The organism is Kribbella sp. NPDC026611, assembly GCF_040638345.1.
In the GTDB taxonomy this organism is placed as follows: domain Bacteria; phylum Actinomycetota; class Actinomycetes; order Propionibacteriales; family Kribbellaceae; genus Kribbella.
In genome coordinates this window covers 1116296-1172241 of sequence record NZ_JBEZYC010000001.1, presented here as the reverse complement: position 1 = coordinate 1172241, position 55946 = coordinate 1116296, and the positions used below count along the sequence as shown (strand labels likewise).

Below are 55946 nucleotides of genomic sequence, written 5' to 3'. Positions count from 1 at the left end.
TCCCCCACACCGCGCGATGGTCTCCGCCATCCGCCGCCCCGACACGGCGGTCATGTTCGCCGCCACGATCGGAATCGACGTACCACTCCCGTCGCTCGTCGACAGATCCACATCCAGCCGCGACGCCACCCGGGACCGATTCGGCACCAGGAACACGTCACTGAACGTCAGATCCCCCGCCGGCTCCCGATCGTGATGAAAACGCATGAGGTGTCCTTCCGCCCGTGGATCAAACTTTCCCAGCCTGTCACGCCCGCCTCTCCGCCACAAGGAGCCGTCCGTCAGTGCAAGGCGAGCGGGCGGTGACATCCGTCCGCGAACCTGAGGAGGCGTGATGAGCAGAGAGTCCCGGCCCGGGTGGACGGCGGAGGCGACGGCGCCTCCGCGGGAAGTCACCGAGAAGGAGCGGCGCAGCATCTGGTGGAGCGCGCTCCTGGATCGAGCCCGCTACCGCGGGGTTCCACTCGGTGAGCACACCGGCTGGACGCGGACCCAGCAGAGGATCTACGCCGAGTACGCACTGACTTTGCGGCAAGGGATCGAAGCACGCGAAGACGCGCTCGAGAAGGAGCAGGCCACGTTGCAGGTGCTGGTCGAGGAGCCGTCGGCTGCGCCTCCGGTGGTCATTTCCCGGCCGGACGGCACGGCCCGGCAGTTGCACGACTGGGCGATCTACCGGCGGGCCGAGCTGGCCGCCCTGGATGCTTCTCGCACCCGAACTGCAGCCCGGCAGGCGGCGCTGACGCGCCTGGCCGAGATCAAGACCGAGCTCTCGCAGCTCGAGGGCGAGTACGAAACCCTGCGCCAGCTGTGCGAGACGGCGTACCTCGTGCGCGCGGAGATGTACTGCCGGATCCGTTGCGCACGAGCCGATCGCAACGTCGCCGACGTCCCGTCGGCACCGCCGTTCGACGGTCCGGTCTGGCGGACCCGGCGTCCACACCTCACCACCGTCCAGACCCGAAGCGCCTAGGAGGCCACCCGTGAAGTTCCCGTTCCGGCGCCGTCGTACCGACGGCGTCGACGCACCCGTTCAGCGCAACAGCGATCTGCCCGCGTTCACCCAACTGCCGCCCGAGTTCGACATGGCGCTCGAGCTGAAGGCCGCCGAGGCCAAGGCGGAAGCCGATGTCGGGAGCGGCGCGTACGACGTGACGGTGGTCGAGGCGATCGACGGCCAGCTCCCGTACGAGAACGAGATCGACAGCTTGATCGACCGGATCCGGTCCGAGGAGGAGGTCCGCCGGATTCTCGCCGAGGCCGAGGGCGATCACTTCGTGCTGCAGGCGCTCGAGGCCACCGAGGACGGGACCGGCCAGAAGTTGTCGCACACCAAGCTCGAACTGCAGGCGGCGCACCTGGAGTCCGACCTGGCCGCCGCGGAGGAGGCCAGGGCGGAGCTGGGCCGGATCCTGCGGGGTGAGAAGACCGCTCCGGACGACACGGACTGGAGCGCGACCGAACCGGCCGTACCCAGTTCGACGCAGTACCTCGGCATCGTGCTGCGACCGGAGCGGTTGAAGCTGTGGTTCACCACCGTCGGTCTGCTGATCCTCTTCGGCGTCCCGGAGGCGTACGTACTCAGCTGGATCCTCGGGATCTTCCTGCACACCGACGACTGGTGGCTGGGCGCCGGTCTGGCCGCGATGCTGATCGTCTTCATGGTGATGGTGCCGTACGTGTGCGGCACCCGCTTGGTCGGCGCCAAGCGGCGCGGATACTCCAACCGGCTGGACCGGATCGTGTTCCTCGGCACCCTGGTCTGGGTCCTGTTCGGCGCCGGTCTGGCCTTCGCCCGGACCAACGCGTCGCAGCAGGAGTTCGAGTCCGAACAGCTCGCCCAGCAGGCCGCCGGCGGTACCACGGGCCACTTCCCGTACCCGTTGACGCTGGCGCTCTGGTTCGTGGCGATCCTCGCCGTCGGCATCGCCATGATGTTCGTCAAGGTCCTGACCCACAACCCGGTCCGGGCCGACGCGGTCAAGGCCGACACGTCGATCGCGTTGCTGCGCCGCCGGATCGCCAAGGTGCGCACCGATCTGAACGCGGTCACCCGGCACGCCGACTTCAAGCGCCACATGGTCGACAAGCAGAACGAGGCGCGCCGGCATGTGTACGACGTCGTTCTCGTCCGCGCCGGCGAGCACGTGAAGCGGCACTACCGGGACACGCTGATCACGATGATGGGCGACCCTGCGTTCACGACCGGCATCACGAGCGGGGAGGCGGCGTGACCTGGCGATTCTGGCGCTGGCGCCGGACCCAGTCGGACCAGACCGGCCGGTGCCGCACCTGCATGGACCGGTTGGAGACCTGTGCGAACCCCGGGCACAACCGCATCGACTACGTGCACTGCTTCCTCCAGCTCAGCTGCCCGACCCACGGTCGGCACTGGTACTAGCTCGGCATCCATCGAGAGGGAATCCCGACCATGAGACCGTTACGCGCCACGACGTTCGTGACCACGATGACCCTGGCGGCGACATTGGTCGGCTGCGGGCACACCGACAACCCCGGTGGCGGCCCGCCGCCACCGAGCGCGGCCGTAGTCCTGAGCGTGCACCAGAACGCACCGAAGATCCCCGCCCAGCAGGTCATGGACGCCTTGCCGCCGGTGACGAACGGCTCGCGGCTGATCGCCGTCGGCGTCGACGGGACCGTGGACGGTGTCGACATCTACGACGCAACGATTTCGGCAGCGGGGGCGAAACTCGACCGACGCAACGCCGTCTCGTCCGCCCGGATCGCCTTCGGGAAAGCGCTCGACGCGGCGGGGGCCGGCGCAGCGGAGAGCGATCCGCTGGGGGCGATCGCGGTAGCGGCGCGCCGGCTGCACGACGGCGCCGGGGACAAGACGCTGATCATCGCGGACTCGCTGCTCCCGACCGCCGGCCAGCTGCAGTTCCAGCGCACCGGGTTCGCCTGGACGACCGAGGACCTCTGGGAGGTGCTGTCGGCACCGAAACCCAACAACCTCCCGGACCTGCACGGCATTCACGTGAAGGTCATCGGCCTGGGTGAGACCACGAGCCCGCAGCAACCACTCGACGAGGCCAAGACGAAGCAGCTCGAGGACCTGTGGCGGAAGATCCTGACCGGATCGGGTGCGAAGGACCCGGAGTTCGTGCACGCCGGCGTCGGCGACGAGGCGTCGAAGTCGAAGTACAAGGTGTCCGTGGTACCGATCAGGGTTCCCGTTCCGCCCGGGCACCGGCCGAAGCGGTGCGCCGAGCAGGTCGTTCCACAGACGATCGTTCAGTTCAAGCCGGATGTCGCCGAGTTCCTCGACCGGCCGACGGCGCAGGCTGCGGCGGATGGGGTCGCGAAGGCGCTCGCGGGCTGCGAAGGCCGGCTGACGGTGACCGGAACGACCAGCTCGTGGGGGTCCGAGACCGGGCGGCTCGAGGTGTCGAACGACCGCGCGCTGGCTTTCCGCGACCTGCTGGCCGGCGTCCTCGGGGTACCCGCTGAGGCCATCGCGGCAAGAGGTGTCGGCACGCATTTCTGCGGATTCGTCGACGACCGTACGGCGGCCGGCGTGCTGATCCCGGAGCGGGCGACGCTGAACCGCACCGTCCGGGTCGGCACGACGCCGACGCCCGCTGTGTGCCCGCGTCGCGGACGAGATCACCACCGGCCGGTGGGTCCGATTCCGGACTAGCCAGAACGAGCGGGATCCGGCCTGGAGCGGTACGGTGCCGTGTGGGCACCACCGGACCGAGGTGACGATGTGAGCCGGAAAGTCGATCTGCTGACCGAGGAGCTGGAGCAGCTGCACCGTGGCCGGGGTGTCCATGCGCCCGCCGTCGAGGCCAAGCTCGGCCCGCACCTGCGGGAACTGATCTTCGGCGACAACGAGCCGGACGAGTCCGAGGCCCGCAGCCTGATCCGGGCCTCGCTCGTCTCCGCGGCCGAGGTCTTGCCCGCCGACCTCGCCCAGGTCTTCCGGACCGGTCTCGGCGTCGACGACACGACACCGCTGCTGGGCGACCGGCTCGAACGACTCGGCCGGTTGATGGACCGCGGAGCCCGCACGATGAGCCGCCGGTTGCACGAGTCGAACCGCGCCGTCGCTCAGGTTCTGGAACGCCGGTCCCGGATCAGCGACGACCGCAATCCCTTTGCCACCAAGGGCTGGTACGTCGACCGGCTCGAGTCCCACGCCGAGATCGACGAACGCCCGACCTTCCTGGGCATCCGCGATATCAAGTTCACCCACGCGAACGTCCGCTACCTCTGCGAGTCGTTCACCGTGCCGCAAGGACCCGGCCTAGCGAGTGGCGACGAGGTGACCGTCGAGCCGACCGAGGGCTGCGACCTCGTCGAGGTCAACCGCTTCTCACCGAGCTGCTGGCAACTGACGCTGCACCTCCCCCGCGCCTTCAACGCCCTCGAGAAGCACCGGGTCGGCCTGAAGGTCACGATGCCGTCCCGCGACTTCATCCGGCCGTACAACATCGTGATCGCGGTCCGCCGGACGCGTTCGTTCCACGCCAGCGTCACGTTCGGGCCGGACATCGACGTCGACAAGGTCTGGCGGTACGACGGTGTGCCGCCGCCGACCGTCGACGACGGCGCACCGGCCGGCGGGCTGCTGGAGCCCACCCCCGGGCGCACGGTTCGCGCAGACTGGCCGATCGTGCGCCAGGGGCTGGCCTACGGCCTCGGCTGGTCCTGATCGTTGCCGAACGGCAACAGGTCGTCGAGTACCTCCCGTACCTTGCACGCCGGCAGGCGACCGAAGATCTCCTTGGCCGAACGGTCCAGGGCTTCCTGTGCCGAGGCTCCCTCCCGCAGCAGCGCCTGGAACCGGGTTCGCAGCTGCGCGACGGTGACGGCGTCGACCGGATCGGCCTCCGGCGATGTCAGCTCGCGCTGGTGGTCCTCGGTCAACGGGCCGACGAAGGTCAGCAGTGGGTGCAGGATCGCCGTCCCGACCCAGTGCCGTCCCGCGACCCGCTCGGCGGTGGCCAGTACCCGCCGGATGTCGGCCGACAGCTCGGCGCGGGACGACGCCGAACCGACCGAGCGGAGTACACCGTCGACCCGGCTCTTCTCGCCCGCCCAGATGTCGATCGGCCAGGTCGCGCTGCGCCGGTCGTCGCGGCACGCGTAGCCCCGCATCATCCGGAAGAGCGTGCAGAGCCAGACCCCGTCCGCCTCGTTGGTTGCTGCTTCCTCCAGACCATGGTTGATGCGCGCGGCGATCCCGTCGTTGCGGGTAGGCTTGGCCGGCAGCCCCCGCCGTACCCGCCCGTCCCGCTCGTAGTCGGCCACCTGTGAGGCAACGATCGTCCGGATGTACCCCATCCGGTCCAGAGCATCCTCGCGACGGGCCCGCAACCGCTGGACCGCCCGCGCGTAGACCTCGTGCATGATTCCCAGGCATCCGGCGTCACGGCACAGCTGGTGGACCACGCCACCGGCGCCGGCGTACGGCACACCTGTCGTCGGACACCGGGTCTGGCCGACGGCGAGATGTGCGCGCCGCCGCACCTTGGCCGTCTCGTACCAGACAAGCTCGGCCAGCCGAGCATTGACAGCAGACATCGTGGAGTTCCCCCTCCTGAAACCAGGCCGCAGAACGGCCGCCGCCCCCCTCCGAGCGGTTGGTGCTACCCATGGTTCGGGTGGTCCTCCCGCAACACCCAGGGAAGGAGGGGAACTGTCAATCAACTGTCAGGTCGGCCAGTTTCCGACCGATCGAAACGATTGATCAGGCAACGGTGTCCAGCGTCAACCGGCCGCACTGCCGCGTGCTGCTCGCCGGGTAACTCAGCCAGCTCTCGAGCGCGATAGACCCCCACGGCATCTCGATCACCGGCGGCGGCAACAGCTCCACCGGAGGCTCGAGGGTTTGGTTGCCTATAGCAACTTCGTTGCCGGCGGTCAGCAACGATCCGAGCAGGGAACCCAACGGTCCGGCAGCCATGGACTGATCAGCCACGACGCGAGGCATCGCCTGTGCCCGAGCCACCTCGAGCAGTTCGGCCATCACCTGCGGGTCACCGAGCCCGTTGGCGGCCTCGAACGCGAGCCGGTGCGCCTCTCCGAACATCCGCGCAGCGTCCAGACGGTCAGCACTGGCGACCCGCGCCGACTGCAGCTCCTGGGCGGCCGTCAGCGCACGCACCGCAACCCGTACGGCGTCGCGCGGGCGGATGATGGTCGAAACATAGATGTGGGCTGCCGCGATCCCGGCAACGACGGACGTCACCAGGTGCTCGGCGCTCAGGCTCCGCTCCAGCAGGGATTCCAGCCGCCGGGCCGATCCTTCGTGCCGCCCAGCGGCGAACTCGATCAGCGCGTGCGCGGTCTCGATCTGCGCCTCCAGTTGCGGAGGGCAACCGCCTGGGCTCGCTGCGAGGATCCGGAAGCGTTCACGCGCCCGTTCGAGCGCGTGCTCGGCCGGCTCGAGCCGCGCAAGGGCGACCAGGATCATCGCGCGCAGGATCTCGGCCACAACCAGGAGTGGTCCATCTCGCACCGGATCGCAGCCCTCCGTGGCCCGGTCGACCAGCTCCAGGTGCCTGGCCTCGACGACGCCCGATCCCACTGCGACCGCGACGGGGTTGAGCATCGTCACCGCGTCCTCCGCGCCGCCCTCTGCGGGTTTCCCCGTCGCCAGTGGCGTCACCCAGCGGTGCAACGCCGCCCAGCGCTCACGTTGCTGGTCATCGCCGGCCCGGGCGATCCAGTGCGCGACGGTCCGAACCTCACGCTCGACTGTGGCGACCTCGCCGAGTACGCCGGCGACCTCCGCGCGGGCCAGGTGCCAGTCGGTCCGGGTCGCCTCGTCAGCGTCGTCCCAGTACTGCCGGGCCTTGCCGAGGTGGTCCAGAGCCACCGGCAGCTCGTTCTCCTCGACCGCGACGCCGGCCCTGATCACGTGCAACGCAGTACCGCTGATCTCCTCCGGCCACCACTGCGGACGCGACAGCATCCGGTCGGTCAGCACGCGCACGCGTTCGATGGGTTCGCCCGACTGGTGCGCGAAACCGGCAGCCGCCATCTGCGCGGCGAAGATGTCGATCCCGAGCTCGGGATCGTGGGCCGGATCGAACTGCTCGAGCAACTGGCCGGCCCGCCAGGCCCATTCCGCCGCGTCCAGCAACTCCTCGCGCTTGGCCAGTGCTACGGACAACGCGCATGCGCAGGCGATGCGCTGCTCGGGATCGGTGGCCAGACCGTAGGCCTCCACCCAGTCGTCGGTGCTGCTCTCCTCGTTCCCTCGCTCCTCCTCGGATTCCGCGCGCGCCATCAACGCGTCCGCGCGGGTCTCCGCGTCGACGGCGGCGCCGAACGCGAGCACCGCCGTCATGTCCTTGATGACCTGTTCGGTACTGCGGTTGTCGGAGTCCGCCCGAACCAGCAGCAACCACGCGAGGTCAGGCCAGGGCGCAGCCAGCACGAACTCGCAGACTGCGGTCAGGCATCGCGCCAGCATCGGCGGCGGCTCTGAGTCCTCGGCCGGCCAGAGCTCGCCGAGGTAGCCGTGGAGCTCCTCGGCCAGTGTGGCGTGCCATCGAGGCGGATCGACCGACCAGCGTGCCGTTGCGAGCATCTGGTGGACGACAGGCGTCACGTCCCGGTCGGCGGCCAGACCGTCTTCGAAGCGCACGAGCAAGGCCTCGAGTTCCTCGCGGATCTCGGACTCGGATTTCACTTCGTCAGCCACGAGCCACCTCCGGAGCCACGTAGCTGGTCAACGCGGCCCAGTACACCGGGGACGACTCCGGAGTCGCCTGCTCCTTCCACGTGGCGAGCTGATCCAGCTGCCACGCCCGCAGGCTTTCTATCGGCCGTTCGGCGCGATGGGCCCGGTACACGGCCAGCGCCAGCCGAGTGGCCGGCAGGTACGCGTCCTGCGGACGATCGGTGGGTAGCGCCCAGCGCGTGCAGGTCACCAGACCGGCTCCGGCGTTGATCGCCGCCACCGGTAAACCGCTGGCCTCGGTGAAGCGAGCATCGTCGCTGCCGCCACCGATGAGCGCTACCCGTGCCGGAGCAGGCCATCGGCCGGGCTCCGCGAGCCACATCCCGGCCGTCAGCAAGTCCCGGATGCCGTGCCGCTGGAACACGAGCGCGGCCGCGGCCGGTTCCTCGGGCCTGCCACCGGCGACGTGGCCGAGGTAGAACAGCCGCGACCATTCCTGCTCGGTGAGGGCCTTCGCCGCCTCCGCCGCACTCATCGAGTATTTGCCTGGAGCAACTACATCACCAGGGTCGATCCCGCCTGGGCCGACCAGCTCGGCGGGCAGCCGGCCCGGATAGATCGCCGACTCACCGGTCATGGTGTCCTCGGCGGGTCCGGCGTCGATGATCGCCAGCCCGGGCGATCCCGGATGGCTGGGCGGCGCCGACCGGGCGCGGGTGGCCGCGATCCCCGGTGACATCGCGCTCACCAGGATCGCCTTCTCGATCAGCCGCGTATCCGTTCCGGCATTCACGGTGATCGCATCCCACGGGACGTTGGCCAACCAGCCACGAGCCGCTATCTGTACGGTGTGGCCGCCGTCGCCGTTCAGCCTTTCGCGCAGTGCGGGCGGCAGCAGTCTGGCGCCGAGCAGTTCAGCGGTGGCGAGCTCGCGGGCCGGGTCCGTCAACACGTTCGCGGTCGGGTCCACTCGACCGTCGGCGGATGGGCGCGGTACGAGCGCGAACGTCGCGTCCGCCTCGGCCCGCGTGTCTCGGACGATGCCGCCGATGACGGCCTTCGTCGGGGCGCTTCCATCCCTGTGCAGCAACGACCACGCCACGTCGGCGCCGACCGGTTCGAGCGTCAACCGCCAGATGACTCCCATCAGGACTCCGTCGGTCGCGGCGCGAGTGGCGGCGCGACGGCGTACCAGAGTTCTGCCGCGGAGGCTCTCGCCGGCCCCGTCCAAGGCTCACGCTCCACCATCGTTCGGATCAGCCTCGCGCACTGCGCGGCGGCCGCCGTACTCGATCGATCCGGCATTGCGCTGTAGCGTCTGGCCGCCGCGGCCAAGGCGTCCGCGGCGGCGTTTCGCAACGCGTCGCGAGCACCGGGTGGAGCGATCGACGCGAGTCGGAGACTGGACAGTCCACGACTCGCCCAGCGCATCGCGGCGGCACACCGCGCATCAGCTCCCGGCCGAGGCGGGACGGGTGTGCCCCGCGGTTGAACCTCGACCGACAGCACGGGCCGTTCGGTACTGCGGATCCGCGCGGAGGCGGCCGGCTCGAGACGTGCCGAACCCATCAAAGCCCCGTTCTCCGGCCGCATCGTCAGCTCCACAACGGCAAGCGGCAGGGGCCACTCTCGCTGGTAAAGCGCTGCCTGCAGCTCGATCGATGGAGTGACCAACGACTGCGGGATCATCAGCGCATCGACCTGCGGTACCTGGGGGAAGGCCTCGACGACCACGGTCAGCAGGTCGCGACCCGACTGCGGGACGATCCGCCACGACACCGCGTCCTCGGCCCGAGATGTCGCGGTCGCCGGCGTCCGGTCCCAGTCGACCGGTCCGCGCCCACAGAACGTGAGCCCGTCGTCCGGTCGGGCCAGCTGCGTGCCGTGCGGACTCAGCTCCTCGATCACCGCCCAGACTTCAGCGGCGTCGGGTGCCCGCCGCTCCGGCGTCCTCCATGCCCGGAGCACCTTCGCCTCGAGCTGAACGTCGGCCAGCAACAGCGAGTCCGGGGCGAGCCTGGCCTGGATCTCGGCGAGGGCGTCCACGACCAGATGCGGTACTGCCGCTGCCCTGCCGACCTCCGACTCGGTACGACGACACGCACGAGCCCACTCCAGCACCGCCGGAGCCCACGCGAGCAACGCGTCCGGCTCGGCATCCAGAACGTCGGCCAGCCGCGCGGCCAGCACCTGTTCCTCAACGATCAGCAGCGAGCGGTCGATGGCGACCGGGCACCGATCCCGCAACCAGCGCAGTACGCCCAGCCGGATCAGGTTGTCCCGTATCGGTGACTCCCTCAGGGGTATCCGGACCGGAGCCTGGTCACGAGCAGCGCGGGCAACGGCCGCGGCTGCGGCTGCGCCGTACACAGCCTCGACGGCGCGCGGCCCCGCCGAGTGGCTGACACGCAGCTGCCCCGGCCCGAACGGTGCCATCGGATCGACGGCGAGGACGCCGCCGTCGAGCGCGATGAAGACGAGGCCGGCCGCGCCCACCGGCCCGGTCCCGACGACGACTGCTCCGTCCGGTTCGGTCCGTACCTCGATCGCGCCGTTCGCTTCGGGATGGATGCTCATGACTCCTCCGGGTACCGCGCGATCAGAACTCGTCCGGGATGGCACTCCATCCCTCACGACATACCGACGGACAGAACGGCCACGGCCGCGTCCGGAACCTCCGGACACAGCCGTGGCCGCTCTTGATCGCCGCTACCTGAACGGGATCCAGCACATGGCTACCTCCCCGACGCCGAGTGCGACTCCGCGAAGACCTGCTCCCGGAACGGGTCGCCGCGCTGGACGCTCGGGCACCTCCCGTTGTGGCAGACGTAGACAGCCAAGGTGTCGTTCGGCTGGTAGTCCTCCTTGCCGGCGTACATCGCGTCGCCGCACTCATGGCACTTCAGGCTTCGCCCCATCCCCTTGCTCCCCTCCAACGGTGTTCTCTTCTCCCGCACCCGCTTCCCCCCGCGGGTCGATCGTTGCCAACGGCGAACTGCCGACCGTGACCTCGGCCGGACGCAGCAGTACGCCGTCGATCAGGTATCCGGACCGGTGCTCGGCCACGATGACGTTCTCGCCCGCCGGGTCCGGGACCTCCACCCGCGCGACGGCGTGGTGGTGCACAGGGTCGAACAGCAGGCCGACGGTCGACTCGAGCCGGCTGACCCCGCTCCGGGTCAGGATCTCGACGAGCTCGTCCCGTACAGCCGCCAACCGGTCGTCCTGGGGTTCGCCGATGCGATCCAGGACCAGCACGAGCTGACGGAGTACCGGCGTCAGCATCGCGCCGGCGGCCCTGCGGTCGGCGGCATCCAACCGCTTCGCCAGCTCATCGACCGCCGCTTGCTGGACTTTGTCGTTCAGCAGCCGCCGCAGGAACAGGTCCCTCAGACCGGCCAGCTCCTGGGTGAGCTCGGTCAGGTCGGTCACCGTCTCCATCCGGTCAGATCCCCGGCCGCTGCAGGCGTCCCGCCGCGGTCAGTGCCTTCAACCGGTGCTTCCATGTCGGCATCCGCCGGGTGTGGGTGTACAGCGCGGCGATCCCACCACCGAACACCAGTCCGAACAGCACCGCCCCCGCGCTCCCGCCGAACCCACCGAAGAACGGCAGAACTCCGAACAACACGAACGCGATCGCCCAGCCACCGCTGCCGGCCAGATCCCACTTGACGGTACGGGCGTCCCGGTACATGTCCCGCAGCGCGTTGCCCAGCCGCTGGACCTCTGGATTCTTCGACCGGAGCGCGGTAATCCTCTGCACCTGCCGGTCCAGCCAGTCGGCCTGCGCTGCCGAGACCACCGCGAATCCGCCCGCGTCGACGACCACGCCGTTGTAGACGAACGGCCGGATGAGCGCCAGGGAGTCGAGTGCGTTGTCGTGCAGCGCAATGGCCAGGTAGTACCGGTAGACGTCGTTGTCCGGGTGTTCCTTGACCAGAGCCTCCATCATGTCGACCGCCGTGCCGGCTCGGTCGTCGTGAAGATGGACGAGCGCGATCGCGGTCCGGTACTCGGGGTTGCCCGGGTCGAGCCGCAGCGCCTGCTCGTACTCCGACAGCGCTTCCTTCCACTGCTCCTGAGCGGCGAACGCCTCGGCGAACCCGTAGTGGTAGAGGGCGTAGTCCGGGCGCAGCCGGATCGCCTCGGAGAACTCGAACCCGGCGTCGCGTCCATGACCGAGCAGGAACGACGAGTGTGCCCGCAGGAACCAGGCCTCGGCGTCGTTGCCTTCCTTGCCGATCGCCTCCCGGGCGGCGAAGTTCGCCGCGGCCGGGTTGTCGGCCTGCAGGTACTCGCGAGCCCGGTCGAGCCAGCTTCCGGTCGACTCGCCCGGCACTTCCTGCTGCGGCTGCTGGGTACTGCGTTCCCGGTCGAAGCTCGCCCGGGCCGATGGGTCGAGCAGGGCCTTCTCGGCCCGGTCGATCTCGCGAACCCGGGTCTCGGCCTCTGTCCGCCGTTCCGGATCGGCCGACGTCTGGCGCTTGACCCACTGCCGGCGCTGTTTGGTGACCGCCGACCGGATCGCTTCGGCATCCGCGGTGGCCGAGATCTGCAGAACTTGGTAGAAATCGACGAACTGTGTCGTGGGCATGGCTCTCAACTCACTTCCAGGGCACGGATCTTCTCCGTGGCGTCGAACTTCTGGGCCGGCGTCATGTTCGCTACGTCGGACACCTCGAACGTGCCGAGCGAGCGGTTCGCGGTCAGGTCGGTGACCTCGATGGAGACCGTCTGGTCGATGTCGTAGGCGAACGCGACCTTGACCCCCGCGCCGGCGGCGTACGGCGGAATCACCAGCTCCCGCTCGCCGATGACCTTGACGTAGTCGGGGTCGTGGTCGTCGCCCTGGGTGACCTGCACCAGCAGCTTGGTCTGGCCGTCGTCGACCGTCTGGAACAGGTTCGTGCTGGCCGCGGGGATCGGGGTGTTCGGCGGGACGATGACGAAGTTCTCCATCCGCGTCGAGCCCTCGGCCAGCGCGAGCGTGCCGAGACCCTGTGAGGTCACGTCGCGGATGCTGATCGGCATCCCGTTCACCTCGGGCCGCGGTACGGCGCCGCCGCTCAGCTCGGACGCGAGCACCCGGGCCTGTACCGCGGCACCGAGGGCGACGATCTCGTCGGGGTTCACGGCCGACTCGGCGACCCGCCGCGACATCGTGGCGACCATCGACGCGACCGCGGGCATCCGGGTCGAGCCCCCGGCCAGCAGAACGCGGTCGATGTCGCTCCAGACCAGACCGGCGTCCTCGATCAGCATCTCGGCGATGTCGCGCGTCCGGCTGACCAGGTGCGACGTCACGTCCTCGAACTCGGCGCGGGTGATCTCGATGGTCTGCGACTGTCCGCCGGCGGTGATCACGACGCGTGCAGCCGGCATCATCGTCAGCGCATGCTTGGCCCACTCGGCCCGGTCCCGCAGATCGGCCTCGGTCGTGTCGTCGTCCAGCAGGTCGGGACCGCCCGCGGCCTGAAACCGCTCGTTGATCAGCCGCATCAGCGCGTTGTCCCACTCGAAGCCGCCGAGGTTCCGGTCGCCACTCGTCGCGATCGTCTCGAACTCGCCGTCGGCGATCCGCATCACCGTGACGTCGAAGGTGCCACCGCCGAGGTCGTAGACCAGGATCGTTCCGACCATCGGGCGGCCGGCACCGTAGGCCAGCGCGGCCGCGGTCGGCTCGTTCAGCACGCGGTGCACCTTCAGTCCGGCAATGGCCCCCGCGTCCTGCGTCGCCCGCCGGGCGCCGTCGTCGAAGTACGCCGGAACCGTGATCACCGCGTCCGTCACCGGCTCGCCGAGGTACTGCTCGGCGTCTTCCTTGAGCCGGCGCAGGATCACCGCCGAGATCTCTTCCGGGCGGAACTGCAGTCCGGCGCTGGTCTCGAACCGCCAGGCCGGATCCCCCATCGCCCGTTTGACGAACTGGACCGTGTCGAGCGGCGCGATCGCGGCCGACCGCTTGGCGACGGCACCGACCAGCGCGGTCTCACCCTGGAGCATGACCACGGAGGGTGTGATCCGCTGCCCCTCGCGATTCGGCACGATCTCCGGACGCCCGGACCTGTCCACCACCGCGACCGCGGAGAACGTCGTCCCCAGGTCGATCCCCACCATTATCCCCATGATTTCCCCCGGCCCCGATCTTCCACGGCAGAATTCTGCTGAAAAGAATCGCGTCCGGCTATCCCCCGGCGGGGGAAATTATGACCCCTGGGAATCCCCTGGAAAATCTCTGGTAAACGAGCGCGCCGAACCGGCCGGCATTCACGGTGTGAGTGCCTGCCGGTAAAAGCGCGGGGGCCTAATTGTCCGGGGTCGTCCGGCCCAGGTATCTCGCGATGTCGGCGGCGAGTTGCGACCGTTCCGTCATGCCGTACTTCTCCCGGATCCGGGCCAGGTGCGACTTGACCGTCTCGGCGGAGACGGACAGCTGGTCGGCGATGTCGGGATTGCTCCGCCCATCGGCGAGCAGCACCGCGACCTGCTGTTCGCGCTCGGTCAGCGTGGCGAACCGGTTCGCCGAGTCGTCGTCGACCTCCAGCAGCATCTCGGCGAGCTCGGCCTGGAAGCTGCCACACTCGTGGCCGGCTTCGTCGAGGACGTCGGCGGCCGACGCGTTCGCCTCGTCGCCGCGCAGCCGGCGACCGGCATCGTCGAGGTACTCACGCAGTCGATCGAGCCGCGCCACCGCGTAGTCCACAACGCGTTCTGCCGTCAGCGGAGCCTCTTCACCCGGGCCGGGGTTCGGCAGCAGCCGGATGACCCGCTCGTCCTCCCAGCCACGGTTCAGCGTCCGGGCGAGAACGTCGGTCAGCCACTCGAACGCGGCGACCTCCTCCGCGCCGTAGGCCGCCGGCCGGTACGAGTGCATCGAGGCCACGCCGAAGATCTCCCGGCGGGCACCCGGGAGCCGGAACATCGGCACCGTCACCACGTCGGCGGAAACCTTCCGGGCGTCCCCGAAGGACAACCCGGCGCGGACCACCGCGCCGCCGTCCATGGCGTAGCGATAGGTGCGCTGCTCCCGGAACACCCACGCGGTCGGGCCGTTCGGTGCGAACGTGTGCGCCTCCGGCGCATCGTATTTCTGGCCGTCGTAACAATAAGGCAGCCGGATCCTGGTCGCACCCTGGAACAATCCGACATAAAACGCGTCGACCTGAGTAATTCCGGCCATGACGTTTCGGACCAGGTCGTAACAGCGGTAATGATCGCCGCTCAGTGTTGCGAGCTTGCGGTGCGCCTCGTTCAGGATTGCCGCCGTTTGCGGCCCCACCGCGAGCACTCGCGAACGCATGCGACTTCCCCCGTCGAACTCCGACCTGCCGAATCCGGTGATACGGCATCGCTCCCCTCTGTCACATCGGTACGACCGCCCGCATCGTTACAGAGCGCAGCCGAATACCCCATCCAGCGTTCGTTCACCGATCTACTGACGGACAGCAGCAGGGGCCGGACTCCGATCGGAGTCCGGCCCCTGCCGGGGGGTGCCGTGGGTCAGCGGTGCAGGTCGAAGCGGTCGAGCTCCATCACCTTGTGCCAGGCGGCGACGAAGTCCGTGACGAACTTCTGCTGCGCGTCGTCGGAGGCGTAGACCTCGGCGACGGCGCGCAGCTCGGAGTTCGAGCCGAAGACCAGGTCTGCCCGGGTGCCGGTCCACTTCACCTTGCCGTCGACGCTGCCCTCGAACGTCTCCTGGCTGTCGTCGGTCGCGTGCCACTCGGTGCCGAGGTCGAGCAGGTTGACGAAGAAGTCGTTCGTCAGGGTGCCCGGGTTGTCGGTCAGTACGCCGGTCCTCGAACCGTCGTAGTTGGTCCCGAGGACCCGCAGGCCGCCGACCAGAACGGTCAGCTCCGGCGCGCTCAAGGTGAGCAGGTTCGCCTTGTCGAGCAGCAGGTACTCCGCCGGCAGCCGGTTGCCCTTGCCGTAGTAGTTCCGGAAACCGTCCGCCACCGGCTCGAGCGCCGCGAACGACTCCGCGTCGGTCTGCTCCGCGGACGCGTCCGTCCGGCCCGGGGTGAACGGTACGACGACGTCGTACCCGGCGTTCTTGGCGGCGACCTCGATGCCGACACCGCCGGCGAGCACGATCACGTCGGCCAGCGAGACCGGCTTCCCGAACGACTGCTGGATGCCCTCGAGCGTCCGCAGTACCTGAGCGAGCTGGTCCGGGTTGTTGACCTCCCAGCCGGCCTGCGGCTGCAGGCGGATCCGCGCACCGTTGGCGCCACCACGCTTGTCACTGCCACGGAACGTCGACGCCGACGCCCACGCGGTCGAGACCAGCTGCGACACCGACAGACCGGACGCCGCGATGGCCGCCTTGAGCGCGGTCACGTCGGCGTCGTTGACCAGCTCGTGGTCGACGGCCGGCAGTGGGTCCTGCCAGATCAGCACCTCGCTCGGGACCTCCGGGCCGAGGTAGCGGACCAGCGGACCCATGTCGCGGTGGGTCAGCTTGAACCAAGCCCGCGCGAACGCGTCCGCGAACTCGTCCGGGTTGTCCTTGAACCGGCGCGCGATCGGCTCGTAGATCGGGTCGAACCGCAGCGCCAGGTCCGTGGTCAGCATGGTCGGCTTCTGCTTCTTGTTCGCGTCGTACGCGTTCGGGATGATCTCCTCGGCGTCCTTGGCGACCCACTGGTTCGCACCGGCCGGGCTCTTCGTCAGCTCCCACTCGTAGCCGAACAGGATGTCGAAGAAGTCGCTGCCCCACTGGGCTGGCGTGGTCGTCCAGGTGACCTCCAGGCCGCTGGTGATCGCGTCCGGGCCCTTGCCGCTCTGGTACGAGTTGCGCCAGCCGAGACCCTGGTGATCCATCGGCGCACCCTCCGGCTCGGAGCCGACGTACCGCTCCGCGTCGGCCGCACCGTGCGTCTTGCCGAAGGTGTGGCCGCCGGCGATCAGCGCGACGGTCTCCTCGTCGTTCATCGCCATCCGGCCGAACGTCTCGCGGATGTCGCGGGCCGAGGCGACCGGGTCCGGGTTGCCGTTCGGGCCTTCCGGGTTCACGTAGATGAGGCCCATCTGGACCGCACCCAGCGGCTTCTCCAGCTCGCGGTCACCGGTGTAGCGCTCGTCGCCGAGCCAGGTGGTCTCCGGGCCCCAGTAGACGTCGTCCTCCGGCTCCCACACGTCCGCGCGGCCACCGGCGTACCCGAACGTCTTGAAGCCCATCGTCTCGAGGGCGACGTTGCCGGTCAGGATCAGCAGGTCGGCCCAAGAGATGCTCTGGCCGTACTTCTTCTTCACCGGCCAGAGCAGCCGGCGCGCCTTGTCCAGGTTGGCGTTGTCCGGCCAGCTGTTCAGCGGGGCGAACCGCTGCTGGCCCGCACCCGCACCACCGCGGCCGTCGCTGATCCGGTACGTGCCGGCGCTGTGCCAGGCCATCCGGATCATCAGCGGGCCATAGTGGCCGAAGTCGGCCGGCCACCAGTCCTGCGAGGTGGTCAGCACCTCGGCGATGTCCGCCTTCACGGCCGCCACGTCGAGGCTCTGGAACGCGGCAGCGTAGTCGAACTCGGCACCGAGCGGGTTCGCGACCGCCGGGTTCTTGGCCAGGATCTTCAGGTTCAGCTGGTTCGGCCACCAGGCGCGGTTCGCGTTCCCGCTGGTCGGGTGCGCGCCGTGGGCGACGGGGCAGCCTTGGCCCTTGCCTTCCTCGGCACCACGGCTCTCCTCGGTGCCTTCACCGGGCAGCGGCTCATGGATCTCGGACATCGGATTCCTTCCAGGACTGGACGTTGTGAACCTTCAGGCACTGCAGTCGGCGCAGAGACCCCAGTAGATGACCTCGGCCTCGTCGATGACGAACCCGTGGCCGTCGGACGCGGTCAGGCAGGGCGCGTGGCCGACCGCGCAGTCGACGTCGGCGATCGCGCCACATGACCGGCACACGGCATGGTGGTGGTTGTCCCCGACGCGCGACTCGTACCGCGCAACGGAGCCGAGCGGCTGGATCCGCCGGACCAGCCCGGCCGCCGTCAACGTGTGCAGCGAGTCGTACACCGCCTGGTGCGACACGTCGGGCAACTCGTTGCGCACGGCACCGATAATCGAGTCGGTGTCGGCGTGCGCGTGCGCATACACCGCGGTCAGCACCGCCACCCGCGGCCGCGTCACCCGCAACGAAGCCCCCCGCAACATCTCCTGGAGCTCCTCAACGGTCGGCACACCGGCAGTCTTCCGCGTTTTCTGGAACGAGTCAAGATTAGTCTCAATATGAAACAACCCCCTCCGGCGCTCCGGAGGGGGTTGTCGTTGCCTCAGGCACCTACTGTGGTTCGGGGGTGCCGGGCGGTGGTGGTGACGGCGGCCCGGCGGGCGCTGCGGAAGATGCTGACGCTCACGGCGAGCGTCCACAGGCTCCACAGGGCGCCCATGCTGGCCGTCGTACCCCAGCCCTGGACGGCGTAGAAGTTGGACGGGTTGTCGTTGGAGAAGATCGCCGGGACGAAGGCCAGGTTGATCGCGGCGAGCACGAACGCGGACCGGCCGACCCACTTCGGCAGCAGCGCCAGCCGGGTGACGACGATGCCGAGCGCGATCAGCAGCAGCGCCATCAGCAGCCGCGAGATCAGGCCCTGCATCAAGTACTGCGCGCCCGCGAACGGGCCCTCCTTGGTGGTGTCGATGTTGTGGTCGGTGACGATCGCGGCGCCGGCCTCCATCGACTGCGGCACGAACACCATCGCCACCCAGAGCAGGCCGGACGCCTGGATGACGCCGGCGATCCAGTCCGACGCGAGGTCGACCTGGTGGATCAACTGGCGCAGCCCGGTGAAGAACAGGATGTAGAAGATGCAGCCGACGACGCCGATCAGGCTGCGGGTCAGGATGTTCCAGTCCGGCGGGGCGCCGTCGTAGATGAAGTAGAGCGGTACCTGCACCACGATCATCGCGCCGGCGATGATCCCGAACAGGCCCGCGTACCGACGTACCGAGGCTTCGGACACGGTAGTTCTCCCTTGGATCAGTGGTTTGGATCTGTGGTCTGGATCAGTGGTCTGGATCGGAGCTTGACGAGACGTCTCGTCTCATGACGAGACGGTAGGTCTCGCTACGGGTCACTGTCAAGACACAACGTCTCGTCTTGTGTAAACTCCGGACGTATGGCTGCCTCCTCGACCCCCAACCCCGACCGCCGCAGCGAACGCGCCCGCCAGGCGATCCTCGACGCGGCCCTCGAACTGTGCGGCGAGCAGAGCTACGCCGGCCTCACCATGGAGGGCATCGCCAAACGCGCCGGCGTCGGCAAGCAGACGATCTACCGCTGGTGGCCCTCGAAGGCCGCAATCCTGCTCGAGGCGCTCGAGGAACGCGGCCGCAGCACCCTCGACTTCCCCGACACCGGCAACCTGGAAGCCGACCTCCGCACCCAGATGACCCAGGTGGCCCAGGCCTTCCTCAGCCCCACCTTCGCCGCCTACAGCAAAGGCCTAATAGCCGCCGCCCAAAGCGACCCAGCCATCGCCCAAGCCGTAGTCACCTCAATAATCCAGCCCCGAGTAACCCTCTGCATAGAACGCCTACAAAAAGCCCAACAAGCAGGCGAAATCCGCCCCGACCTAGACCTGGCAGACGTAGTAGAACTCCTCTACGCCCCCCTCTACTACCGCCTACTCCTCCACACCCGCCCAGTCTCCCCAACCCAGGTAGACACAATCCTCAGCCTCGTACTAGCCGGCGTCAGCAGCGACAAGCAACCGTAACCACAGCGGCCCAGGCGACAGACAAACGTGACCACAGCGGCCGAGCGAAGCGAAGGCCCAGGGGGTGCGGGTGGCGGAGCCCCCGCAACGCGGCGAGCGAAGCGAAGCCGCACAAATGACGAAGGCGACGAGGCCAACGCTTTCCGTTGGCACACGTCGCCTATCGGCTTCGTGGAGCTGAGGGGATTCGAACCCCTGGCCTCTTCGTTGCGAACGAAGCGCGCTACCAACTGCGCCACAGCCCCGAGCTGTCGTCTGGTTTCCCTGGCGACCGCGAAACTCTAACACGTGGAGTGCCGGAGTCTAAAACCGGTTATCAGTCGCCGACAGCGCGCCTGACCTCCGGCTCGTCGACCTCCTGCGGCGCAGGGGTTTCGGCGACGAGAGGCTTCTCGGCCGGGTCCGTCGTACGGGCGCTGGAGAACACCTCGTCGTCCGTCAGCGAGATGGTCCGGACGGTCCGATCCGGCGCCTTCTCCTTCAGCACGTACGTCGGCAGCGTGACCGGCACCGGGTCCCACAGACCCTCGGCAGGCGCCGCCGGCTTCTCGACCGGGGCAGGTGCAGGCTCCGCCGGAAGCTTGACCTCGATGGTCATCTCTTCGTCCGGCGACGGCACCGGCTTGCCGGCCGGCCCGCGGTCGTGGCGGGCCTGCGCACGACGGTCGGCGGCCTCGGCAGAACGCGCCCGCGCCTGCCGCCGCAGCTGCACCCGGGTCAGTACGACGAAGCCGAGGATCAGCGCACCCGGAATCGCCACCGTCCACCACAGCAGGATCTCGAGCCCGGCCAGCGCCGTCACGGACAACAGAGAAAGGGTCAGGATCGACAGCACCCGCCGGCGGCGCATCGCGGCCACCCGGCGGGCTCGGTTCGGAACGTACCGCGTCGGTGGCGGCAGGTCCGTCTTCTCATCGAGAAGCCCCGCGCCGGCCGGCCGTACGACGTACCGCGTCGTCGACGGGTCGCGCGACAGCACGCGCGCGTCGGTCGACGAGGTCACCGGTGGGCGCCGCTTCTCGTCGCCCCGCTTCAGCCACATCGGGACCAGGTAGGCGGCCCACGCGGCGACGATCGCCACATAGATCAACCCTGTCGTCCCCATGCCACGACGCTAGAGCGCAGCGACCATCAGATCGGGTACGTGGGACGGTGTGTCGCAAGAAGACTCGTGTGACTGGTGTGAACAGTACGCAGCGTAGTCACCGCAGCCGGGATACCAAACCGGGCCCGACCTCTTCGACGTTGAGCGCGAAGATGCGGTGGTCGCGCCAGTCGCCGTCGATGTGCAGGAACCGCGGCCGCTCGCCCTCGTACCGGAAGCCGAGCTTCTCGACGACCCGCAGACTCGCCTTGTTCTCGGGGCGGATCGCCACCTCGATCCTATGCAGGCCAAGGGTGAACCAGCAGTGGTCGGCAGCCATCGCCACCGCCGTCGGCACGATGCCGCGACCGGCGTACTGCTCGTCGACCCAGTAGCCCAGGTTGGCCCAGCGCGCCGAGCCGTAGGTGATGCCAGACACGGTCAGCTGCCCGACGAGCGGCCACCGCGATCGCGCACCGGCGCCCGCTGCACCGCCGTACGTGATGACAAATGGCAGCATCCGCCCGTACCGCGCCTGGCGGTTCCAGTCTCGTGCCATCGCGCGAAAGGTCCGCGCACCGTCCTCCGCACCCGGCGGCTGCGTCGCGTCCCACGGCCGTAGCCAGCTGACGTTCCGCTGCCGTGCAGCGGCCCACTCGCCGCCGTCGCCGGCCCGCAACGGCCGTAGGCCGACCTGCCCGTGATGCAGCTCCACAGGCCAGTGCACCAGCGCCATCAGTCGGTGTCCGTCCGCACATGGTCGCCACCGTGGACCTGCTCGACCGCATGTCGCAGCAGCGGCTCCAGTACGACGAGGCCGTCCTTCACACCGCCCCGCGAACCAGGCAGGTTGACGATGACCGTCGTACCGGCCACTCCGGCCAGCCCACGCGACAGTGCGGCCGTCGGTACGCCGTTGGCGATGCCGTACGCACGGATCGCCTCAGCAATCCCCGGCACAACTCGTGACAGCACAGCAGCTGTCTGCTCCGGCGTCTCGTCGGTCGGCGAGATCCCGGTCCCGCCCGTCGTCAGCACGACGTCGTACGACGCCTCGACAGCAGCCCGCAGCGCCTCGCCGACCGGTGCACCGTCCGACACCACGGACGGACCGGTCACCTCGAAGCCCCACTCGGTCAACCGCGACGCGATCAACGGACCAGTGGTGTCCGTGTAGACCCCAGCGGCCGCTCGGTTGGACACGCTGACGACGAGAGCCCTCACGGCCGCTCCCAGTGCCCGGTCTTGCCGCCCTCTTTCAGCTCGACGCGTACGTCGGTCAGCACGGCCGCAGGGTCCAGCGCCTTCACCATGTCGATGACGGCCAGCCCTGCCACGGCGACCGCGGTCAGCGCCTCCATCTCGACACCGGTCCGGTCCGTCGTCTTCACCTGCGCCTGGATCAGTACGGCGTCGTCGGTCACCTCGAGGTCCACCTTCGCACCGGTGATCGCGATCGGGTGGCACAGCGGGACCAGGTCAGGTGTCCGCTTCGCACCCATGATCCCGGCGATCCGGGCCACGCCGAGCGCATCGCCCTTCGGTACGCCGTCGCCGCGCAGCGCGGCCACCACCTCGGCCGAGACCAGGACCTTGCCGCTGGCAACCGCCCGCCGTACCCCGGGGTCCTTGGCGGACACGTCCACCATCCGCGCGGCCCCGGTCTCGTCGACGTGGGTCAGCCCGGTCGGTCCCTCGGTCATCCGGTCTCCTCGTCAAGTATCAGCAGCTCGACCTGGTCGCCGGCGCGGACCGCTGTCACGTCCTCGGGCACCACGATCAGTGCGTTGGCCCGGCTCAACCCGCCCAGCAGGTGCGAGCCGTGCCCGCCGACTGTACTGGCCATCCAGCCCTGATCGCCGGAAGTGGCCGCGGCACGAACGAACTGGCGCTTGCCGGCCGGCGAGCTGAACCCGTCCAGCGTCACCCCGCGCACCGGACTACGCCGGTACGGCATCTGCCCCATCATCTTGCGCAGAGCCGGCCGCACGAACACCTCGAAGGACACGTACGCCGACACCGGGTTCCCTGGCAGCGTGAAGATCGGTACGTCGTCCGCACCGATCACTCCGAACCCCTGCGGCTTCCCCGGCTGCATCGCAACCTGCGGGAAGTCGACCGTGCCGAGCTTGGACAGCTCCTCCTTCACCACGTCGTACGCACCCATGCTGACGCCACCTGTGGTGATCACCAGGTCGGCGCGACCGAGCTGATCGTAGAGGGTGTCCATGATGCGCTTCGGGTCGTCGTCGACGATGCCGACGCGGTACACGACCGCTCCGGCGTCCCGTGCACAGGCAGCCATCGTGTAGCTGTTCGAGTCGTAGATCTGGCCCTCACCGAGCCGAGTGCCCAGCTCCTGCAGCTCCGCGCCGGTCGAGATGACGACCACCCGCGGCCGCGGCCGCACCTTCACTCGCCCACGACCGACGGCAGCCAGTACGGCGATCTGCCGCGGGCCGAGCACGACACCCTGGTCGAGCACCTGCTCCCCCGCGGTCACGTCCTCACCTGCCTGCCGTACCGACGCACCAAGCGGCGGCTGCTGCTTGATGTGTACGTCGACCGTCCCACCGTCGGTCCACTCGACCGGTACGACGCTGTCCGCACCCCGCGGCAGCTGCGCACCGGTCATGATCCGCACGGCCGTCCCAGGCGTCACCACGATCGGCTCCACGCGCCCGGCCCGGATCTCGCCGACCACGGGCAGCCGGATCGGGTTCTCGTCCGAGGCATCGGCCAGGTCGGCGGCCTGCACGGCGTACCCGTCCATGGCCGAGTTGTCGAACCCCGGCAGGCTCACCCCCGAGACGATGTCCTCGCACAGCACCAACCCGACCGCCTCCATCAGCGGCTGGTCGAACGGCGGCAGCGCCGTCACGCGCCCGAGCACGGCCTCCAAATGCTCATCCACACTCCGTCTCACGAGCCTGACCCTAATCCACACCCTCCGGGTGGTTGCCCCAGGTCATCCGGACATCGGGTGCGCGTTCCTCGTTCGTGATGCCGTCGGTACGGCGTACTTCGGTGAAGCCGTGGGCTCGGTAGAAGGCCTGCGCGCGGGTGTTGGTCTGGAACGTCCACAGAGCGAGGCCGCCCGGGCGCAGGTCCTTCGCCAGCTCCACCAGGGTCGATCCGACGCCCCGGCCGGCCGCGTCGGGATCGACGTACAGCTGGTCCAGGTCGTCGCCGTCCAGCGTCAGTACTGCGACAATGCGGCCGTCGTCGAGAGCTACCCAGGTCTGTGCGTCCGGCAGGAGCACGTCAGCGAACCAGCCGGCCACCTGCTCAGGCGTGTGGATCGCCGGCGGCAGCTGGGACCCCTCGGCATGCCGCGAACGCCACCAAACCGCAGCAGCCTCCTCTGTGTCGTACGGCTCCAGCGGCCTGATCAGCAGGTCGTCCATAGCACTCCCCCCGAAGCGTTCAGCTGCTCAGCTCGGTCCCGTCCGGGATCACCAGGCGCTCTCCGGCCGGCGCCTCCACCTCGACGTCCCCGACCACCACCACATCCTTGCCGAAGGCAACATCACCGCGCACCTCGAGCCGATCGGCCCGGACCAGCGACGGCGGCCCGGCGGCGAAACGGGTGTCGAAGTCGGCCAGGATCTTGAAGAACTCCGGGTCCAGGTCGACGTACGGCTCGTCGCCCTCGTGCGTCGTGGTCAGGTCGCCGGCCTCGTCCAGCTCGTACACGTCGGAACGCAGTACCAGCAGGTCGTTCGTGGTCTTGACCGGCTTGAACCGGCTGCGGTCGACCAGCACCGCCTGCGAACCCTCGAAGGTCTCGATCGCGGTACCCATCGCGGTCTCCAGCTGGATCACCTTCGGCGACTCCGGGTCGGCCGGGTCGACGTTCTTGCGGTTCACGATGATCGGCAGCCCGAGGATGCCGTCGTGCCCGTCCATCAGCTCGGCGAGCCGGTCCAGGTCGATCCACAGGTTGTTGGTGTTGAAGGTCTTGTGCCGGGTGATGTCCTGGAAGTACTTCGAGTCCTCGTCCGCGACCTGCGCGCTGTCCCGCAGGATCAGCCGGCCGTCGGACTTCCGGACCGCGACGTGACCGCCCTTGCGGTCGGAGCGGGTGCGCCGGCAGACCTCCATACCAAACGGTACGGTATGTTCCGCCATCCAGGCGGCGATCCGCGGGTCCGGGGTCGCGCCGAGGTTGTCGGCGTTCGAGATGAACGCGTGCCGGAACCCGTGCTCGCGGAGCGCATCGAGCGTGCCGGAGGCGACCAGCGCGGTGTAGATGTCGCCGTGGCCCGGCGGGCACCAGGCCAGCTCCGGGTCCGGCTCCCACTCGGCCGGGGTCAGGTCGTCGGCGAGCAGCTTCGGCTCCATGTTCTGCATGAAGTCGAGCGGCAGCCCGTCGATCGCGAGGCCGTCGTACTCGCCCAGGATCTGCAGCGACTCGGTCTTGGTGCGGAACGAGTTCATCAGCACCAGCGGCAGCGGCACGTCGTACCGCCGGCGGAGGCTGAGGATCTGCCGGGCGATGATGTCGAGGAAGCTGAGCCCGTCCTTGACCGGCAGGGCGGACTTCGGGCCGGTGACGCCCATCGACGTACCGAGGCCGCCGTTGAGCTTGATCACCACGGTCTCGGCGAGCGCGGCGCGCAGGGCCTCCGGGTCGGTGTCCAGGTGGTCCAGGTGCGGCAGGTCCCCGACCGGTTCGATGTCGTCCTCGCGGATCTTCCCCTGCTGACCGGACTCGACCAATCGGTAGTAGTGCGTGAAGACACGGATCGCGACCTCGGCTGCACCGGCCGCGCGCATCTTCTCCTGCGCTCGTCTGAGACCTTCCTCACCCATGCACCAACCCTAGGGGACAGCCGCTAATCCCAGTGTTGTCCGGGTCACGCTCATACGATTCGACTGTGGTTCAGACCAAGGCCGTGGTGCGGCAGTACTTTCTCGGTGCCCGAAGTGAGCAGGCGTGCACGGGCGACCTGCTCGCCAGCGCACAGCAAGCCCTGCCCGACGTGCACCGGGTCGCCCTGTACGTCTCGATGGGACGCGAGCCGCGGACCGGCGGTCTGATCGACTGGCTGCTCGCCACCCACCACGAGGTGCTGCTGCCGATCCTGTACGCCGACAACGACCTGGGCTGGGGCATCGCGCCCGGCGCGGCCGACCTGGTCCCCGGCCGCCTCGGCCTGGCCGAGCCACCGACCGACCTGGGCTCCGACGCGATCGCCACCGCCGACCTGATCATCTGTCCGGCCGTCGCCGTCGCCCGCAACGGCGTACGCCTCGGCCGGGGCGGCGGCTCGTACGACCGCGCGCTCGCCCGGGCCAACCCGGGTACGCCGATCTGGGCCGCCGTGTACGACTCCGAGATCGTCGAGGCGCTCCCCTCCGACCCGCACGACCACCTGGTCGACGCGGCACTCACACCAACGCGATTGGTCCCGCTGAGAGGTGGACAGAGCTGATGCTGCGCACGTACGTCGACAACGGGGTTGTCCCTGGGCTCATCAGCCTCGTCAGTCGCGGAGACGAGGCCCGCGTCGCGGTGCTGGGCAGCCTGGCGTACGACGGTCCGCCCATGCAGCGGGACAGCCTGTTCCGGGTGGCGTCGTTCACCAAGCCGATCGTTGCGGCCGCGGCCATGATCCTGGTCGACGAGCTGCGGCTCTCCATGGACGCACCGGTGGCCGACGTACTGCCGGAGCTCGCGTATCCCGTCGTACTGCGCCAGCCGGACGGACCGCTCGAGGACACCGTGCCGGCGAGCCGGCCGATCACGCTGCGGGACCTTCTGACCTTCCGACTCGGTCTGGGCGAGTCGGACAACCCTGCGCTGCGGGAGCGCGAGCAGGAGCTCGGACTGCACACCTTTGGGCCGCCTGTCCCCCGGACTGCGCTGGAGCCGGACGAGTGGATGAGTCGGCTCGGAACACTGCCACTGCAGTACCAACCGGGCGAGCAGTGGCTGTACTCGACCGGCTCGCACGTGCTCGGTGTTCTGATCGCCCGGGTCACCGACCAGCCGCTGGAGGACTTCCTCCGCGAGCGCATCTTCGAGCCGCTCGGCATGCACGACACTAGCTTCACCGCTTTCGACTCGTCCCGGCTGACCACGGCGTACGTCGGAGACGACGTGCTGGATCCGGCTGTCGGCAGCCAGTGGCTGATGCCGCCGTCGTTCCCCGACGCGAGCGGTGGGCTCGTCTCGACGGTTGACGACTTCCACGCGTTCGCCCGGATGCTGCTGGCCGGTGGCGCGGGCGTGCTGTCACCGGCTGCGGTCGCGGAGATGACGACGGACCACCTCACCCCGGCACAGCGTGTGGCTGCCGAGGGGTTCCTCGGACCGGACACCGGCTGGGGCTACGGCGTCTCCGTCAGCTCGGACCGGTACGGCTGGGCGGGCGGTCTGGGCACACTGTGGTCGACCACGCCCGCTGACGGGACCATCTCGATCCTGCTGACCCAGCGGGCGCTGTGGACCTGGCCGGAAGAGCTGTTCGCCGAGGCGCCCACCTGGTAGGCGTGTCGCCGAGGTGCTGACCTGGTATGTGTCAGCCGTCGGACTTGCTGAAGGTGAGCGAGTGCTTGCGCGTCGCCTCCACGGCGCCCTTGGTGTACGCCCACTGCAGCGTCTCGCCCTTGACCCACAGCTCGGTCTGGTCGACGTAGTTCGAGGAGAACGCGTGCCCGGACACACCGGTCAGGTTGACCCACCTGGACTGGTCGAAGTCCGACAGGTCCACGACCATCCGCATCGACGGCGACGCGGTCACGCGGTACCCCTCGGAGGCGTCCCAGGAGGTCGCGTCGACGATCGACGTACCGCCGCCGAGCTCGTACGGACCGCGGTTGAAGATCTTCTCGACCGCACTGATCCCGGACTCGCCCAGCGTCTGGTTGGTCAGCGTGAGCTTGTGCAGCCGGCCCCACTGCCACTGCGCCGGGTCCCGGGCCATCTTCTGGGTGATCTCGGTCCGGGCGTCGATCAGCGCCTCGCGCAGGATGTCGTCGCGGTTCTCCCGCTGCGGGGTCCGGATGTTGTCCCACCAGCCGCTGTTCGGCTGGCCGAGCAGCATGTGGATCACCTCGAACCAGCGCGACCCGCCGTCGGGCCAGGTGCCCTCGGGGAGCTGGTCGTGGAAGGTCAGCGCGAGCAGGTTGCGCCAGACGACATTGAAATACGCCGCCGCCGCGGAGTCGGCCGGCTGGGTGAAGTCCCAGTTCCGCAGGGTGTCCTGGCCCTGCTTCTCGAACGCGTCGTCGATCCCGATCTGGAGCAGGTACGGCACCAGCGTCTCGGCGGCCCGGTTCTTGGTGTCCATCTGGATCGACGCCATCGCGTTGGCGTCCAGCTTCCCGGCGGCCTTGATCCGATCGAGGATCTGCTGCGAGCGGTAGCCGTAGTCCCAGTCGTTGGTCAGGTAGTACTGGTACGTCCGCGGGACGACGGCCTGGTTGGCGGTGACGATGATCCCGTCCGGTGGGTCGAACTCGGTCGGCAACGCGTCGAACGGGATATAGCCCTTCCAGCGGTACCGCGGGTCCCAGCCGGGGACCGGCCAGTCACCACGGCCGACCGACCGGATCGGGATCAGTCCCGGCGCCTGGTACCCGATGTGGCCGTCGGTGTCGGCGTACACGAGGTTCTGCGAGGGGACCTGGAAGAACTTCGCGGCCTCGCGGAACTGGGTCCAGTCCTGGGCCTTGTTGATGTCGAACAGTGCGTCGGCGGTGCGGCCGGGGTTCAGTGCGGTCCACTGCAGCGAGACGCCGTACGCCGTCGGGTACTTGCCCTGCTTGGCGGCCTGCTCGCCGGCCTTGCGCTCGTCCTCGCCGACGTCGGAGACGAGCGGACCGTGCCTGGTCACCCGCACGGTGATCTTGACCGGCTGCTCCTCCCCCGCGACCTTGAAGGTCTCCTCCCGGGTCGCCATGTCGGTCCACCGGTTGTTGTAGAGCACCTTGTTGCCCTGGATCCGCTCCAGGTAGAGGTCCTGGACGTCGGGGTCGAGGTTGGTGAAGCCCCAGGAGATCGCGTTGTTGTGACCGATCACCACACCGGGCAGGCCGGAGAAGCTGAAGCCGGCGACATCGAACGGGCAGGCCTTGCCGACGTTGTTGCAGTGCAGACCGACCTGCGTCCAGATGCCTGGCATGGTCGGGCCGAGGTGCGGGTCGTTGGCCAGCAGCGGCTTGCCGGTGGTGGTGTGGTCGCCGGAGACGACCCACGAGTTCGAGCCGATGCCGTCACCCTGGCCGAGCAGCTCAGGCAGGCCCTTGGCGACCTTCTGCACCGAGTCGAGCGACTTGAGCAGGTCCGGGGTGAGCATGCCGCGCCGGGCCTCGGCGTTGTCGAGCGTGGTGGTGAACTTGCCGTCCCTGCCGACGGTGCCGGTCGACATGATCGGCTGGTTCCGGTCGTAGGGGTACGACGGGTAGAGGCTCTCGATGTTGCGCGCCGGGAAGGCCGCCAGCAGCTTCGTCCTGGTCAGCTCCTCGTCCATGTTGCCGCCGAGGTCCCAGGCCATTGCCTTGAGCCAGGCCAGTGAGTCGGCCGCGGTCCACGGCTCCGGGGTGTAGTTCTTCGGACCGCCGGGCTGCAGCGACAGTACGGCGTACTCCAGGCTCAGGCCGGAGCCGCTGTGCTTCTCCAGGTAGGCGTTGACGCCGCGTGCGTAGTCGTCGAGGTACTGGTGCGTCGTGGCGCTCAGCAGCGGCAGCTCCTGCTCGGCCACCCGACGCCAGCCGAGGGTACGGACGAACTTGTCCGTCTCCAAGGCGTCCTTGCCGAACAGTTCGCTCAGCCGGCCCGAGGTGACGTGCCGGCGGAAGTCCATCTCGAAGAACCGGTCCTGTGCGGCTACGTAGCCCTGCGCCGCGAACAGGTCGGCCGGTGAGTCGGCGTAGATCTGCGGGATACCGTTGGCGTCCCGGACCACGCTGACATCGCCGTCCAGACCGTCCAGCTCGAGCGTCCCGTCGTACGTCGGGAACGAGTGGCGGACGACGAAAACGACGGTACCGGCGATCACCAGGAGGACCGTGCCGAGCACGATTCCGGTGACTATGACGACTCGAAGCAGGCGACGCACGGACCCAACCGTAGAGAATCCCCGCGCGCACCCCAAATGGGGTCCGCACAACTTTGCGTTGCTCTGCGTCCGCCGCCGATGAACGGAGCGTGGACTCCTGGCGGTGCCCGGTTCCGGGCCGCGCCGGTGCCGAGTTGGAATACTTCGGGCTGCTGACGCATTATTAGCAGTCGGGTAGTAGGAGTGCCAGCGGCCTGAAGGGAACCGACGTGCCGACGTACCAGTACCAGTGCACCGATTGTGGCGAAGCCCTCGAGGTGCGGCAGAGCTTCACCGACGACGCCCTGACCGTGTGCCCGAACTGCCAGGGCAACCTGCGCAAGGTCTTCAACGCGGTGGGCGTCGTGTTCAAGGGTTCCGGTTTCTACCGGACCGACAGCCGCTCGAACGGCAACGGCTCGAGCTCTACGCCGGCGCCTGCAGCGGCCAAGTCCGAGTCCGCAGCCTCCTCCTCTGGCAAGTCGGAGTCCTCGAGCTCGTCCTCGTCGAGCTCCGGTGGTTCGTCGTCGTCCGGGGGGTCCTCGAGCAGCAGCGGGTCGTCCTCGACCAGCGCAGCCTGATCCCCTGTGGATAACTGAGGAAGGGATGCCGGCGAAACTCGTACTTTCTCTGGCATGACAAACCCTCCCTCGCTTCGTGACCTGTTTCGCCACCTCCTCCAGGCAGCTCGATGGCATCGCCGGCTTCTGGCCGGCGTCGCCGCCGCCGCTGCTGTGTACTTCGCGCTGCACGCGCTCTCCCCGGCTCCTCCGCCGACGGTCGCGGTCCTGGCCGCTGCGCGAGATCTCGCCGGAGGAGCCGTGCCCGAGCGCGGCGACGTGCGCACCCTCGAGCTACCGCCCGCCGTGGTCCCGACCGGTGCGCTCAGACCCGGCGCGGATCTGACCTCCCGCGTGCTCAGCGGACCGGTCCGAGCCGGCGAGCCGCTGACGGATGCCCGTTTCCTCGGCCCACCGGCCGTGCCCGATGGCTCGCTCGCGTATCCCTTCCGGATCGACGACGCCGACATCAGCGCCCTCCTCCGGGTCGGCGACCGCGTGAACCTCTACGCCGCCACGAGTACGGCGTCCGGCACCGCAGGTCTGCTCGCTCGATCCGTCCCGGTCGTCGCCCTGCCAACCCCGCGTACGGCGTCGGCCGGTGCGCTGATCGTGGTGGCGACGTCACCGGAGACGGCGACCCGACTGGCCCAGGCCACGGCCAACTCCAGAATCACCGTCGCGCTGACCCCGGACACGAGCTGACCCTCGCCTCGGCGCGCTCCCTCGCCCTTGCAGGTCCGCGGCCCATACGTTGCTCGGGTACAAAACCCGTTTCGTGGAGGCACATCCCTCATGCTCAAGGGCTTCAAAGAATTCATCATGCGCGGCAACGTCGTCGACCTCGCCGTCGCCCTCGTGATCGGCGGTGTTTTCGCCAAGGTCGTCCAGGCCGTCGTCGAGGGTCTGATCAACCCGCTGGTCGCCGCAATCTTCGGCGAGACCAACATCAGCGGCGTCTGGACGTTCAAGATCAACGACGCGATCTTCTCGATCGGGATCATCCTGCAGGCCTTGCTGAACTTCCTGTTCACCGCGGCCGCCGTCTACTTCCTGATCGTGATGCCGCTCAACAAGCTGGCCGAGCGGCGCCGGCGCGGCCAGGAGCCGGAGCCAACTCCGCTGACCACGGACCAGGAGCTGCTCACCGAGATCCGCGACCTACTGCGCGCCCGCCAGCTGTAAGCACCACCGGAGCACGTCAGCTGTAAGCATCACCGGAGCAGGTAGGCGCGTTCCTCAGCCCCTGAGCTCGCCGGCGCCTACCTGCTCGACAGCGTCCTCTCCCGCGTACCGCATCCAGCGGTACGGGACGGGTTGCCCGTCGTTCCACTCCTCCATCAACGCGGCCGGGACATCGACGAAGCCCGAGCCCAGATAGGTCCGGATCGCCGCCGCGTTCTCCGGGCGGACCCGCAAGAAAACCTCCGAGTACCCGGCGTCCAATGCCGGCCCGAGCAACGCCTGAACGAGCTCCCGACCGAACCCACGACCACGGACCTCCGGATCCAGGATGATCCGGGCCAGCTCGACCTCGTCCTCCTCGTCGTCGAGCCAGATCTCGCCGTACCCGACCGGCTGCTCGCCGTCGAACAACAGATAGGAGTGGATGTCCGAGTCGACATTTCGCCAGCTCGTCCGCAACTCCTCCGGGAACGGGTACTCGACCCGCCCGGACAGGAGCGCCACTTCCTTCGCGTCCACGGCCCAGCTCGCGACCTGGGCGCCGTACCCGTCCGAAAACCCCCGAAGCTCCACGCTCTTCCCCTCAGTTGACGAACCCGGCGATCGTTCGCACCAGCTGGTCCAGGAAAGGCGGAAAGCCGGGCGTCGGCGGTTCGGGACACCCGGCCAGCTCGCGACTCCCCCGGACCGACCGCAGCAACGCGTCGACCGTCCTCCGCTGATGCGACGGATTCTCCGGCACCGAAGGCAGCACCGCCACCCGAATACGCGGCTCCCGGGTCCCGAGGCCGTCCAGGGTGAGGGCCGTCACGCCACGCAGAATCCCACCACCGAGTAAACCGTCGGCGACATCGGGAGGACACCCACGTTCCGTCAGACCGACCCGGGTCCGCGCGTTCAGCGCGACATCGTCACCAGTCGCCGGCCAGGCGAGCAGCAGCCGGTCGACCAGCTCCGGAAACCGCTCCGCCAGCAGCACCGCCGTCGTACACCCATTGGAGGCCCCAACGATTCGAAACCGGTCCACTCTGCTTCGACAGCTGTTCACCGAGTGCCTCGATCTCGACGTCCCACCCGAGCGGGTACTGCGGCCGGTCGGGCGCGAGCACGCGCAGGCCGTACGACGACAACCCGTCGACGATGCCCGTCGTACCCCAGAAGGCTTCTGCGTCCATGGCGTCCCACAGGCCACCGTGGACGAGAAATACGGAACCGGTCATCCGTGGTGCGGGGGGACCTCGTTGAGGATGCGTTCGTCGTCGTCGCTGCCGAAATCGTTGTCTCCCCAGGTCCGCGGGTCGTCGTCGCGGGTCTGCTCGGGCAACAGCGGCTCGTCGTCTTCGTACGGGCTCGTCATGGCTCCAGATTACCTAGTCCGCGGGGCTCACCGGGACCGATTTCACCCTGGACCACCTCGCCTTGGACGTCCGCTCCGGCTCCGCCGCGCAACTGCGGCCCAATGGCGGCCTGGACCAGCGGCGCGATCCCCGGTTCGCCTGGCCAGCGGTCGGTTCCGAGCACACACCAGGAGGTGAGAACAGACAAGGTCGGCGTGGCCAGACCGGACAACCGCAACGGCACGGCGTTCGAGAACCCGAAGGTGAGCATCCAGTTCACCGGATCGGGATAGAACTCCTGCACCGCGCTGTAGTAGAAGCTCATCCAGCCCTTGGTCGGGAGGTGACACAGCAACCGGTAGTTGGTCGCGACAACCGGCAACTCCTGGACATCTCGCCACATCTGTTCCATGTCCCGGCGCGCGGCAGCCCGGCGACTGGCGTTCACCGCAGCGTTGGCGGCCATCATGCCGAGCACGAAGGTCGGATTGCCGATGAACAACCCGCCGCTCTGCGTGTACCGGCCATTGCCGCCGTACAACCGCGCGTACTGCGCGATGGTCTGGACGTAGGCGACCTCGCCCTGCTCGAGCACGAGCCCGTACATGGTGAGCGCCTGTGGAGCATTGCCGGCGAGCAGCCAGCGCGCCCAGTCGACGGCGAGCTGCCACTCGTCGCGTGCGCGCTGAGCGTTGGCGGCGTCGTCTCTCTTCGGGCTCACGACACGACATCGTAATCGGCCAGTCCGGGTGCGTTACAGGTCCGCCTCGGTTGCCGATCGATCCGGCGGCGTGACCGGAACGACGCGCCGCCGTGATGTTCCGGCACGCGCGACGTGACGCCGTTCCACCATCATGGGTGACCTTGCCAACCCGGAAGGACCGAGTCGTGAGTGCACTACGGACACGGGGCCTGATCGGTGCGACGCTCGTCGTGGCTGTGCTCGGGGTTGCCGCCGCCTGCGGTAACGAGAGCGCCACGTCCCCGCCCGCCGCCCAGCCCACTGACACGCCGACCACCCCCGGCACCCCAACGCCGTCGCCCACTCCCAGCGGCACCCCGAGCACCGACTGCCCCGAGACCATCGCGGCCGTTCGCGCCGCCACCGACAAGGTGGTCTGGGGCAAGGGCGCGGCGACCTCCTCGTTCAACCCGGTCAGCGTGACCGTCTGCCAGTACGACGCCGAGGCGTCCGGACAGGACTACGCAACCGTCACCACCAAGCGCAGCGCGAAGCAGGCGACCGACCTCTTCGCCCTGGTCAACGCCGCGAAACCCGTGGCCACGAAACCGGGCATCTGCACCAAGGAGCTCGGCCCGACCTACGTTCTGCGGTTCACCGACAACGACCGCGGCGTGCTCTCCTACACCGCCGAGGCCTTCGGCTGCCGTCGCCTGGTGGCGACGTCGCTGGAAGGCCAGGGCAAGCCCGGCACCCTGCCGGCACCACGCCAGGTGACGCCCGAGCTGATCAAGTCGCTCGGCCTGCGCTGACCCTGTGCTGGCCCTGTGCTGGCCCTGAGCCGGACGCGCACCCCGAAGCCGTCCGGACCGGGGTCAAACCCGCGCCTGCCTTGCGGGTCCCTCTCGAGGTCGACCCGCAAGGCAGGTTGCGGCAGCCGGTCCCGTGCCGCACCCTGCCAAGCAGGAGGGGTGCATGCGATCGATCCGGCTGCTGTGTGCGGTGGTGCTCGTCCTGACCGGATGCTCAGCACCAGCAGGGCAGTCCGCCTGTACACCCCGCTTCACCTGCAGCACACTGCACGTGCCACTCGATCGTCAGCGCCCGAACGGCACAACGCTCGACCTGGCCGTGATCGCAGCCGACAACACCGACGCACCACGCGGCGTGCTGCTGATACTCAGCGGCGGACCTGGGCAGCCTGGAGTTCCACTGCTGCCACGTCTGCGCAACAACCTCTCGCCGGAGCTGCAGAGCGAGTACCGACTCGTCATGTTCGACCAACGCGGCACTGGCGTGCGGGGCATCAATTGCCCTTCTCTACAACGGACTGTGGGCGGTTCCGACTTCCTGACACCGCCCGCCACGGCGGTGGACCAGTGCGCGATGCTGCTCGGCTCCACCCTCGGGTACTACGGCACACCCGACAGCGTCGACGACATCGAGCAGCTGCGCCAGTCCCTCAAAGCGGACCGGATCACCGTCGACGGGACGTCGTACGGCAGCTTCACGGCGGCGCAGTACGGACTGAAGTATCCGGACCATGTACGAGCCCTAGTGCTCGACTCCGTCGTACCCCACAAGGGCTTTGACCCAACGGGTGTGGACCTGATGGCTGCAACCGGCACAGTACTGACCGCCGCGTGCCGCCAGGACCCGAGCTGTACGACGGACCCAGTGGCTGACCTGGCCTGGTTGGTGCAGCACGGCGTCAGCGGCACCGACCTGATGGAGTCCCTGTCCGTCGCGAGCCTCAACTCGGTCAACCCATCCCTCAAAGGCATCCCGGCAACCCTCCACGCAGCTCGTGCCGGCGACGACACCCAGCTGAAGCAGCTGTTCGAGGAGACCACCAGCAAGGGTCTGACGTACGACACGCTCTCCGCCGGACTGCACATGGCCACGCTGTGCTCCGACCTCCACTTCCCGTGGTCCGGCACGACCGGCCGCGCCGCCGCCCTCGATACCGCAGTACGCCGCCTGGACCCGCAGCACCTCTATCCGTACGACGTGGCGACCGCGCGGAGCCAGCTGATGATCCAGGGCTGCCTGCGGTGGCCGGCCCCTCGCGTATCGACGTACCCGGCCGCTCAGGTCCTGTTGCCGCGGACGTTGATCCTGCACGGCAGCAACGACCTGTTCTGCCCGCTCGAATGGTCGCAGTGGGAGAAGGCGCACGCGCGGTCGGCGCAACTGGTCGTCGTACCCGGAAGTGGGCACAGTGTGCAGCGAGATCCGCGTGGCGCGGAGGCGGTCCGCTCGTTCCTACTGGCCTAGTCCGCCTGGTGAGATCGAACTGTGCGGCAACAGTTGCAGCACGTGGACGAGTGGATGCGTCTAATAAGTGTGAGGTGTTGTACGCCCAGCCAGGGAGTCGCGAGTGGAGTTCGAGGAGTATGTATCCGCCCGTGGGCAGGAACTGGTGCGGCTCGGGTTCACCGTCTCCGGCGACTACCAGCGGGCGGAGGACCTGGCCCAGATCGCACTGATGCAGGCGTTCCGCTCCTGGCGCAAGGTGCGGAACGCGGACGATCCGCACCACTACGTCCGGCGGATCCTGGTCAACGAGTACCTGTCGATGACCCGGCGCCGGTCCTTCACCGAGGCCCCGACGGCGGAGCTCGACCCGGAGCGCACGGTGCCCGACCACGCCGTCGAGATCGCGACCTCGGACGACCTGTGGCGGGCCCTCGCGACGCTGTCCGCACGGGAGCGGGTCGTGCTGGTCCTGCGCTACTACCAGGACCTGGACGACCAGACGATCGCCGACCTGCTCGGCATCAAGCCGTCGTCCGTCCGGGCGACCGCCAGCAGGGCGCTCGCGACGCTACGCCGGCGCCCGGCCTATTCCGGGGCGAACGAGTCCCCACGTGTTGATGAGAGGTTGTCGTGAGCAACACCGATCTCGAGGATGACCTGCGGGGAACCTTGGAGCGCGCCGCGGCCTCGGTGCCGCCGGTCGCCGACCTGACCGAGCGCGCCACCACGGGCGCCCGCCGCGCTCAGCGCCGTACCTGGATCGTCTCCGGCGCGGCCGCCGTCGCGGTCGCGGCGATCGCCATCGTGGGCTTCGGGCTGGCAGGTTCGAACAGCAAGCCGGCGCAGCCGCCGGTCGCCGGCGGGCAGACGCCGGCCGCGACCACACCGGCACCGAAGCCACTGACCGCGCAGACCGTATCCGGGACGTGGCGGGCCGTCGAGATGGTTGGAGTCACCTCGCTGAAGGCTCCGCGCCCGGACGATCCGGTGCTGATCCTGCGTCCGGACGGGACGTGGGGCGGCTCCGACGGCTGCAACGGGCTGCAGGGGACGTACACGATCGGTCAGCGCGGCGAGTTCAGCGCGACGGCCGGCCCGCAGCACCTGATCGGCTGTAACGCCGTACCGCATACCTCGGTCATGCAGGGCGCCAAGCGGATCGCGATGGACGGGGACAGCCTCCAGTTCTTCGGCGCCGACGGGCACCAACTTGCGAGATACGCTCGCACACGGTAGTCAAATTTGCTTGCGGACGGTGATCGGCTCTTGACTGAACGGAGTTCCTGATCGGACGATCTAGGAGCCCGTCCACCGATTTGGGGAGCCTTGTGCGACTCTCTGCCACCGTCCCGCTGCTGACCCTCGGCGTGATCCCACTCTTCGCAGTCACCCTCACGGCACCGTCATCCGGTGCCGTGACGGCGGTTGCGGCCTGCTCACACGCTCAACCGAGCGTGAGCTCGACCGAGACGAAGCGACTCGCTCAGCCGACGTCCGCTTCGGACGCACGACCGCTCGGCGAGTCGATGGGTGACGGCATCTCCGCCGCCATCCGCTCGCTCGAGCCGCTCGACGCGACCGGCCGGCCGAAGTCCGGCCTGCCGTACGGCCTGAGCCAGGGCGTGATCGGTGTGGTCGGCTCGGCGACCACGGGTTACAAGGTCGTGGTCGACTCGGCGAAGCTGGACGCGAAGAAGTACCAGGCCGCGATGACCCGCAACGTGCCGGCGGCCGGTAAGCAGCTGGTCCGGGTCGAGCGCAGCTGCCGCTCGGCGCAGGCGATCGCCGACACCTGGAACTCGGTCGGCGCCCGCTCCTGGTCGACCGACGCCGCCAGTACGACGTTCGCCGCGGACCTGGATCCGCTGACCGAGGACGTCGTGGTCGAGTACGACCAGGCCAGCACCTCGGCTGAGTCACTGGCCGGGCTGCGCGGACTGTCCGGCGTACAGCTGGTCGCCAGCTCACTCGCTCGGACCACGCGGCTGAGTGACACGCCGAAGGGCGGCCACTGGGGTGGCGCGCGGATCACGTCGGCGCTGAAGAACTGCTCGGCCGGCTTCTCCGTCGTACGGCGCTCCAACGGGCAGCGCGGCTCGGTCACGGCCGGGCACTGCGGCATTCCCGGCACGGTGTGGAACTCGGGCAGCAACTACTACGGCACCACGACGGTCCGCACCGACTACCCGGACTACGACCAGGCGCTGGTCACCGGCAGCGCGTACGGCTCGAAGATCTGGACGGATGGTCCCGGCGACAGCGCCAACACCCGCAGCGTCACCGGCGGCGGCGACCCCGGTGTCGGCACGCTCGTCTGCCAGTCCGGCAGCTTCAGCACATCACTCTGCGGCCTCACGGTCCGCTCGGTGTCGGCGAAGTACTGCGACTCCGCCGGCTGCACGACGTACGTCATCCGCGCCACCCGCGGCGGCCAGATCGCCATCATGGGCGGCGACTCCGGCGGCCCTGTCTACACCCGCCGCGGCTCCACCGCCGCCACCGTCCGAGGCATAGCCTTCGCCGGCGCCGGCTGCACCAACTCCCGCTGCACCACCCTCTACGCCGAACGCTACAACTCCATCACCGGCCACCTAGGCGTCTACGCCCTCACCAACTAACCTCCGCTAAGCTGTCCCCGGCTACGCCCCCGTAGCTCAGGGGATAGAGCGTCGGTTTCCTAAACCGTGCGTCGCAGGTTCGAATCCTGCCGGGGGCACTGGACAAACATTCAGGTCACAGGCGTGTCCGGCCACGCAATCCCTTGACATACACTCCGGCGTGGGGCCATCCATGGTGCGAACTACCGATGGTTTGAGTCAACTGGAGGACGCTTCGGAGGGTTCGCGCTCTTCGAAGCTGTAGCCGGAATTGACGGGGGAGCTTGAAACTGACCCACCGCTACGCGCCATCGAGAGAGCCTGAAGGCATGTCACCTGATATCGGATCTGACCGCTCCGATCACGCCGACGCAGCGCGTCGCGCCGTCGCCGGCATCGCAGCCTCAGCGGTCGGTCTCGCACTGACGCCGGTTGTCGGGCCCGTTGGGGCAGCAATGGCGGCGAGCGGACTTGTGCCGATATTTGAGCAGATCGCGGCATACGACAAACAGGCAGCTGAGAACGCCGCTCGCGTCGCGCAGCTTGGTGCGGAGTTCGCCGGTGTCACTCCAGTCGATCTAGGCAGCTGGAGCGCTGAGTCGCCGCGCCGACAAGCCCTGTTGGCGAACGTCGTGGACGCCGCCTGGCGGTTCGCCGACGAAGAGAAGATCGTCGGCCTCGCAAGGCTGCTTGCTGATGGCATTCGAGACGATGCGCGGATCGATACTGACCGCCTGTTCGTAGTTGCGCTGCGGGACTTTGAACCAGCTCATATTCAGGTTCTGCGCCATATGGCCATCGGCGGGAATCCCCACGACCAACCGCCTGCGAGACCTGTTGGCGCGCCCCAGGAGTGGGCAACCGAACACGTCCGTGAAGCATTACCGTGGTTGGCTGAAGGTCTTGACTATCTCTTGGCGACGCTCGACGGCAGCGGCTGCATCGCAACCGGCACCTCGAGGTATGGCACGTCACCCTGGTGGCTTGTCACACCATTTGGCCACGGACTCCTGAAATTCCTCATTGACGGAAGCGGGAGCGCCATCAGCCGGCACGCCGCGGATTAAAAGGGGCAATGATGGTCTAGCAGCCAGCCTCTCTAGGTGTCAGAAGTCCATGTTCGAAGGGACGCTGGCCTCACTAACTGACCCTCTTTGACCCCATTTCGCACCACGAATGATCCCACGGGCGTCCCCTGATCGCCGCGACGCGGGCGCTGACCGGCAGACGGCGAGAGTAGGGCTGGCAAGAGGGTGGCGATCGACGCCAGGTTCAGCAGCTCTTGGCGGGCCCGAGTGGGCCGTTTGACAGTGCTGGGGGCCGGGTGTGCTCAGCGATCAGGACGCCGGCCGGCCTTGCGGTTGGCGAACGCGGCCTGCGTCAAGCAATGGTGCGGTCCTCTGCTCCGACCAGCTCTTGCCTCGTTCTATCGACATTCGATAGATTCTCATCGTAGCTCGATGGAAGGAACAGGCCAGTGGGGAAGCTGACAGTGCGCGCACTGCGCACCGTGCTCGTGGTGGTGCTCACCGGTGCCGTGTTCGGACAGGCGTCGATGGCGTGGGCGTTGGTCAGCGGGAGTGACCCCGAGGACGGGTCGCTCCCGCTGACCGCGCTGCGCGTGATCACGATTCTGGGTCTCGGGACGGCCCAGGTCGCCCTGATCTGTGTATGGCGACTGGTGACAATGGTGCGACGCGGAACCGTGTTCTCCCATGCCGCCTTCCGGTACGTGGACGTCATCATCGGCGCGATCGTGGCGGCTGCGTTCGTGTGGTTCGCGGTCACGGCCGTGAATGCGCCGGGCCAGCGAGATGACCCGGGCGTCACCCTCATCATGGGCGGGATTGGCGTGGCCATCTTGGGAGTTGCGCTCATCGTGCTCGTGCTGCGGATGCTGCTGGCCCAGGCCGTAGCCCGCGATGTCGAAGCGGCGCAATTGCGGGCCGAGCTGGACGAGGTGATCTGATGCCGATCGCCGTCGACGTCGACGTCATGCTGGCCAGGCGGAAGATGTCCGTGGGCGAACTCGCAGACCGTGTAGGGATCACGCCCGCCAACCTGGCTGTGCTCAAGAACGGCCGCGCCAAGGCCGTGCGCTTTGCGACACTCGCTGCGCTCTGCGAAGTGCTCAAGTGCCAGCCCGGCGATCTGCTTCGGTGGGAAGCCGAGGACACCACCGGCGAATGAACCGCGCCGGCGACCGCCGTCCTCGCCGATCCCGCTTGCATGACCGCTCCGCCCCGGCAGGACCCAGAAGAGGACTCGGCCTACTCTCACGGCTCACGAGTCGCGATTGGTGCCCGCCTGCGTGTATTTCTGAGCAACATGCTGGCTCTGTTCTTCATGGACGTCAGCGGTGGACTGTTCGCACTGGGTGGCGTCGCTCTGGCTGCCGCTTTCTCCGAGATGCGCGCTTGGCGCGAGGCTCGGGAACGCCGCACCTCAAGTATTTATGAGCTGCGTAGGACGACGTACGCGCTAGCCCAGCGCCAGGTCGAGGACGTAGCCGCCGCGATTGCCAAGTGGACGAATGAGTCTGCACCTGCGGACGACGCATGGACCGCGCTGACTGTCGCTCTTGCGACGAAGAACGAGGTATCACTCATCGCAGGCAGCCCGGATGTCGGACAGGCGATGAGCACGGTTCTAAGAGTCTTCCGCGACGCGTTGCTAGCCGGCACCCCCGCCCTGCCAAAGCCGAGCGAAGAGCGCCGAGCTTTGCTCGAAGCCTTCCGTCGGGATCTTGGTCTCCCGAACTAGATCGGCAGCCGCACCTCAACGAGCCTCCTCATTTCCAGTTTGTCGTTCGCACCTCCGCCGCGCCACGCAAGGCTTGCGGACCGCTGCCCAACGCCGACACTTCGACTCGCGCCGAGGGCATGGAACGGACGAGATCCGTTATCAATCGGTCTGAGATATGAAGTCAAGTCACCGCTTTACAAGTGCGCGGGCCGTCACACGCGAGGGTGTCTCACGCGGGATCTTCTTGCACCCGCAGTGTCCGTAGTGCCTGATCTGCCCGAAAAATGGCTGGGATTCATTGACGGAGCCATTGACAGCCGAGTCGATGCTCGGCACCCCGGCGATCCAGGCAGTGCGACAAGGCGGAGGACGCGCCTCACCCCACGCGAACACGGGCCGGCGATCTCCAACCGGCCACACGACCGCGGCCTGACCCATCACCCGGATAGCCGCGAACCCGCGGGTCGCAGCGCGGTGTCAAGTACTGCCGCCAGGAGACGCGCAGCTGCCATTTACCGCTTCCTACTGCGAGACACCGACGGTGAAATTGCCGACGGTCAACGGCACACGAAACGCGTCGAGAACCGCAGGGTGCTGCACGGACTCAGTTGCTCGCCGTAGGACACAGCTCGACCGCTTGCCCAGCGAGGTCAGCGTCAACCTCCGCCCTGAGCGATGCCGACACCACGCCCGAGGTCGTGGCACAGGATGAGACGCTGACCAAGCCGAGCTGAGATCTGCCAGCGCCTGCCCGGTCTGACTGTTTCTCGCCTGGCGCTGGCCGTACCGTGGCCGTCAGTTTGGCTGGACGGGGCTGGCATTCATCGACAGATCCACTGACAGCTCGGCGGATCCTTCGCGAGCCCGTGGCGCGCGAGCAAGCGCTTCAGTCACGAGACCCGATCGGCCTGACCATCGCCCCGTATTGGGCTAGGCTGTTGCGCCTTGCCGGGCCGCAAACCTACGCCACCCGGTGCGCGGCGAGAGACCCGCGGCAATAGCATCGCCAGCCGTGGGCTGAATACAGGACCGCCAACGCAGTTTCTGATGCAGCTTGCGCAGGCATGCTTGGGCAAACCGACCTCCTAGCGCATCGACGATTGAAGTGTCCACCGATAGCATGCGTAGAGATGCGCACGCACCGAGCCAGCCGGGGTCTGCGGACCCTAGAGCTTCGCTTGCTAGAACGGGGGGACCGTTCCAAATGTTTTCCATCTCAATTCCGACGATTACGATTTCCGCGACCACGATCGCTTCGGTTGTCACGTTTGTGTATCAGCGCCGCAAATATGCAAAGTCTCTCACTCGGCAACTCGGTCTTGAGAGTTTTACGACATATCTCCGGCGCGGCGTGAGCTACCGACTCGCTCGGTACCTGCGGCCGCGAGCTTCCGCAGCGCTCAGTCTCCGCGAATTCGCGCTGAATCGCCTCGCAGCGAGCTCGGACAGACTCACCGTGCCGGCCGCCGTGCCGGTCGAGTTGCGGCTCGACGAGATGTTCGTCCCACTCACGGCATTATCGGCCGAACAACAACGGGTATCCGCCGCGCAAATTGCGCACGGAGAATATCGACGCATACTCCTCGTCGGCGATCCAGGGTCTGGAAAGTCGACCCTCGTCAAGAGGATCTATCGAGACATCTGCAGGCACGCCACCAGTCTCTCATTGAATGGACGAATCCCAGTTCTAATCGAGTTGAAGAATCTCGATTCGAACCTTGCCTCGAGGGTAGCTGGCCCCAATCCGAGCCTCGAGGGAATAGTGAGGCGTGATGTGACGTCGGTCCAGACCTATGCTGGAGATGAGCTGTACGAATCATTTCTGAACGCCGGTCGCGTTGTTGTGATGCTTGATGGCTTAGATGAAGTCAAGACGAGCGACTTTGACACCGTCTCTCGCGAGATAGTTCAACTGTGTGACACTCTAGCGAGATACAACGCCGATAACCGGGTCATTGTCACCACGCGGCGGCAACTCTACGTCAACCTGCCGGAGAGCTTCACCGATGCATTCGAGATTCATCTCACCCTTGAGCCCTTCACAACGGAGGATATGTATAACTTTCTTCAGAAATGGCCATACAAGCAACAGCCTGAGCGGGAGTTCGCCAGGATATTCGCTCGCCTGGCGTCACAGCCGAATATTCGTAGCATGTGCCAGACGCCATTGATACTTGCTATGTATGTCGCCACTGATCAGCTTACGGGCGGAGAAGGACTTCCGGAAACTCGACCAGATTTCTATCGATCAGTTACAGACGAGTTGTTGGTGCGCCGGCGCGGGCGTCAGTTTGGTTTGACCACCGGGTTGAGCTTGTTGCTGCGAAACCGGCAGCAACTCCTTGGCCGGCTCGCCATAGAGCATCTGCTCGACGGGAAACAGTCTCGGAACACCTTGCAGTGGGATACGGCGATCAACCTAGTGCGAGAGCACGAGGGTCTGTCGAGCGACGCCGCTGCTGCTGTCCTACTTCGTGAACTCTCGCGAGATACAGGTCTATTCACGGAGGAGAGGCGTGAAGAAACACTCCGATTTATTCATCTCACATTCTGTGAATTTCTTGCCGCGACAGCGGTCGCCAAAGGTGCTGATGAGGCTTGGGAAAAGATCGTCAAGGGTGTTGAATCCGATCCGGGCGGCCTATCCGCCACGCGCTTCGTCGAGCGTCTTGCCGAGGTAATCGTATTCGCTGTGGCACTGGAGGAAAATGCCAAGACACGGCGCAAGCGCGCCCGGTGGGCGGTGGAGGCGTGTGGCCCGGACATAGCACTTAGAACAATGTTGGATTGTCAACCATACGACGACAGCGCCGTTGTCAACGAACTAGAGCGGTTGGCGGGCTCGATTGTGAGTGCGCCAGCGCCGACGCGTGACGACAACTGGCTCTACTTGTTCCGCCAGGCAGCGATGGTTCTAAGAGACCGTGAGTTGGTCGCGAACGTCATCACTGGGGAGAACCGCGAGTTCCTGGCTCCATTCTTTGAGCGAACTGTGGATGGTTCGCCGTCCGACTTCGATCGGTTATTCCTTTCTTATGTACGACTTGATCCTGCCGGAGCTCTACAGTTGTCTCAATCACTCGATGCCGATGGTGTCACAAACCATCAGAAACTCTTGGCGAAAGCGCTTGATGAACCGGCTGTCCTCGCGCATGTTCTCGCTCGATTCACGAGGGACGAACGCGGAGTACGAGAATGGGCGTGGATACTCGCTCTTGGCGCGTTGTATTTTCAAAGCGTTTTTGATCGATTAATGTCAATGAAGGCAGAGGATGGCGTCAATCGCGCGCTCGACAATGGTGACCACGACGACTGGCGGCGGAACTGGATGACCAAGGGAACGATACTCGGCACTATCATGCAGGCCAGCCGCGAATGGCCAGGACCCTCCACCACTTTGGCGATATTCGCCAATGCACCCGTGCGACGAACGCGAGTCGGCGAGGCGCTCGGTAACGTAACCATCGGCGCACATCTGTCAATGATTTCAACTGCCGTCACCGGCATAATACTCGGTATTACGAGTCTTTCGGGAATGTGGCTCGGTCTCTTCATCGTCGGCCTCTTTTTGATGTGGTTGCTTGAAATCGTGCGGAGGGTCCGCCGCGGATCGGTGACTGCGCGCCTCCTATCCCCGAGCAGCAGGATTCGTTGGGCGCCACACGTTGGCGAGGACATCCCTGCAGTGCTTACGGAGTTCATCGCAGAGCCTACGATCAGCTTCCGCCGTATTGGTCGACTGGCCCGCAAGGGGAGTAGGCAGAAGATGGTGAGAGGCCGCCGGAAGACGTGGCGATATTACGTGGTGCTGCTCACCCCATCGTTCCTTCTCTGGTACCCCAACTGGCGTATCGCTGCTGCGTCGTCTGCTGCCATGTGGCATTTACCGACAGAGCTGCCTGAGGCCGCAGCCGTGAGCGAAGCTTGATTGGCCGAATATCCAGAGCTGCTTGGTAACTTGTTGCGAAAGATTGCTTTGGTTATGCGCCCCGCGAGAAAGTTCCCGAGCTCAGTCCTGCTGCATTGCTGGACTGTCTTAATTGTCGCCAACCTTCGACCGGGACGGCTCTGGCAGGATCGGCGGACGATCTGGGTAGGTCTCGCGACACCGGCTCCAGCGGCCGAGCGCGTCGGCACGTTCGGTCATCCTGGCCGATGCAATGACCATCTGCGGAGTGCTTAAGATCTGCATCCAAGGAGAGCGCGAGGCGCCGCGGACAAGGCCTTCGACACCTCTCGGCTTCCCGCCTGCTTGCGGCACGCCGCCGTAGTTCAGGTAGGAAGCCGGCGGCCGAAATCGAACCGATGGCCTTCTCATTACGAGGAAGACCTACATCGTCGCATCCGCTCTCTACGAGCGCTTTTGGCGACACGGCAGTCCTCAGCGGTCGCGAGATTCCCCACGAGTATCCGCGATTTTGTGCCACGAATGATGCCATGCGGGTAACTGCGATGAGGCGCTCCGATCGGTCGAATCTCACCGCCGCTCGAGCGGTCAGTTCGTACGTGCGCGGCGGCCAGCATCCCGGTCACCAGGGCAGCGTCAGCAGCCATCCGCGGCGCAGTACGGAGCCGTTTCGTCACGATGACCTCACTCCCCGAACAGCATTTGATTGTCGCCCGGTCGGATGGTGTGGCGGAAGTAGACGGCGTCGGCGAACGTCGCGGGGAGCTTGCCGAGTCCCTTGATGACGGTGGCGGTGCCGTTGGCGTGACCAACGGCGTACAGGTAGCCGGAATCGGTGTCCTTGTCGATGCCGAGCAGCAGCGTTCCGTAGATGCCGCATTTCGCGATCACCATCGACTCGAAACCCTGCCAGGTTGAGGAGCGGACCAGCTTCACGATCGGCTTCATCGGCGAGGTCCGGGGGATCCGGATCGTGTAGAGCGCGCCGCCCCGGGTGTTCGCGAGGAACGTGTCGTACGTCGCGGTCTGGCTGATCAGCGCCATCGTCTTGACCGCGGCGAATCCGGTCGCGGTCTGTTTGTTACCCCACTCCGATCCCGACCGGTCGTCCCAGCGGGTGAGCGTGCCGTTGCTGCGGAGCGAGTACTGCGCGGTGACCTGCAGGGGCTGCGGATAGTTCCAGTACCTCGTCGTGTCGAAGAAGGTCGCGTCACCCCAGCCGCTACCGACCCTGGTGAGGAAGACCCGCGACCGGTCGACCTCGCCGTTCTCGAGGAAGTAGTAGTTGCTCCCGTACATCGTCGAGCCCAGCACCACATTGCCCCAGATCCGCCCGCCGGAACCGGGAATGTCCGGATCGTTCGCCATGGTCCCGCTCAGCCGGACCTGGCCATCGGGGTAGATGTCTGTGGAATCAGTGGTTTGCTGCACCGTCGGCGGCGACGTGGCGGTCACGATCAGGCCCGTTTCGTCACCGCCGGCCGTCACGGAGCCCGGGACAACGCGACATGCTGCCGAGGCGGCCACAGAGGCCGTCGTTTTCGCGGTTGCGATGCCAGGAACGGTCCCCGTCAGGAGGATCGCACTGGCGGCCAACACACCCACCGCTCGCGCGGCCCCAGGGGTGATTCCCACTACCTCAAACGCCTTCTTGCTCAGTCGACCGGACATTGCCAGGCCCCCTGGGTCACAGTACGTGGTCACGCTTCTGTTTACCTCGATACTCGGAAGGGCCGCAAAGTTGCACTCTCGTCGACTACGACTGGTAGGACGACGGCCCATATCTGCGGGCGGCATCGTCGGGATGCTCGGTGGGTGGCGAAGCCAGATGCTCGCCCGCTGACGCACATGTCGTCTGTGGCGGTCACGCGGATGCGCCCAGTTCAGTCGGCCAACGTTTGGCGCACGCGTTCGTGGACCGCCAGCAGCCGGTCGACCGCTGCGCCGTCCGAGGCCTCGCCGCGAACACCTGAAACTCCACCCCGCCGCCGGCGGGCCGCAACCGGGTGAACCCGCGATCGGAGACGAGCCGTCGGATGTGAACGGGCACCTCAACCATCCACCCGCTCCTCTCGCGTGCTCAACCGAGCGTCCCCGCACACCATGTCGCCGGCTGAGACGGTGACGCGAGTGCAAGCCGGCCGACGCACCGGAGTACGAGGACCTCTACGCAACCGCCGCGCGCCTCCAGGTACCACTGCACTTCCATCCGCAAATCCCGGTGAAGCCAGTCATCGACGCCTACTGCCCGGGTCGGCAACTCCCGGTACTCCTACAACCGGTGGTACCAGTTAACCAGCGGGAGTCGAAGTAGAGGCATGTACTGCCTCAAGGGCGAAGAAGATGAACCCGATGAAGCGGGTGGCGTCGAACTCGCTCGGGGGCAGCAGCTCGGGCGGCGTGTCCGGTGACACCGGCGGCTCGCTGATCGCAGAAATCCTGAAGCCCGCGGCGGTGAACGACTCCGACATTGCGCTCAGCGAGCGGTACCAGATCGTGAGTGTTGCGGAGACGCCGTCGAAGTCGTACTCCTCCGGGTTCGGCACGGTCGCGAAGTAGTCGACCTCGGGATACACCACCGGCGGGATCACCGGGTGGTTGACCACAACTACCAATCGACCGCCAGGCCTCAGCACCCGGCGCAGCTCGCTCAGCGGGCCCGACCAGTCCTCGAGGTAGTGCAGCACGAGCACGGCCAACGCGTCGTCGAAGGCCTCGTCGTCGTACGGAAGCGGCCGGGTTAGGTCGGCAACCTGCAGGTCGGCGCCGTCTCCGAGCCGCTCGCGGGCGAGCCGGATCATCGCAGGGCTCGCGTCGAACCCGGCTACGTTCGCCCCTCGCTCCTGCAGGTCGGCGACGAGCGGCCCTGAACCGCAGCCGGCGTCCAAGATCCGGCGCCCGGCCACGTCACCCAGCAGGTCGAGCACCGCCGGCCGGGCGTACCACCGGTTGAACAGGCCGTTCTCGTTCGCGCGCGCATACGCCTCGGCGAAGCTGTCGTAGTGGTCCGGTTGCTGCTCGCCGGTCTGCGCATCGGAGGTCATGCCGAGCCAGTGTGCCAGGTCCCACGCAGTGCGGGCGTCGACGGCGCCGGGAAAGTCCGCAGTCTCGTCAACGAGCATCGCGGCGCCGTCTCACCATGGAATGTGCGGGGGACGCGATTCGGAGCCTTGGAAGATTCTCGGCCAACTAACTCGCTTCACAGCCGCAGACGGTCCCCTGATCCACCGACGACGGTAGGAGCAACAGACCGGTCGAACGGTCGAACTCAACAGGCAGTAACAGCTGGCAACGGTATGCCTTCGCCAGCTCGCCTCGCCGTCGAGGCTTCGATCACCGCCTGACAAGTGCGAGGGTCGTCATACGCGTGCGTGTCTCAGTCGAGAAATCTTGCGCTGGCACTGTCTGAGTGCCGGATCTGCCTGGAAACGATTGGAGTTCATTGACGGAGGCATTGACAGCCGTGTCAGGGTCAGGGGCGCCAGCGGCGTGTTCCCGTACGCCTCCACGAACACCCGCGACAGTTGCTTCTGCGAGAGATGCACCCGCGCTGCAAGCTCACCGAGCCTCCACGGCTCCGCGGCTCCGGTGCGGGACCGTCGATGCTCAGCGCGAGCAGCTCGTCCAGCCACGGCATGAGCATCCCAGCGCGGTCCTCGCCAAGGTGCACGAGTTGGGCGGGCTCGGTAGACAGTCCCCGCGAACTGCTGCGCAGGAAGCCTGACGGACTCGCTGAACACGATCGCCGATCCCGACCGGACGAAGATCAGTTTTCACGAAGTCATGAGCGACCCGGGGCAATCGGCTCGTGATGCGTGGATGTGTGCGCCATGATCAGCCCGAACGCCCACCCGGCGTTCTTTGCCCTGCGCGATCGACGCGGACACCGCGCCCGCCTCACAGGCCCGCCGAGCCGGTCTGCGTCTCGATGAGGTATCGCCACGCCGCGACGGTCATGTGCTCTCAGCCTCGGGTTCGTCATGTCGCCGCGGTGCGACCACAACGCCGACGGCGAGCAGGAGGGCGGCCAGGGCGAGGATCGCGACGGTGGCGTCCGATGAGCCGGACATGGTGATGAGCAGCCACCCGAATGCGGCGGCGCCGATCGAGCCGCCGAGTTGTCGGGCGAGGGTGAGCGTTGCCATTGCGGAGCCGAAGTGGTCGGGCGGCGCGGTGGTGATGCCGAGCAGGGTGTATGCCTGCATCATCAGTCCGAGGGCGGCACCGGACAGCGCGAGGCCCGCGATCGTGACTCCCAGCACGAGTGGACTCGGCCAGGTGTTCCCGAGGGGGAGGATCGCGAGCAGGCCCAGGCCGACGACGCCCAGGATCAGCCCGAGGCGTCCCCAGGGCACCATGCGGGGGAACTTCCGAGCGACGACAGAGAAGGTCGCGGTGATCACGAGTTGGCCTGCGGTGAGGGCGACCAGCAGGGTCGAGACGGTCGACACGTCGTACCCGGTGCCGGCGATCACGGCCAGGGGGACGAAGGTGAACGTTCCGAACAGCGCGATCCCGCCGATCCCGGTGACGATGATCGACCGGGACAATCCCTGTGCGGCGAAGATCGCGGGTGGGATGAGCGGGTCCGCGGCTCGTCGTTCGCGTCGGACGAAGGCGATGGTCGCGAGGACGCAAAGAGCCAGGATCGCCGTCGCGAGGACAGGAGAGCCGGCGATCGCCTCGAACGATCCCAGCACAACGATGCCGGAGGTCGCCACGAGCATGAGCGCCGCTCCGGTCAGGTCGAAGCCGCGCAGGCTCGTCGTACCGGAGCGGCCCGGCAGACCGCGGTATCCAATCGCAAGGGCGAGGACGCAGACGGGGAGGTTGACCAGGAAGATCACCGGCCAGCCGGCCCATTCGGAGACGTACCCGCCGGCCGGAGGCCCGGCGAGGGCGGCGATCGCGGTGGTGGCGGTGAGCCACACCTGCCGGCGGATCAGCTCGGTCTTGTCGAACAGGATGCCCAGGGTGCTGACCGCAGTCACGATGAGCCCAGCCCCGCCGACACCCTGCACAGCACGAGCCGCGACGAGCAGCAGCATCGAGGGCGCCAGAGCACACACCAGGGAACCGGCGGCGAAGACCAGCACCGAGCCGACGAACACCGCACGCCGGCCCAGGATGTCGCCCAGCTTGCCGGCGATCGGCGTCGTCACCGTGACCGTGAGCAGGTACGCGGCGGTCACTCCCGCGATCGCCGGTCCGGCATCCAGGTCGGCGCCGATCCGTGGCAGAGCCGCGACCACGATGTTCGTGTCGAGCTGGGCGAGCAGCATCCCGAGCAGCAGCGCGAAGAACGCCAGCTCTACCCGCGCCGGAACCGTCCGGCGGCTGCCTGACTCCGGCGATGCCTCGGCTTTCATCACACCCTCCGATCTATGCGATACGCATACATAATAACATGCGGATCGCATAGACTGTCGCCATGAGTGCGAGGACGCCAGAACCCGCCGAGCGGGCCACGCCCGGCCGGGCGCTGTTCCGCGTGGTGCGGTACTGGTCGCGCCGCTGGACCGGCGCGGGCCAGGCGGTCGATGCCGAGCGCGGGCGCGACGTGATGGTCACCGAGGCCGTCGCTGCCCTCCAAGGTGACGAGGGCGCCACGGTCAACGAGGTCGCCGACGAGCTGGGCATCGACCAGTCCGGCGCCAGCCGGTTCCTGACCCAGGCGGTCGAACGCGGCTATCTCCGCAAGGTCGCCTCACCCGCCGATGCGCGGCAGCGCCGCCTCCTTGTCACCAGCAAGGGCGCGAAGATGCTGGAGGCCGCCCATCAGTGGCAGGAATCCGTCTTCGCCGAGCTCACCGCCGACTGGTCGGCCGAGGACGTGCGGCGCTTCCACGGCTACCTGCAACGCTTCCTCGCCGCCCAGCAGCAGCTCCCATAGCCGACTGGATAAGCTGCGGCCCTGGCGGCAGCCCACCACCAGTGCGCCGTTGCCCTGGCCCGTGGTGGCTGGGAGAGCAGAAGGCGCACCAGACCAGGTCGAGCGGGTTGCGGGGCGCGTCTGAGCCCACGGTCGCCTTTCCGTACAGGAAGCTGAACGCGCTCACCCTGACGGCCATCACGCGCCCTGTGGGTCCTTGAACGCGCCGTACAGCCGATGAAACCTTCCTTAGTGGAGGGGTGGGGGGCTTCAGAACATGGTGTTGTCGTTAGCGCTCTTCTGCGGTACCTCCTGGATCACGTCCCAGTGCTCGACGATCTTTCCGTCGGCGACGCGCCAGAAGTCCGCGACGGCCATGCCGCGGTCACCGGGCTCGAGATGGAGATTGCTGTGGGTGACGACGAGGTCTCCTTCGGCGATGGCCCGCTTGATGTCCAGGCGCAGGTCGGGGAACTTCCCGCGCAGCCAGTGGACATAGCCGACGAAGGCTTGCGGGCCGTCCTGTGCCTCCGGGTTGTGTTGGGTGTAGCTATCGCCGAGATGAGCGGCGGCAGCCTCTTCCGGCTGGTAGTCGTTGAACGCCTTCTCGTAGAAGGAGATGACGAGTGCCTTGTTGTCTTCGGCGGACACGGGTTTCCTTTCTCCAGGCGGGTATCAGTTGGTCATCGCGTCGGCGACGAGGGCGGTGTCGACAAACTGCTCGAAGCGGACGATCAGTCCGCCGCGTACCACGAAGTGGTGGACGACGCGGACGTCGATCGGTTTACCGGTGGCCTTGTTGGTTGCCGTGTACCGGGCGAGGACGACGACGTTCTCGCCGTCGACGACGTACGTGTCGTCGTGGGCGGTCCAGTCGTCCCAGTCCTCGGCGAGCTTCTCCATCACGTTGGAGGTGACGCCCTCGGGGGTGCGGTAGGTGCCGGCGAGCGGGAAGCCTGCCATCTCCGTCCACTCCACGTCGGGGGCGAGCGTGGCCTGCAGCGCCGCCAGTCGCCGGTCGCCGAGGCGACGTACTGTCGGCGTACGACGTCGGCGGGTGCGCCGGATGTGGTGAAGCCGGTCATGTCAGCCCCACATCATCTCGCCCTTGGCGACCTTGGCGCCGATCTGGGCAGCGATCAGCATGCCGTGCTCGGGGTAGCGCTGGACGAGTGCCGCGGTCAGCGCGGCACCGTCGGCCGCCTTGCCGAGTTCCTCCTCGAAGGCGAGCAGGTAGTCGCGGGTGGCCGTGATGGCGGAGGCGTCGGCAGCGGTGCCGGGCAGGCGGTGGCCGGGCACGACCAGTTCGGGCTGGAGCGCGGCCATGTCGTCCAGGAGCTTGATCCAGGCGTCGCGGTCGGCGGGGGTGGGGTGTCGGCAATCCAGACGTGCTCTTTCTGGAAGAGCAGGACACCGCCGAGGACGGCGCGCTGCTCGGCCTGCCACAGGTAGTGGCGGTCGGGCAGTTCGGCCGAGCCGCCCTTGAGCTCGAAGCGGTGGCCCTCCAGTGTCAGATCGCCGGTCAGCGGCTCAACCTCGACGAGGCGGGTGGGCAGGTTCGCACCCAGGGCGGCCCAGGCCTTGAGCTTGCCTTCGTAGGAGTGCTTGATGTGCTCGATGGCGAGCGGGGTGGCGACGAAACGTGCGTGAGGGAAGGCGTCGGCGAGGATCTCGGCGCCGAAGTAGAAGTCGGGGTCGCCGTGGCTGACGAACACGGTGGTGAGCGTCTTGCCGGAGTCGAGGATCTCGGCGGCCAAGCGGTGGCCGTCGGCGCGGGTGAAGGCGGCGTCCACCAGCAGTGCTTCGTTCTCGCCGGTGACGAGGGTGGCCGTCTTGTTCCTGGATCCGGCCGGGAAGTCGAGATCGAGGACCTTGAAGGAAAGAGTGGTCATGCGTGCTTCCTCGGGGTGCAGGGTGATGGTCCCAGGTGCCCCGCACGAACCTCGGTGCTGGACAAGCGGCTTCTTCAGGTGTGATGGAGGAGGGGCGAAATATCTGCCGATGCAGACAATATATCTGCTGCAGCAGAATCTGCAACAGCAGATTCTGCCGCACATGTCCTTCTGTCATCCTTGAGGAGTGAACGAGCAACTGCTGAACGACGACGACGTGACGCTCTTCGGTCTCCTTGTGGAGGCCCACAGCCGCATCGAAGCCCTGGTGAACCGTGATCTCGAGATACCGCACACCTGGCTCGAAGTACTGCTGCGACTGGGCCGCACCCCCGGCCACCAACTCCGCATGACGGACCTGGCAGCGGCCGTGTCCTTCAGTTCGGGCGGCTTCGCCCGGCTCGCCGACCGCATCGAAAAGGAAGGACTCATCCGCCGCGACCCCGATCCGGCCGACCGACGAGCCGCACTCGCCGTACTGACCGACAAGGGCGCTCAAGCGCTCGACCACGCACTGACCGCCCACGTCGCCCACCTGCGCACCCACCTCGCCGCCCCACTCTCAGCCGAGGACCGCCGCCACCTCGAGCGCATCCTGCGCACCCTCCGCGACGCGAACGCGTAAGAGGCCGCACCGATAGGCGCCCGAAGGCTCGGCGGCCGAGTGCGTCAAGGAGGGGCCTCTGTCCGTCAGGTTGTACTGGGCACGGTTTCGGGAGAGGTCTCGGCGGTGGGGGCGCCTCAGTCAAAGGCTGATACCGCCACGATCGGGAGGGGGTTTACTGATGGGGTTGTTCAAGAAGAAGCCTGATGTTCAAGATGAGGTCATCGATGAATACATCGAGGCCGTGCGGGCGTGGTGCCGGCGGCTGCGCGAGGCTCGCGATGGGGGTGCAGACGTCACGGTTGCGTCCGCGATCATCGCGGCTGCCGGGGAGGTGCCGCAGCTTGCCGTGGAGCGACTCGCGCTGCCCTCGCAGCGGGATCTCGCGATTTCGACGGCTCGCGCCTGGCTCAGCATGGAAGCAGGAAGACTGTCCCGGCAGGACGTTCTCAATGGCCGTTCCGAAAGCTATTGGGTCCAGATCGGCGACCTCCTGTACTCCGACCTCCCGCTCCCGTCGTACTGAGAGGTTCTGCTCGTAACCATCGACACCGGCTCTGAGGAGTTGTTGGGTGCAGGTGTTAGGTCGAGGCTGGTGTTCGTCGCCGGGCAGGTCGCATGGGATGCCGACTGGGTCACGATCGGGAAGGCGACCTTCGGCTGAACCTCACTCACCGAAGGGGTACGCCGCGGTCTGGCTGGTCAGTGCCATTGTCCTCACGGACGGGACCCCGGCCGCGGACTGTGGGTTGGTCTAGCCGAAACTGCCCTTGGAGTCCCACCGGGTGAGCGTGCCGTTCGAGGGCAGCGCGTGGTGGTTGACCGAGGCAACGGTCCGTGTCGTGCGGGTCGCTCGTCTCGAGGAAGGTGACGTCACCGCAGCCGCCGATCCCGAGGTTCTGTGACTGCGTCCGGTCGAGCTCGCTGGCTTCGGTGAGGAAGTAGGAGCTGTTGTACAGGCCCGAGCCGATCACCACGTGGCCGTAGTACGACCCGCCGAAACCTTGTACGACCGGGGTTGCGCGGCCCCCGGGGCAACTCCCGCCACCAGTTACACCGGCGAACTTCGAGGTCGCAAATGGGCTCAGGTCGTCTTGTGGCGGGTGCCGCCTTCGAGGTGGATTGTTTCGGCGGTGATGAAACCTGCGCGGAGGAGCCACATCACCGTGTCCACGACGTCGTCGGGTTGGCCGTGGCGGCCGACTAGCGTGGTCGTGGCGCTCTTCGCGAGTAGGTTCGCTTTGGCGTCGCCGAGGTGGTCCCAGGTGCCGGAGTCGATGATGCCGGGTGAGATCGCGTTGACCCGGATCGGGGCGAGCTCCGCCGCGAGGTGGCGAGCGGCGTACTCGACCGCACCGTTGGTCACCCCCTTGACCAGCGACCCCGGACCCGGCCGCCACCCGACGACCCCCGAGAACAGCACCATCGAGCCAGTCAGCCGCGGCGCGAAGTGCTTGGCGATCAGCATCGGTCCGAGCACCTTCGCCGTGAATGCCGCCACCAACTTGTCCCGGTCCAGCTCGGCGGCGCGTACGTCGTGCGGCGCCGAGCCGGTCGTCACGATGTGATCGACACCGTCCGACAGCTTCTCGGCAGCGGCCGCGATCGTCGTCTCGTCCTGCAGGTCGATGCGCAGTGCGTCCGCGCCGATCTCGTCCGCGAGTGCCTGCGCCGCAACCAGATCGCGCGCGCCGATCGTCACGCCGTACCCGTCCTTCACCGCTCGCCGCGCGACCGCCGCCCCGAGTGCCCGCGCGCCGCCGATGACCAGGATCCGCTCCATGTCCGTTCCCTTCCGTAGAATCCAACGGGTACGACGGTATGGATTTGATACCGGTATCTTCAACGGAACTGGGAGCACCATGGGCAAGGCGTACAACGTGATGGCAGCCACCTGCCCCAGCCGCACCGTGCTGCACCGCATCGGCGCCCGCTGGACCGTGTTCGTCGTCAACGCCCTCGCCGACGGGCCGCGACGCTTCACGGAACTGAAGACACATATCCAGGGCATCACCCCCAAGGTGCTCACCGAGACGCTGCGGTCGCTCGAGCTGGACGGCCTGATCAGCCGACAGGACTACGACGAGAACCCACCGCGCGTCGAGTACACCCTGACGCCCCTTGGTCAATCCCTGCTCGTCCCGCTCAGAGCGGTACGACTGTGGGCCGAAGAGCACGTCCCCGACATCGAGGCTGCCCGCGCCCGCCTATCACCAGAGCCCGCAGTGCTTGAACCAACCAATCCCAGCCGGTGAGCGTCAACCAGGGGTCCGCAACACTGGGCAGGTGAAGGGACGTGGAGTGCACGTAGTTGTTGGTGCTGGTGCGGTTGGTGGAGCGGTGTCGCGGCTGTTGCTCCAGCGGGGTGAGCGGGTGCGGGTGGTTTCCCGGTCCGGAGGCGGGCCGGAGGGGGCGGAGCGGGTTGCTGCGGACGCGGGCAAGGGGCTCCAGCAGTACGTCGACGACGCGATGGCGATCTACTCGTGTGCGGCGCCGCCGTACGACAAGTGGATCACGGAGTGGCCAGTGCTCAATGCGGCGTTGATCAAGGCGGCGCAGAACAGCGGGGCCGTGCTGGTCAGCACTAGCAACCTCTACGGGTACGGCGCGGTCGACCGGCCGATGACAGAGGACATGCCGTTGCGTCCGAACTCGACCAAAGGCGAGGTACGCGCCAAGCTCTGGACAGAGGCGCTCGAAGCGGGGATCCGGACCGCGGAGGTGCGGGGGTCGGACTACCTAGGGGCCGGCGCGGTCTCGCCGTTCAGCGTGTCCGTGCTGCCCAACATCCTCAATGGCAAGCG

Annotated in this window: 59 protein-coding genes, 2 tRNA genes and 1 pseudogene (2 of these 62 running past the window's edge); 27 read left to right on the top strand and 35 right to left on the bottom strand. The window is 67.5% G+C overall.

Annotation, left to right across the window (positions count from 1 at the left end; all coding sequences use genetic code 11):
* A protein-coding gene (locus AB0E69_RS05900) for a GuaB1 family IMP dehydrogenase-related protein (RefSeq protein ID WP_360140155.1) crosses the window boundary here: on the bottom strand, positions 1-207 show its start. 1230 nt of this gene lie to the left of the window's left edge; 207 of the gene's 1437 nt are visible here — the first part of the coding sequence; the start codon lies at positions 205-207; its stop codon lies beyond the left edge, outside the window.
* Positions 208-334: 127 nt separating this feature from the next.
* Here AB0E69_RS05900 and AB0E69_RS05895 point away from each other — a divergent pair, with 127 nt between their 5' ends.
* The 5 genes from AB0E69_RS05895 to AB0E69_RS05875 all read left to right on the top strand — a co-directional run bounded on the left by AB0E69_RS05895 (position 335) and on the right by AB0E69_RS05875 (position 4678).
* A complete protein-coding gene (locus tag AB0E69_RS05895) occupies positions 335-973 on the top strand; it encodes a hypothetical protein (RefSeq protein ID WP_360140152.1) in 639 nt (212 codons plus the stop codon).
* Positions 974-983: 10 nt separating this feature from the next.
* Positions 984-2234: a hypothetical protein gene (locus AB0E69_RS05890; RefSeq protein ID WP_360140150.1), complete on the top strand. Its 1251-nt coding sequence runs from the start codon at positions 984-986 to the stop codon at positions 2232-2234.
* A complete protein-coding gene (locus AB0E69_RS05885) occupies positions 2231-2401 on the top strand; it encodes a hypothetical protein (protein ID WP_360140147.1) in 171 nt (56 codons plus the stop codon). Before AB0E69_RS05890 ends, AB0E69_RS05885 begins: the two co-directional genes overlap by 4 nt.
* A 30-nt stretch (positions 2402-2431) precedes the next feature.
* Positions 2432-3661 carry an OmpA family protein gene (locus AB0E69_RS05880; RefSeq protein WP_360140144.1) on the top strand — a complete coding sequence of 410 codons (1230 nt, stop codon included), beginning with the start codon at positions 2432-2434 and terminating at the stop codon, positions 3659-3661.
* A 69-nt stretch (positions 3662-3730) separates the two neighbouring features.
* The gene (locus tag AB0E69_RS05875; protein ID WP_360140141.1) at positions 3731-4678 is read left to right on the top strand and encodes a hypothetical protein; all 948 of its coding nucleotides are present in this window, start codon (positions 3731-3733) and stop codon (positions 4676-4678) included.
* Here the strand turns inward: AB0E69_RS05875 and AB0E69_RS05870 are convergent.
* The 12 genes from AB0E69_RS05870 to AB0E69_RS05815 form a co-directional block, all read right to left on the bottom strand.
* Positions 4657-5550 carry a hypothetical protein gene (locus AB0E69_RS05870; RefSeq protein ID WP_360140138.1) on the bottom strand — a complete coding sequence of 298 codons (894 nt, stop codon included), beginning with the start codon at positions 5548-5550 and terminating at the stop codon, positions 4657-4659. The two genes, AB0E69_RS05875 and AB0E69_RS05870, sit on opposite strands and share 22 nt — an antisense overlap.
* Before the next feature lie 166 nt (positions 5551-5716).
* Positions 5717-7678: a hypothetical protein gene (locus tag AB0E69_RS05865; RefSeq protein ID WP_360140135.1), complete on the bottom strand. Its 1962-nt coding sequence runs from the start codon at positions 7676-7678 to the stop codon at positions 5717-5719.
* Positions 7671-8804: a CHAT domain-containing protein gene (locus tag AB0E69_RS05860; protein ID WP_360140132.1), complete on the bottom strand. Its 1134-nt coding sequence runs from the start codon at positions 8802-8804 to the stop codon at positions 7671-7673. Before AB0E69_RS05860 ends, AB0E69_RS05865 begins: the two co-directional genes overlap by 8 nt.
* Positions 8804-10234 carry a hypothetical protein gene (locus AB0E69_RS05855; RefSeq protein WP_360140129.1) on the bottom strand — a complete coding sequence of 477 codons (1431 nt, stop codon included), beginning with the start codon at positions 10232-10234 and terminating at the stop codon, positions 8804-8806. Before AB0E69_RS05855 ends, AB0E69_RS05860 begins: the two co-directional genes overlap by 1 nt.
* A 158-nt stretch (positions 10235-10392) precedes the next feature.
* Complete coding sequence (locus AB0E69_RS05850; RefSeq protein WP_360140126.1) at positions 10393-10575, bottom strand: hypothetical protein; 183 nt, start codon at positions 10573-10575, stop codon at positions 10393-10395.
* Entirely contained in the window at positions 10550-11098 is a 549-nt protein-coding gene (grpE, locus tag AB0E69_RS05845; protein ID WP_360140123.1) for a nucleotide exchange factor GrpE, read from the bottom strand. The genes AB0E69_RS05850 and grpE overlap by 26 nt, the downstream gene beginning before the upstream one ends.
* Before the next feature lie 4 nt (positions 11099-11102).
* Positions 11103-12251 (bottom strand): tetratricopeptide repeat protein, encoded by a 1149-nt coding sequence (locus tag AB0E69_RS05840; RefSeq protein WP_360140120.1) that lies wholly within the window; start codon positions 12249-12251, stop codon positions 11103-11105.
* Between the two features lie 5 nt (positions 12252-12256).
* A complete protein-coding gene (locus AB0E69_RS05835) occupies positions 12257-13774 on the bottom strand; it encodes an Hsp70 family protein (protein WP_360140117.1) in 1518 nt (505 codons plus the stop codon).
* 187 nt (positions 13775-13961) lie between these two features.
* A complete protein-coding gene (locus AB0E69_RS05830) occupies positions 13962-14957 on the bottom strand; it encodes a LuxR C-terminal-related transcriptional regulator (protein ID WP_360140114.1) in 996 nt (331 codons plus the stop codon).
* A gap of 200 nt (positions 14958-15157) precedes the next feature.
* A complete protein-coding gene (katG, locus tag AB0E69_RS05825) occupies positions 15158-17380 on the bottom strand; it encodes a catalase/peroxidase HPI (RefSeq protein ID WP_360140111.1) in 2223 nt (740 codons plus the stop codon).
* 33 nt (positions 17381-17413) lie between these two features.
* Positions 17414-17806 (bottom strand): Fur family transcriptional regulator, encoded by a 393-nt coding sequence (locus AB0E69_RS05820; protein WP_360140426.1) that lies wholly within the window; start codon positions 17804-17806, stop codon positions 17414-17416.
* 119 nt (positions 17807-17925) lie between these two features.
* On the bottom strand, positions 17926-18615 hold the full coding sequence (locus AB0E69_RS05815) for a hypothetical protein (RefSeq protein WP_360140108.1): 690 nt from the start codon (positions 18613-18615) through the stop codon (positions 17926-17928).
* A 156-nt stretch (positions 18616-18771) separates the two neighbouring features.
* Between AB0E69_RS05815 and AB0E69_RS05810 the strand changes: the two genes are divergently transcribed.
* Positions 18772-19371, top strand: coding sequence for a TetR/AcrR family transcriptional regulator (locus AB0E69_RS05810; protein ID WP_360140105.1), 600 nt, complete (start codon positions 18772-18774; stop codon positions 19369-19371).
* Between the two features lie 172 nt (positions 19372-19543).
* On the opposite strand, the gene AB0E69_RS05805 is transcribed toward AB0E69_RS05810, so the two are convergent.
* From AB0E69_RS05805 to AB0E69_RS05770, 8 genes are all read right to left on the bottom strand, one after another.
* Positions 19544-19616: transfer RNA gene (locus AB0E69_RS05805), tRNA-Ala, on the bottom strand.
* A gap of 71 nt (positions 19617-19687) precedes the next feature.
* Positions 19688-20476, bottom strand: coding sequence for a hypothetical protein (locus AB0E69_RS05800; protein ID WP_360140102.1), 789 nt, complete (start codon positions 20474-20476; stop codon positions 19688-19690).
* Positions 20477-20573: 97 nt separating this feature from the next.
* Positions 20574-21191 carry a GNAT family protein gene (locus AB0E69_RS05795; protein WP_360140099.1) on the bottom strand — a complete coding sequence of 206 codons (618 nt, stop codon included), beginning with the start codon at positions 21189-21191 and terminating at the stop codon, positions 20574-20576.
* A complete protein-coding gene (locus AB0E69_RS05790) occupies positions 21191-21679 on the bottom strand; it encodes a MogA/MoaB family molybdenum cofactor biosynthesis protein (RefSeq protein WP_360140096.1) in 489 nt (162 codons plus the stop codon). Before AB0E69_RS05790 ends, AB0E69_RS05795 begins: the two co-directional genes overlap by 1 nt.
* Positions 21676-22158: a cyclic pyranopterin monophosphate synthase MoaC gene (gene moaC, locus AB0E69_RS05785; protein ID WP_360140093.1), complete on the bottom strand. Its 483-nt coding sequence runs from the start codon at positions 22156-22158 to the stop codon at positions 21676-21678. The genes AB0E69_RS05790 and moaC overlap by 4 nt, the downstream gene beginning before the upstream one ends.
* A complete protein-coding gene (gene glp, locus AB0E69_RS05780) occupies positions 22155-23381 on the bottom strand; it encodes a gephyrin-like molybdotransferase Glp (RefSeq protein ID WP_360140090.1) in 1227 nt (408 codons plus the stop codon). The genes moaC and glp overlap by 4 nt, the downstream gene beginning before the upstream one ends.
* Positions 23382-23391: 10 nt before the next feature.
* Positions 23392-23862, bottom strand: a complete 471-nt coding sequence (locus AB0E69_RS05775) for a GNAT family N-acetyltransferase (RefSeq protein WP_360140087.1) — start codon at positions 23860-23862, stop codon at positions 23392-23394.
* Positions 23863-23881: 19 nt separating this feature from the next.
* A complete protein-coding gene (locus AB0E69_RS05770) occupies positions 23882-25270 on the bottom strand; it encodes a UTP--glucose-1-phosphate uridylyltransferase (protein WP_360140085.1) in 1389 nt (462 codons plus the stop codon).
* Between the two features lie 65 nt (positions 25271-25335).
* Here AB0E69_RS05770 and AB0E69_RS05765 point away from each other — a divergent pair, with 65 nt between their 5' ends.
* Positions 25336-25893 carry a 5-formyltetrahydrofolate cyclo-ligase gene (locus AB0E69_RS05765; RefSeq protein ID WP_360140082.1) on the top strand — a complete coding sequence of 186 codons (558 nt, stop codon included), beginning with the start codon at positions 25336-25338 and terminating at the stop codon, positions 25891-25893.
* Entirely contained in the window at positions 25893-26951 is a 1059-nt protein-coding gene (locus AB0E69_RS05760; RefSeq protein WP_360140079.1) for a serine hydrolase domain-containing protein, read from the top strand. The genes AB0E69_RS05765 and AB0E69_RS05760 overlap by 1 nt, the downstream gene beginning before the upstream one ends.
* Positions 26952-26982: 31 nt before the next feature.
* On the opposite strand, the gene AB0E69_RS05755 is transcribed toward AB0E69_RS05760, so the two are convergent.
* Complete coding sequence (locus AB0E69_RS05755) at positions 26983-29523, bottom strand: penicillin acylase family protein (protein WP_360140076.1); 2541 nt, start codon at positions 29521-29523, stop codon at positions 26983-26985.
* 209 nt (positions 29524-29732) lie between these two features.
* Between AB0E69_RS05755 and AB0E69_RS05750 the strand changes: the two genes are divergently transcribed.
* The 3 genes from AB0E69_RS05750 (at position 29733) to mscL (ending at position 31247) form a co-directional block, all read left to right on the top strand.
* Positions 29733-30083, top strand: a complete 351-nt coding sequence (locus AB0E69_RS05750; protein ID WP_360140073.1) for an FmdB family zinc ribbon protein — start codon at positions 29733-29735, stop codon at positions 30081-30083.
* Between the two features lie 54 nt (positions 30084-30137).
* The gene (locus AB0E69_RS05745; protein WP_360140070.1) at positions 30138-30767 is read left to right on the top strand and encodes a hypothetical protein; all 630 of its coding nucleotides are present in this window, start codon (positions 30138-30140) and stop codon (positions 30765-30767) included.
* A gap of 90 nt (positions 30768-30857) precedes the next feature.
* The gene (mscL, locus tag AB0E69_RS05740) at positions 30858-31247 is read left to right on the top strand and encodes a large conductance mechanosensitive channel protein MscL (RefSeq protein WP_360140067.1); all 390 of its coding nucleotides are present in this window, start codon (positions 30858-30860) and stop codon (positions 31245-31247) included.
* Between the two features lie 54 nt (positions 31248-31301).
* Here mscL and AB0E69_RS05735 read toward each other — a convergent pair whose 3' ends face one another.
* The 5 genes from AB0E69_RS05735 to AB0E69_RS05715 are packed head-to-tail and all read right to left on the bottom strand — an operon-like array spanning position 31302 to position 33305.
* Positions 31302-31820: a GNAT family N-acetyltransferase gene (locus tag AB0E69_RS05735; RefSeq protein ID WP_360140064.1), complete on the bottom strand. Its 519-nt coding sequence runs from the start codon at positions 31818-31820 to the stop codon at positions 31302-31304.
* A 10-nt stretch (positions 31821-31830) separates the two neighbouring features.
* Entirely contained in the window at positions 31831-32226 is a 396-nt protein-coding gene (locus AB0E69_RS05730) for a hypothetical protein (RefSeq protein ID WP_360140061.1), read from the bottom strand.
* The gene (locus AB0E69_RS05725) at positions 32159-32467 is read right to left on the bottom strand and encodes a hypothetical protein (RefSeq protein ID WP_360140058.1); all 309 of its coding nucleotides are present in this window, start codon (positions 32465-32467) and stop codon (positions 32159-32161) included. Before AB0E69_RS05725 ends, AB0E69_RS05730 begins: the two co-directional genes overlap by 68 nt.
* A complete protein-coding gene (locus AB0E69_RS05720; protein ID WP_165546350.1) occupies positions 32464-32604 on the bottom strand; it encodes a hypothetical protein in 141 nt (46 codons plus the stop codon). The genes AB0E69_RS05725 and AB0E69_RS05720 overlap by 4 nt, the downstream gene beginning before the upstream one ends.
* Complete coding sequence (locus AB0E69_RS05715; protein ID WP_360140055.1) at positions 32601-33305, bottom strand: hypothetical protein; 705 nt, start codon at positions 33303-33305, stop codon at positions 32601-32603. Before AB0E69_RS05715 ends, AB0E69_RS05720 begins: the two co-directional genes overlap by 4 nt.
* A 167-nt stretch (positions 33306-33472) precedes the next feature.
* On the opposite strand from AB0E69_RS05715, the gene AB0E69_RS05710 reads away from it, so the two are divergent.
* The 11 genes from AB0E69_RS05710 to AB0E69_RS05660 all read left to right on the top strand — a co-directional run bounded on the left by AB0E69_RS05710 (position 33473) and on the right by AB0E69_RS05660 (position 44795).
* The gene (locus AB0E69_RS05710) at positions 33473-34078 is read left to right on the top strand and encodes a hypothetical protein (RefSeq protein WP_360140052.1); all 606 of its coding nucleotides are present in this window, start codon (positions 33473-33475) and stop codon (positions 34076-34078) included.
* A 163-nt stretch (positions 34079-34241) separates the two neighbouring features.
* Positions 34242-35543 carry an alpha/beta hydrolase gene (locus tag AB0E69_RS05705; protein ID WP_360140049.1) on the top strand — a complete coding sequence of 434 codons (1302 nt, stop codon included), beginning with the start codon at positions 34242-34244 and terminating at the stop codon, positions 35541-35543.
* Between the two features lie 103 nt (positions 35544-35646).
* Positions 35647-36159, top strand: coding sequence for a SigE family RNA polymerase sigma factor (locus AB0E69_RS05700; protein ID WP_360140046.1), 513 nt, complete (start codon positions 35647-35649; stop codon positions 36157-36159).
* A complete protein-coding gene (locus tag AB0E69_RS05695; RefSeq protein WP_360140043.1) occupies positions 36156-36761 on the top strand; it encodes an META domain-containing protein in 606 nt (201 codons plus the stop codon). The genes AB0E69_RS05700 and AB0E69_RS05695 overlap by 4 nt, the downstream gene beginning before the upstream one ends.
* A gap of 218 nt (positions 36762-36979) precedes the next feature.
* The gene (locus tag AB0E69_RS05690; RefSeq protein ID WP_360140040.1) at positions 36980-38143 is read left to right on the top strand and encodes a hypothetical protein; all 1164 of its coding nucleotides are present in this window, start codon (positions 36980-36982) and stop codon (positions 38141-38143) included.
* 25 nt (positions 38144-38168) lie between these two features.
* A tRNA-Arg gene (locus AB0E69_RS05685) sits at positions 38169-38241 on the top strand.
* Positions 38242-38451: 210 nt separating this feature from the next.
* Positions 38452-39189 (top strand): hypothetical protein, encoded by a 738-nt coding sequence (locus AB0E69_RS05680; protein ID WP_360140037.1) that lies wholly within the window; start codon positions 38452-38454, stop codon positions 39187-39189.
* A 410-nt stretch (positions 39190-39599) separates the two neighbouring features.
* The gene (locus AB0E69_RS05675) at positions 39600-40091 is read left to right on the top strand and encodes a DUF2975 domain-containing protein (RefSeq protein WP_360140034.1); all 492 of its coding nucleotides are present in this window, start codon (positions 39600-39602) and stop codon (positions 40089-40091) included.
* On the top strand, positions 40091-40312 hold the full coding sequence (locus AB0E69_RS05670) for a helix-turn-helix transcriptional regulator (protein WP_360140031.1): 222 nt from the start codon (positions 40091-40093) through the stop codon (positions 40310-40312). The genes AB0E69_RS05675 and AB0E69_RS05670 overlap by 1 nt, the downstream gene beginning before the upstream one ends.
* 138 nt (positions 40313-40450) lie before the next feature.
* Positions 40451-40885, top strand: coding sequence for a hypothetical protein (locus AB0E69_RS05665; RefSeq protein WP_360140028.1), 435 nt, complete (start codon positions 40451-40453; stop codon positions 40883-40885).
* A gap of 1186 nt (positions 40886-42071) precedes the next feature.
* Positions 42072-44795: an NACHT domain-containing protein gene (locus tag AB0E69_RS05660; protein ID WP_360140025.1), complete on the top strand. Its 2724-nt coding sequence runs from the start codon at positions 42072-42074 to the stop codon at positions 44793-44795.
* A 663-nt stretch (positions 44796-45458) separates the two neighbouring features.
* On the opposite strand, the gene AB0E69_RS05655 is transcribed toward AB0E69_RS05660, so the two are convergent.
* The 3 genes from AB0E69_RS05655 to AB0E69_RS05645 all read right to left on the bottom strand — a co-directional run bounded on the left by AB0E69_RS05655 (position 45459) and on the right by AB0E69_RS05645 (position 50143).
* The gene (locus AB0E69_RS05655; RefSeq protein WP_360140022.1) at positions 45459-46229 is read right to left on the bottom strand and encodes a hypothetical protein; all 771 of its coding nucleotides are present in this window, start codon (positions 46227-46229) and stop codon (positions 45459-45461) included.
* A gap of 836 nt (positions 46230-47065) precedes the next feature.
* On the bottom strand, positions 47066-47896 hold the full coding sequence (locus AB0E69_RS05650; RefSeq protein ID WP_360140019.1) for a class I SAM-dependent methyltransferase: 831 nt from the start codon (positions 47894-47896) through the stop codon (positions 47066-47068).
* A gap of 831 nt (positions 47897-48727) precedes the next feature.
* Entirely contained in the window at positions 48728-50143 is a 1416-nt protein-coding gene (locus AB0E69_RS05645) for an MFS transporter (RefSeq protein WP_360140016.1), read from the bottom strand.
* Positions 50144-50205: 62 nt separating this feature from the next.
* Here AB0E69_RS05645 and AB0E69_RS05640 point away from each other — a divergent pair, with 62 nt between their 5' ends.
* Entirely contained in the window at positions 50206-50667 is a 462-nt protein-coding gene (locus AB0E69_RS05640; protein ID WP_360140013.1) for a MarR family winged helix-turn-helix transcriptional regulator, read from the top strand.
* Between the two features lie 249 nt (positions 50668-50916).
* Here the strand turns inward: AB0E69_RS05640 and AB0E69_RS05635 are convergent, their stop codons facing one another.
* The 4 genes and pseudogenes from AB0E69_RS05635 to AB0E69_RS05620 form a co-directional block, all read right to left on the bottom strand.
* A complete protein-coding gene (locus tag AB0E69_RS05635) occupies positions 50917-51297 on the bottom strand; it encodes a nuclear transport factor 2 family protein (RefSeq protein WP_360140010.1) in 381 nt (126 codons plus the stop codon).
* Between the two features lie 24 nt (positions 51298-51321).
* Positions 51322-51714 (bottom strand): nuclear transport factor 2 family protein, encoded by a 393-nt coding sequence (locus tag AB0E69_RS05630; protein WP_360140423.1) that lies wholly within the window; start codon positions 51712-51714, stop codon positions 51322-51324.
* Positions 51715-51732: 18 nt separating this feature from the next.
* Positions 51733-51972: a hypothetical protein gene (locus AB0E69_RS05625; protein WP_360140438.1), complete on the bottom strand. Its 240-nt coding sequence runs from the start codon at positions 51970-51972 to the stop codon at positions 51733-51735.
* Positions 51973-52034: 62 nt separating this feature from the next.
* Positions 52035-52538: pseudogene (locus AB0E69_RS05620) on the bottom strand (MBL fold metallo-hydrolase); the annotation flags it as partial.
* Positions 52539-52725: 187 nt separating this feature from the next.
* On the opposite strand from AB0E69_RS05620, the gene AB0E69_RS05615 reads away from it, so the two are divergent.
* Together AB0E69_RS05615 and AB0E69_RS05610 are read left to right on the top strand one after the other, a co-directional pair.
* Positions 52726-53163: a MarR family transcriptional regulator gene (locus AB0E69_RS05615; protein ID WP_360140007.1), complete on the top strand. Its 438-nt coding sequence runs from the start codon at positions 52726-52728 to the stop codon at positions 53161-53163.
* Between the two features lie 160 nt (positions 53164-53323).
* Positions 53324-53668, top strand: coding sequence for a hypothetical protein (locus AB0E69_RS05610; protein ID WP_360140004.1), 345 nt, complete (start codon positions 53324-53326; stop codon positions 53666-53668).
* A gap of 558 nt (positions 53669-54226) precedes the next feature.
* Here AB0E69_RS05610 and AB0E69_RS05605 read toward each other — a convergent pair.
* A complete protein-coding gene (locus tag AB0E69_RS05605) occupies positions 54227-54925 on the bottom strand; it encodes an SDR family oxidoreductase (RefSeq protein WP_360140001.1) in 699 nt (232 codons plus the stop codon).
* Positions 54926-55004: 79 nt separating this feature from the next.
* Between AB0E69_RS05605 and AB0E69_RS05600 the strand changes: the two genes are divergently transcribed.
* Both AB0E69_RS05600 and AB0E69_RS05595 read left to right on the top strand, forming a co-directional pair.
* Complete coding sequence (locus tag AB0E69_RS05600) at positions 55005-55397, top strand: helix-turn-helix domain-containing protein (RefSeq protein ID WP_360139998.1); 393 nt, start codon at positions 55005-55007, stop codon at positions 55395-55397.
* Positions 55398-55428: 31 nt separating this feature from the next.
* Positions 55429-55946 carry the 5' portion of an NAD-dependent epimerase/dehydratase family protein gene (locus AB0E69_RS05595; RefSeq protein WP_360139995.1) on the top strand. The gene runs 385 nt beyond the window's last position, so 518 of the gene's 903 nt are visible here — the first part of the coding sequence; it begins with the start codon at positions 55429-55431; its stop codon lies beyond the right edge, outside the window.

Bases quoted from the DNA above. Each gene is read 5' to 3' on its own strand.
- AB0E69_RS05820 (WP_360140426.1), bottom strand. From the start codon at position 17,806: ATGTTGCGGGGGGCTTCGTTGCGGGTGACGCGGCCGCGGGTGGCGGTG.
- AB0E69_RS05775 (WP_360140087.1), bottom strand. From the start codon at position 23,862: ATGGACGACCTGCTGATCAGGCCGCTGGAGCCGTACGACACAGAGGAG.
- AB0E69_RS05835 (WP_360140117.1), bottom strand. From the start codon at position 13,774: ATGGTGGGGATCGACCTGGGGACGACGTTCTCCGCGGTCGCGGTGGTG.
- AB0E69_RS05850 (WP_360140126.1), bottom strand. From the start codon at position 10,575: ATGGGGCGAAGCCTGAAGTGCCATGAGTGCGGCGACGCGATGTACGCC.
- AB0E69_RS05855 (WP_360140129.1), bottom strand. From the start codon at position 10,234: ATGAGCATCCATCCCGAAGCGAACGGCGCGATCGAGGTACGGACCGAA.
- AB0E69_RS05800 (WP_360140102.1), bottom strand. From the start codon at position 20,476: ATGGGGACGACAGGGTTGATCTATGTGGCGATCGTCGCCGCGTGGGCC.
- AB0E69_RS05720 (WP_165546350.1), bottom strand. From the start codon at position 32,604: ATGACGAGCCCGTACGAAGACGACGAGCCGCTGTTGCCCGAGCAGACC.
- AB0E69_RS05725 (WP_360140058.1), bottom strand. From the start codon at position 32,467: ATGACCGGTTCCGTATTTCTCGTCCACGGTGGCCTGTGGGACGCCATG.
- AB0E69_RS05840 (WP_360140120.1), bottom strand. From the start codon at position 12,251: ATGCCCACGACACAGTTCGTCGATTTCTACCAAGTTCTGCAGATCTCG.
- AB0E69_RS05640 (WP_360140013.1), top strand. From the start codon at position 50,206: ATGAGTGCGAGGACGCCAGAACCCGCCGAGCGGGCCACGCCCGGCCGG.
- moaC (WP_360140093.1), bottom strand. From the start codon at position 22,158: ATGACCGAGGGACCGACCGGGCTGACCCACGTCGACGAGACCGGGGCC.
- AB0E69_RS05810 (WP_360140105.1), top strand. From the start codon at position 18,772: ATGGCTGCCTCCTCGACCCCCAACCCCGACCGCCGCAGCGAACGCGCC.
- AB0E69_RS05770 (WP_360140085.1), bottom strand. From the start codon at position 25,270: ATGGGTGAGGAAGGTCTCAGACGAGCGCAGGAGAAGATGCGCGCGGCC.
- AB0E69_RS05670 (WP_360140031.1), top strand. From the start codon at position 40,091: ATGCCGATCGCCGTCGACGTCGACGTCATGCTGGCCAGGCGGAAGATG.
- AB0E69_RS05665 (WP_360140028.1), top strand. From the start codon at position 40,451: ATGCTGGCTCTGTTCTTCATGGACGTCAGCGGTGGACTGTTCGCACTG.
- AB0E69_RS05880 (WP_360140144.1), top strand. From the start codon at position 2,432: ATGAGACCGTTACGCGCCACGACGTTCGTGACCACGATGACCCTGGCG.
- AB0E69_RS05625 (WP_360140438.1), bottom strand. From the start codon at position 51,972: ATGGCCGCGCTCCAGCCCGAACTGGTCGTGCCCGGCCACCGCCTGCCC.
- AB0E69_RS05760 (WP_360140079.1), top strand. From the start codon at position 25,893: ATGCTGCGCACGTACGTCGACAACGGGGTTGTCCCTGGGCTCATCAGC.
- grpE (WP_360140123.1), bottom strand. From the start codon at position 11,098: ATGGAGACGGTGACCGACCTGACCGAGCTCACCCAGGAGCTGGCCGGT.
- AB0E69_RS05705 (WP_360140049.1), top strand. From the start codon at position 34,242: ATGCGATCGATCCGGCTGCTGTGTGCGGTGGTGCTCGTCCTGACCGGA.
- AB0E69_RS05660 (WP_360140025.1), top strand. From the start codon at position 42,072: ATGTTTTCCATCTCAATTCCGACGATTACGATTTCCGCGACCACGATC.
- AB0E69_RS05895 (WP_360140152.1), top strand. From the start codon at position 335: ATGAGCAGAGAGTCCCGGCCCGGGTGGACGGCGGAGGCGACGGCGCCT.
- AB0E69_RS05870 (WP_360140138.1), bottom strand. From the start codon at position 5,550: ATGTCTGCTGTCAATGCTCGGCTGGCCGAGCTTGTCTGGTACGAGACG.
- AB0E69_RS05795 (WP_360140099.1), bottom strand. From the start codon at position 21,191: ATGGCGCTGGTGCACTGGCCTGTGGAGCTGCATCACGGGCAGGTCGGC.
- AB0E69_RS05830 (WP_360140114.1), bottom strand. From the start codon at position 14,957: ATGCGTTCGCGAGTGCTCGCGGTGGGGCCGCAAACGGCGGCAATCCTG.
- AB0E69_RS05605 (WP_360140001.1), bottom strand. From the start codon at position 54,925: ATGGAGCGGATCCTGGTCATCGGCGGCGCGCGGGCACTCGGGGCGGCG.
- AB0E69_RS05680 (WP_360140037.1), top strand. From the start codon at position 38,452: ATGTCACCTGATATCGGATCTGACCGCTCCGATCACGCCGACGCAGCG.
- AB0E69_RS05600 (WP_360139998.1), top strand. From the start codon at position 55,005: ATGGGCAAGGCGTACAACGTGATGGCAGCCACCTGCCCCAGCCGCACC.
- mscL (WP_360140067.1), top strand. From the start codon at position 30,858: ATGCTCAAGGGCTTCAAAGAATTCATCATGCGCGGCAACGTCGTCGAC.
- AB0E69_RS05650 (WP_360140019.1), bottom strand. From the start codon at position 47,896: ATGCTCGTTGACGAGACTGCGGACTTTCCCGGCGCCGTCGACGCCCGC.
- AB0E69_RS05610 (WP_360140004.1), top strand. From the start codon at position 53,324: ATGGGGTTGTTCAAGAAGAAGCCTGATGTTCAAGATGAGGTCATCGAT.
- AB0E69_RS05645 (WP_360140016.1), bottom strand. From the start codon at position 50,143: ATGAAAGCCGAGGCATCGCCGGAGTCAGGCAGCCGCCGGACGGTTCCG.
- katG (WP_360140111.1), bottom strand. From the start codon at position 17,380: ATGTCCGAGATCCATGAGCCGCTGCCCGGTGAAGGCACCGAGGAGAGC.
- AB0E69_RS05745 (WP_360140070.1), top strand. From the start codon at position 30,138: ATGACAAACCCTCCCTCGCTTCGTGACCTGTTTCGCCACCTCCTCCAG.
- AB0E69_RS05860 (WP_360140132.1), bottom strand. From the start codon at position 8,804: ATGGGAGTCATCTGGCGGTTGACGCTCGAACCGGTCGGCGCCGACGTG.